Origin of the sequence: Shewanella sp. SM101 (assembly GCF_025654465.1) — a bacterium.
Taxonomy (GTDB): Bacteria; Pseudomonadota; Gammaproteobacteria; order Enterobacterales; family Shewanellaceae; genus Shewanella; species Shewanella oncorhynchi.
This window is the reverse complement of sequence record NZ_JAKKRH010000017.1, coordinates 57,672-107,535: the sequence shown is the minus strand read 5'-3', so window position 1 is coordinate 107,535 and position 49,864 is coordinate 57,672. Positions and strand designations below refer to the sequence as shown.

At 46.2% G+C, this 49,864-nt stretch carries 47 protein-coding genes (1 of these 47 running past the window's edge); 25 read left to right on the top strand and 22 right to left on the bottom strand.

The window, feature by feature from the left end:
• Window positions 1-187, bottom strand: a 187-nt coding sequence (locus tag L5M38_RS11455; RefSeq protein ID WP_263177942.1) for a helix-turn-helix domain-containing protein, incomplete at its 3' end; no start/stop codon positions are given.
• A 129-nt stretch (window positions 188-316) separates the two neighbouring features.
• Between L5M38_RS11455 and L5M38_RS11450 the strand changes: the two genes are divergently transcribed.
• Window positions 317-460: a hypothetical protein gene (locus L5M38_RS11450; RefSeq protein WP_217363206.1), complete on the top strand. Its 144-nt coding sequence runs from the start codon at window positions 317-319 to the stop codon at window positions 458-460.
• A 196-nt stretch (window positions 461-656) separates the two neighbouring features.
• Here L5M38_RS11450 and L5M38_RS11445 read toward each other — a convergent pair whose 3' ends face one another.
• Window positions 657-1,319 carry a class I SAM-dependent methyltransferase gene (locus L5M38_RS11445; RefSeq protein ID WP_263168519.1) on the bottom strand — a complete coding sequence of 221 codons (663 nt, stop codon included), beginning with the start codon at window positions 1,317-1,319 and terminating at the stop codon, window positions 657-659.
• A gap of 105 nt (window positions 1,320-1,424) precedes the next feature.
• Window positions 1,425-1,796: a hypothetical protein gene (locus tag L5M38_RS11440; protein WP_263168522.1), complete on the bottom strand. Its 372-nt coding sequence runs from the start codon at window positions 1,794-1,796 to the stop codon at window positions 1,425-1,427.
• A 293-nt stretch (window positions 1,797-2,089) separates the two neighbouring features.
• Between L5M38_RS11440 and L5M38_RS11435 the strand changes: the two genes are divergently transcribed.
• A complete protein-coding gene (locus tag L5M38_RS11435) occupies window positions 2,090-4,210 on the top strand; it encodes a putative bifunctional diguanylate cyclase/phosphodiesterase (protein ID WP_263179144.1) in 2,121 nt (706 codons plus the stop codon).
• A 435-nt stretch (window positions 4,211-4,645) separates the two neighbouring features.
• Here the strand turns inward: L5M38_RS11435 and L5M38_RS11430 are convergent, their stop codons facing one another.
• Together L5M38_RS11430 and L5M38_RS11425 are read right to left on the bottom strand one after the other, a co-directional pair.
• On the bottom strand, window positions 4,646-5,266 hold the full coding sequence (locus tag L5M38_RS11430; RefSeq protein ID WP_263179143.1) for a tRNA-uridine aminocarboxypropyltransferase: 621 nt from the start codon (window positions 5,264-5,266) through the stop codon (window positions 4,646-4,648).
• A gap of 141 nt (window positions 5,267-5,407) precedes the next feature.
• Complete coding sequence (locus tag L5M38_RS11425) at window positions 5,408-6,616, bottom strand: multidrug effflux MFS transporter (protein ID WP_113940291.1); 1,209 nt, start codon at window positions 6,614-6,616, stop codon at window positions 5,408-5,410.
• 113 nt (window positions 6,617-6,729) lie between these two features.
• Between L5M38_RS11425 and L5M38_RS11420 the strand changes: the two genes are divergently transcribed.
• Window positions 6,730-7,701: a LysR family transcriptional regulator gene (locus L5M38_RS11420; RefSeq protein WP_113940290.1), complete on the top strand. Its 972-nt coding sequence runs from the start codon at window positions 6,730-6,732 to the stop codon at window positions 7,699-7,701.
• Between the two features lie 82 nt (window positions 7,702-7,783).
• Here the strand turns inward: L5M38_RS11420 and L5M38_RS11415 are convergent, their stop codons facing one another.
• Window positions 7,784-9,655 (bottom strand): methyl-accepting chemotaxis protein, encoded by a 1,872-nt coding sequence (locus tag L5M38_RS11415; RefSeq protein WP_263179142.1) that lies wholly within the window; start codon window positions 9,653-9,655, stop codon window positions 7,784-7,786.
• A gap of 376 nt (window positions 9,656-10,031) precedes the next feature.
• Between L5M38_RS11415 and L5M38_RS11410 the strand changes: the two genes are divergently transcribed.
• On the top strand, window positions 10,032-10,379 hold the full coding sequence (locus tag L5M38_RS11410) for a hypothetical protein (RefSeq protein ID WP_173497987.1): 348 nt from the start codon (window positions 10,032-10,034) through the stop codon (window positions 10,377-10,379).
• 22 nt (window positions 10,380-10,401) lie between these two features.
• Here the strand turns inward: L5M38_RS11410 and L5M38_RS11405 are convergent, their stop codons facing one another.
• Both L5M38_RS11405 and L5M38_RS11400 read right to left on the bottom strand, forming a co-directional pair.
• On the bottom strand, window positions 10,402-11,880 hold the full coding sequence (locus L5M38_RS11405; protein WP_263179141.1) for a DUF4145 domain-containing protein: 1,479 nt from the start codon (window positions 11,878-11,880) through the stop codon (window positions 10,402-10,404).
• 33 nt (window positions 11,881-11,913) lie between these two features.
• Window positions 11,914-12,621 carry a hypothetical protein gene (locus L5M38_RS11400; RefSeq protein WP_105250588.1) on the bottom strand — a complete coding sequence of 236 codons (708 nt, stop codon included), beginning with the start codon at window positions 12,619-12,621 and terminating at the stop codon, window positions 11,914-11,916.
• A 190-nt stretch (window positions 12,622-12,811) separates the two neighbouring features.
• On the opposite strand from L5M38_RS11400, the gene L5M38_RS11395 reads away from it, so the two are divergent.
• Window positions 12,812-13,342, top strand: coding sequence for a DUF2780 domain-containing protein (locus L5M38_RS11395; RefSeq protein ID WP_168827259.1), 531 nt, complete (start codon window positions 12,812-12,814; stop codon window positions 13,340-13,342).
• Window positions 13,343-13,442: 100 nt separating this feature from the next.
• Window positions 13,443-13,904 (top strand): TerB family tellurite resistance protein, encoded by a 462-nt coding sequence (locus L5M38_RS11390; protein ID WP_105250590.1) that lies wholly within the window; start codon window positions 13,443-13,445, stop codon window positions 13,902-13,904.
• Window positions 13,905-14,082: 178 nt separating this feature from the next.
• Here the strand turns inward: L5M38_RS11390 and L5M38_RS11385 are convergent, their stop codons facing one another.
• The gene (locus tag L5M38_RS11385) at window positions 14,083-14,907 is read right to left on the bottom strand and encodes an HDOD domain-containing protein (RefSeq protein WP_131525752.1); all 825 of its coding nucleotides are present in this window, start codon (window positions 14,905-14,907) and stop codon (window positions 14,083-14,085) included.
• Window positions 14,908-15,195: 288 nt separating this feature from the next.
• Complete coding sequence (gene yjeH, locus L5M38_RS11380; RefSeq protein ID WP_113940284.1) at window positions 15,196-16,458, bottom strand: L-methionine/branched-chain amino acid transporter; 1,263 nt, start codon at window positions 16,456-16,458, stop codon at window positions 15,196-15,198.
• Between the two features lie 251 nt (window positions 16,459-16,709).
• Here yjeH and L5M38_RS11375 point away from each other — a divergent pair, with 251 nt between their 5' ends.
• On the top strand, window positions 16,710-17,141 hold the full coding sequence (locus L5M38_RS11375; RefSeq protein WP_006079646.1) for an Lrp/AsnC family transcriptional regulator: 432 nt from the start codon (window positions 16,710-16,712) through the stop codon (window positions 17,139-17,141).
• 269 nt (window positions 17,142-17,410) lie between these two features.
• On the opposite strand, the gene nrfD is transcribed toward L5M38_RS11375, so the two are convergent.
• From nrfD to L5M38_RS11355, 4 genes are all read right to left on the bottom strand, one after another.
• On the bottom strand, window positions 17,411-18,352 hold the full coding sequence (gene nrfD / locus L5M38_RS11370; RefSeq protein WP_105250593.1) for a cytochrome c nitrite reductase subunit NrfD: 942 nt from the start codon (window positions 18,350-18,352) through the stop codon (window positions 17,411-17,413).
• Window positions 18,349-19,035 carry a 4Fe-4S dicluster domain-containing protein gene (locus tag L5M38_RS11365; RefSeq protein WP_105250594.1) on the bottom strand — a complete coding sequence of 229 codons (687 nt, stop codon included), beginning with the start codon at window positions 19,033-19,035 and terminating at the stop codon, window positions 18,349-18,351. Before L5M38_RS11365 ends, nrfD begins: the two co-directional genes overlap by 4 nt.
• Before the next feature lie 4 nt (window positions 19,036-19,039).
• A complete protein-coding gene (locus L5M38_RS11360; protein ID WP_105250595.1) occupies window positions 19,040-19,504 on the bottom strand; it encodes a cytochrome c3 family protein in 465 nt (154 codons plus the stop codon).
• A gap of 76 nt (window positions 19,505-19,580) precedes the next feature.
• Complete coding sequence (locus L5M38_RS11355; protein ID WP_113940283.1) at window positions 19,581-20,057, bottom strand: DUF2726 domain-containing protein; 477 nt, start codon at window positions 20,055-20,057, stop codon at window positions 19,581-19,583.
• Window positions 20,058-20,466: 409 nt separating this feature from the next.
• On the opposite strand from L5M38_RS11355, the gene L5M38_RS11350 reads away from it, so the two are divergent.
• The 5 genes from L5M38_RS11350 to menE all read left to right on the top strand — a co-directional run bounded on the left by L5M38_RS11350 (window position 20,467) and on the right by menE (window position 26,674).
• A complete protein-coding gene (locus L5M38_RS11350; protein ID WP_263147469.1) occupies window positions 20,467-21,435 on the top strand; it encodes a LysR family transcriptional regulator in 969 nt (322 codons plus the stop codon).
• 185 nt (window positions 21,436-21,620) lie between these two features.
• Window positions 21,621-23,342: a 2-succinyl-5-enolpyruvyl-6-hydroxy-3-cyclohexene-1-carboxylic-acid synthase gene (menD, locus tag L5M38_RS11345; RefSeq protein WP_219251859.1), complete on the top strand. Its 1,722-nt coding sequence runs from the start codon at window positions 21,621-21,623 to the stop codon at window positions 23,340-23,342.
• A complete protein-coding gene (gene menH, locus L5M38_RS11340) occupies window positions 23,342-24,130 on the top strand; it encodes a 2-succinyl-6-hydroxy-2,4-cyclohexadiene-1-carboxylate synthase (protein WP_263179138.1) in 789 nt (262 codons plus the stop codon). Before menD ends, menH begins: the two co-directional genes overlap by 1 nt.
• 26 nt (window positions 24,131-24,156) lie before the next feature.
• Window positions 24,157-25,269: an o-succinylbenzoate synthase gene (gene menC / locus L5M38_RS11335; RefSeq protein ID WP_263179136.1), complete on the top strand. Its 1,113-nt coding sequence runs from the start codon at window positions 24,157-24,159 to the stop codon at window positions 25,267-25,269.
• Window positions 25,232-26,674 (top strand): o-succinylbenzoate--CoA ligase, encoded by a 1,443-nt coding sequence (gene menE / locus L5M38_RS11330; protein WP_411569305.1) that lies wholly within the window; start codon window positions 25,232-25,234, stop codon window positions 26,672-26,674. Before menC ends, menE begins: the two co-directional genes overlap by 38 nt.
• A 100-nt stretch (window positions 26,675-26,774) precedes the next feature.
• On the opposite strand, the gene rpoH is transcribed toward menE, so the two are convergent.
• The 4 genes from rpoH to ftsY form a co-directional block, all read right to left on the bottom strand.
• A complete protein-coding gene (gene rpoH / locus L5M38_RS11325; protein WP_006079635.1) occupies window positions 26,775-27,632 on the bottom strand; it encodes an RNA polymerase sigma factor RpoH in 858 nt (285 codons plus the stop codon).
• 225 nt (window positions 27,633-27,857) lie between these two features.
• On the bottom strand, window positions 27,858-28,823 hold the full coding sequence (gene ftsX, locus L5M38_RS11320; RefSeq protein ID WP_113940269.1) for a permease-like cell division protein FtsX: 966 nt from the start codon (window positions 28,821-28,823) through the stop codon (window positions 27,858-27,860).
• Window positions 28,820-29,536: a cell division ATP-binding protein FtsE gene (gene ftsE, locus L5M38_RS11315; RefSeq protein WP_212599516.1), complete on the bottom strand. Its 717-nt coding sequence runs from the start codon at window positions 29,534-29,536 to the stop codon at window positions 28,820-28,822. The genes ftsX and ftsE overlap by 4 nt, the downstream gene beginning before the upstream one ends.
• Window positions 29,537-29,539: 3 nt before the next feature.
• Window positions 29,540-31,150, bottom strand: a complete 1,611-nt coding sequence (gene ftsY, locus L5M38_RS11310; RefSeq protein WP_263179132.1) for a signal recognition particle-docking protein FtsY — start codon at window positions 31,148-31,150, stop codon at window positions 29,540-29,542.
• A gap of 213 nt (window positions 31,151-31,363) precedes the next feature.
• Between ftsY and rsmD the strand changes: the two genes are divergently transcribed.
• Together rsmD and L5M38_RS11300 are read left to right on the top strand one after the other, a co-directional pair.
• Window positions 31,364-32,032, top strand: coding sequence for a 16S rRNA (guanine(966)-N(2))-methyltransferase RsmD (rsmD, locus tag L5M38_RS11305; protein WP_263175671.1), 669 nt, complete (start codon window positions 31,364-31,366; stop codon window positions 32,030-32,032).
• Window positions 32,007-32,291, top strand: a complete 285-nt coding sequence (locus L5M38_RS11300; protein ID WP_263168555.1) for a DUF1145 domain-containing protein — start codon at window positions 32,007-32,009, stop codon at window positions 32,289-32,291. The genes rsmD and L5M38_RS11300 overlap by 26 nt, the downstream gene beginning before the upstream one ends.
• A gap of 78 nt (window positions 32,292-32,369) precedes the next feature.
• Here the strand turns inward: L5M38_RS11300 and L5M38_RS11295 are convergent, their stop codons facing one another.
• A complete protein-coding gene (locus tag L5M38_RS11295) occupies window positions 32,370-32,933 on the bottom strand; it encodes a NapC/NirT family cytochrome c (protein ID WP_105250630.1) in 564 nt (187 codons plus the stop codon).
• 434 nt (window positions 32,934-33,367) lie between these two features.
• Between L5M38_RS11295 and L5M38_RS11290 the strand changes: the two genes are divergently transcribed.
• The 7 genes from L5M38_RS11290 (at window position 33,368) to L5M38_RS11260 (ending at window position 41,470) form a co-directional block, all read left to right on the top strand.
• Entirely contained in the window at window positions 33,368-33,730 is a 363-nt protein-coding gene (locus tag L5M38_RS11290; RefSeq protein WP_198572390.1) for a hypothetical protein, read from the top strand.
• A gap of 100 nt (window positions 33,731-33,830) precedes the next feature.
• Window positions 33,831-34,286, top strand: a complete 456-nt coding sequence (locus L5M38_RS11285) for a DUF2057 family protein (protein ID WP_198572391.1) — start codon at window positions 33,831-33,833, stop codon at window positions 34,284-34,286.
• A 109-nt stretch (window positions 34,287-34,395) separates the two neighbouring features.
• Window positions 34,396-34,833, top strand: coding sequence for a hypothetical protein (locus L5M38_RS11280; RefSeq protein ID WP_263168558.1), 438 nt, complete (start codon window positions 34,396-34,398; stop codon window positions 34,831-34,833).
• A gap of 278 nt (window positions 34,834-35,111) precedes the next feature.
• The gene (locus L5M38_RS11275; RefSeq protein WP_198572393.1) at window positions 35,112-35,372 is read left to right on the top strand and encodes a heavy metal-binding domain-containing protein; all 261 of its coding nucleotides are present in this window, start codon (window positions 35,112-35,114) and stop codon (window positions 35,370-35,372) included.
• A 21-nt stretch (window positions 35,373-35,393) separates the two neighbouring features.
• Entirely contained in the window at window positions 35,394-36,935 is a 1,542-nt protein-coding gene (locus L5M38_RS11270) for an efflux RND transporter periplasmic adaptor subunit (RefSeq protein WP_263168561.1), read from the top strand.
• 9 nt (window positions 36,936-36,944) lie between these two features.
• Window positions 36,945-40,085 (top strand): efflux RND transporter permease subunit, encoded by a 3,141-nt coding sequence (locus L5M38_RS11265; RefSeq protein ID WP_263147443.1) that lies wholly within the window; start codon window positions 36,945-36,947, stop codon window positions 40,083-40,085.
• Between the two features lie 218 nt (window positions 40,086-40,303).
• A complete protein-coding gene (locus tag L5M38_RS11260) occupies window positions 40,304-41,470 on the top strand; it encodes a ribonuclease T2 (RefSeq protein ID WP_263147440.1) in 1,167 nt (388 codons plus the stop codon).
• 76 nt (window positions 41,471-41,546) lie between these two features.
• On the opposite strand, the gene L5M38_RS11255 is transcribed toward L5M38_RS11260, so the two are convergent.
• From L5M38_RS11255 to plsB, 3 genes are all read right to left on the bottom strand, one after another.
• The gene (locus L5M38_RS11255; RefSeq protein ID WP_263168563.1) at window positions 41,547-42,320 is read right to left on the bottom strand and encodes a VOC family protein; all 774 of its coding nucleotides are present in this window, start codon (window positions 42,318-42,320) and stop codon (window positions 41,547-41,549) included.
• A 148-nt stretch (window positions 42,321-42,468) separates the two neighbouring features.
• Window positions 42,469-43,725: a tryptophan permease gene (gene mtr / locus L5M38_RS11250; protein WP_263168567.1), complete on the bottom strand. Its 1,257-nt coding sequence runs from the start codon at window positions 43,723-43,725 to the stop codon at window positions 42,469-42,471.
• A complete protein-coding gene (plsB, locus tag L5M38_RS11245) occupies window positions 43,725-46,148 on the bottom strand; it encodes a glycerol-3-phosphate 1-O-acyltransferase PlsB (RefSeq protein ID WP_263168569.1) in 2,424 nt (807 codons plus the stop codon). The genes mtr and plsB overlap by 1 nt, the downstream gene beginning before the upstream one ends.
• Window positions 46,149-46,308: 160 nt before the next feature.
• Here plsB and lexA point away from each other — a divergent pair, with 160 nt between their 5' ends.
• From lexA to ctaD, 4 genes are all read left to right on the top strand, one after another.
• Window positions 46,309-46,929, top strand: a complete 621-nt coding sequence (lexA, locus tag L5M38_RS11240; protein ID WP_105250639.1) for a transcriptional repressor LexA — start codon at window positions 46,309-46,311, stop codon at window positions 46,927-46,929.
• On the top strand, window positions 46,926-47,438 hold the full coding sequence (locus L5M38_RS11235) for a cell division inhibitor SulA (protein WP_212599505.1): 513 nt from the start codon (window positions 46,926-46,928) through the stop codon (window positions 47,436-47,438). The genes lexA and L5M38_RS11235 overlap by 4 nt, the downstream gene beginning before the upstream one ends.
• Before the next feature lie 403 nt (window positions 47,439-47,841).
• On the top strand, window positions 47,842-49,374 hold the full coding sequence (gene coxB / locus L5M38_RS11230) for a cytochrome c oxidase subunit II (RefSeq protein ID WP_263179130.1): 1,533 nt from the start codon (window positions 47,842-47,844) through the stop codon (window positions 49,372-49,374).
• A 9-nt stretch (window positions 49,375-49,383) separates the two neighbouring features.
• Window positions 49,384-49,864 carry the 5' portion of a cytochrome c oxidase subunit I gene (gene ctaD / locus L5M38_RS11225; RefSeq protein ID WP_105250642.1) on the top strand. It continues 1,112 nt past the right edge of the window, so only the first 481 of its 1,593 coding nucleotides appear in the window; it begins with the start codon at window positions 49,384-49,386; its stop codon lies off the right edge, out of view.

The window sequence follows — 49,864 nt, the reverse complement described above, 5'->3', positions numbered from 1 at the left end:
TGTAATCGGCAAGGTGATTACGTACAGTGCTTTCATGAATGCGTAATGCTTGAGAAATCATTGCCGGGGTCCAGCCTTCGGATGCAAGCAGTACTGCTTTGATGCGGTCACGAATACGCCCGTCACGCGTTTGAGCATGCTGGGTCTCTAGGACTTGTTTTTGTTCAGGAGTAAGGAGTAGTTTCATAATCGTTAGCTTGATCCTCATTTCACTGAAAATCAAGCATCTTCATTGATCACGGGTATATACAGCCTAATTTTCAGCGTCAAGTGACCCTTACTCAGTTTGAACCCTCGCTCGCCCCGCAAAATATCGGTGAACGAATTAGTCGAGCGTCTTGCAAACCACACGCAGAATACGAGTAAACGTTTGGTGCAACATCCACTACTCGATGATATAGACCAAGCACTAGCGGCAATTGTGCGTGTAGTCGCGAGGAACACCATAGAACTCAGTTAATACAATCAGATAGGCGTGCTAAACAAACAACGCCCCCCACGATGCCCTAGTGATTATCGGGCTAACGGCTAACCCTAATCTTGAGTCAGAGCTTGAGGTATTAGTAATAGCCACTGGCATTACAACAAAACCCATAGAAAATCAGGCATCTATAGCGTCACAAATTGATGATAAGTACATTTAAGCGACAACAGCATTAACTCGACTGATGAATTCCTTTATGCATCTCTTTATGCAAGAAGACTACGTCCTTATCGATAATTTCTAATCGCCAGCCATAGTGCTGGGCGAGCCATTCAAAGGTCGCTTCGGCGTAAAAATTGATATGGGTAGGGTCATTTTTATAGTGCCAACTGGCAAATGCGGTTTGATTTTGTACCCGCTTGGTCATCACAGCCAAAATGCCGTTAGGTTTTAATAGCTTATTTAGCTGCTCAAGCAGAGCGTTAGCATCACTCACATGCTCTATGACTTCGGTTAAGGTAATAAAGTCGTATTGGCGGACTAAGGTTTCTGGGTTATTGGCGTAATAAAGGTCGTAATTATCTATCTGATAACCGCGCGCCTTTGCCATTAGACTCAATGCCTTACCTTCTCCGCAGCCAAAATCGAGCCCTTGGGCCGAAGTGCTAACACGGCTAAGTAGTGGCTCAAGTGTGCGATTTAAAAATGTTTGATAGCCGAGATCATCGGCATGGTTCTCGTGCTTATCGTACTCGGCTTTTTCTGCCTCGGCCGAAAGATAAAACTCAGAAGGCACGCTCACCAGTTGGCAGGTTTGGCATTGCTGGTAGCTACGCTTCCTATCTTGATGATAAGCGAGTAATTCAACGCCATGACATAAGGGGCAGATATTCAACAACAATTCCTAGGGATAGTAAGGTGCATAGTAATGAGAATAGTCGTAATGCCCACAAATAATGCTAGCACTGACTAGCTGAAATCGACTGTGTCGATGGCCTGATTAAGGTTTAGGGATTTTACGCTCTTTTGCGGCGGCTTCTTTTGCTTCCCGTAAATATTTTTGCTCGCGACTTTCTCTTTCGTCGAACTGTTTTTGTGCCTTAAGTTTTTGCTGCGCTTCCCAATCGTTGGTTTGAGATTGTTGCTTAATTTTATCTTCCCGCTCTGCCGTCTCTTTAGTGGCTTGACGGGCCTTTTCTAATTGAGCCTGTTCTAATCGCTGTGAGTCGATGCGAGCCTTATCGGCTTTTTGCTCTAGGGTCAATCTAGGCTTTGGCGCCTCGGCGGCATTCGCTAACGCGAGATGAAAACTAAAGATGAGGACTAGCGATATTAATATTTTAGAGATTAACACTTTAAATAAATACGCCATTCCATGTCTCCTTGTATTCGATAATTGAATGAATCAATGATAAAAGCCAATTCACGCAAGATGTGCAAAACATAGCATAAAATCTGCCTAAGCTTGAAATATGCAGCAGGTGTTCTTAAAAAATATGCTTGAATACAAGTCTTAAACTACACTTTTTAAATTTCTATTTGAGTGAAACAACAATTAGGTTTATTTTTAACCCCATTGGAATGATGTACTATTGGGCAACTTCGTGTTCAACGAAGACCTAAAAATGGGATGTGACTATTTTGCGTCACAAGGGAGTATCCTGAATGATCAGATGGCAACACTTACTTAAGAAACTCAGTACAGATGATCCTGTACTGCAAGAAAAGCTGTCTCTCTGGCAAGCACATCCCCATAAAACCCCCTTAGCCTTAATTCAAGGCTTTAGCTTTATTAGTGCCAACCAAGCCACCCTCAGTTATTTTGAGACTGAATACGATGCTTTTGTGAATGCGACTCCCTATGATTTTTCTCCGAGGATCCAATCTTCAGGCCGCAATAGTGTTGAATTTGCACGGGAAATGATCCTCGAAGCCATTGCAGGCAATAATGTTGAATTCAACTGGCTGCACATGAGCCAACAAGGCAATGAACTGCCGACTCGAATTAATCTCTATCGCTGTTATCTGCAACAACAGCCCGTGGTACTCGTTGAATTACAAGCTCTTAATCGCCGCAATCAAATGCGCGAAACGATTTCTGATGGTTTTGCTCATATTCCCAAAGAAATTTTGTCGACCACGCTCGAAGAAAGTGCCGAAGCTGTGTATATCACTGACACTGATAATCAAATTTTGGCTGTCAATAAAGCCATGTGTCGTATTTGCGGCTATAGCGCTGAGCAGCTCATCAGTAAAACCCCTGAATTTTTAGAAGTAAGAACCCATAATATGGGGGAAGAAACCGAATGCCAAATCGCCTTGAAACAAAGGGGATTTTGGCAGGGCGAAACATGGAAAAGACGTTCAGATGGCAGTAACTTTCCTGCTTGGCAGAGCAGTCGTAAAATCGTCACTGAAGATAATGCTCATTATAATGTGAATATTTTCAGTGATATTAGTACTAAAAAACTATTAGAAACCCAGCTAACAACTCGGGCTATGTACGATACCTTGACTGGATTACCTAATCGGTTCCATCTCAAACAGATCCTCAATAGTGCCCTCGAAAAACTTAAAACTGATCCCCTCGCACTGGGGGCGTTGATGTTTTTAGATCTCAATGGTTTCAAGAATATCAACGACAGCTTCGGTCACTCCATGGGCGATAGAGTATTACAACTCGTCGCCGCCAGACTCGAAGCAGGTTGTATCGAAAAGGCCGACATAGCCCGTATGGGCGGAGATGAGTTTACCTTAGTGCTGCAAGACTGTAGCTGCAAAGATGAAATCCAACTGTTTGCAGAACAGATTCTCAGCTTATTTGAGAGCCCCTTTGAAATTGAAGGCCAAAAGTTCTTCCTCGGCACCAGCATAGGCATCGCGCTATTTCCTACCCACAGTAACCAAGCGGGACAGCTGATTAGTCTTGCCGATACTGCCATGTATTGCGCTAAAAAGAGCTTACCGCATCTCGTGTTTTACGATAAGGAGATGAGCCTAGCAGCCGAGTTAAAATTACAGTTAATCAATAACCTAAGACATGCGCATAGCCTAAAACAATTCACTCTCGCTTATCAAACCATAGTCGATTTACACACAAATCAAACTATTGCTGCCGAAGCCCTGCTCCGCTGGCAGAAGTCACCGACAGAATATTATGAAGCTGCCGACTTTGTGCCATTGCTTGAGGAAACAGGATTAATTGTCAGCATTGGCCAATGGGTATTAGAACAGGCCTGTGTACAAGCGGCCCTCTGGCGAGCACATTATCAACCCGACTTTAGAATTTCAGTCAATGTGTCACCACTGCAATTAGAACACTTAGATTTTATCGACCAAGTGATAAATGCCTTAGAAATTGCGAAGTTACCTGCTGAAGCACTGATTTTAGAAATTACCGAATCGGCATTGTTACGACAACCGGAGCAAGCACGACTCACACTCAATCGTATCAAAGCGTTAGGTGTCAGTATTGCCATCGATGATTTTGGGACTGGGTTATCGTCACTCAGTCGCTTAGGGACTTTGCCAATAGACAGCGTCAAAATTGATGCCGAGTTTGCCTTGCGCTTAAACGAAGTCTCAGGACAAAAGCTCTGCAATGCTATAGTGCAACTCGCACAAGCACTCGACATTCACTTCGTCGCAGAAGGTATTGAAACTCAACAACAAAAAGACATAATGACAGATATGGGCCAAGGTTTCGCCCAAGGATTTCTATTTGGCTACCCGAGTTCAGTTGAAAACTTCACCCAAGCCTTTCTTGCTGAAAAACGCTTAGCCTAGAACAGATTTAGGACTGCCGATGTTCGCATCGGCTCGATAATCCGACTTGCGTACCAAATTATCGCTCTCAACGTTTACAACGGAAAACGAAAGATTTCGCTAAGGTTTTATCGAAATATTTTGATGGGGCGCGAACTAAGGGGAAAGATTTTCTTGCAGAAAACATACGATTTAAGCTCGATAGCCCTGCCAGCACGCCATTTACTAATAGTAATGAATGGAATCACTCCCCTGCAAAGCAATTGGCTGGCAAAGCTATCTCATCATTTGCTGCGCAAATGAATCCTAGTTATTAAACCGTATTTCACATTACGTTAGCGTGATCTGAATAAGATTTTGACTATTTTAATTCGTACGGAGTCTCAAAACTCAATAACTTAAAAGCACTAATTCATACTTAAAAAATCTAAGACTCAATAGCCTTAACCTCATCAACTATACCTTACCACTGGATTCATTTGAGTTCTGATAACGAACCTGCACTGTACTCGGCATCGCCTTAATCCGCAATTCCACCATAGCATCAAATGCCATCATTAACGGCTGAACATCAAGGGTAGGATCGAGGGCGCTTAACATATAAGCGCAAGCTTCTAAGGTCGATAAACTATCGCTACGACTCGATTTACGGATCCGATAGCGCGATTCATAACCTTCAGCCAAATGCACCGCAGGATACTGGGTTAACCAAGGATTCAGTTGCAGCATTTTGAATGCCTTACGCCAAGTGCCATCGAGCAACAGCAATATACAATCAGGATTAATACGTTGCTGTTCAACACTTACACTTAACGCAGAGGGGTAGACGAGATAAATAGGCTTATTACACGCCGCTAAATATTCCCGTAAACCGTTGAAATCAGACTCGCTTTCACCCACATAAACTTGCGTTTTAGGTACAGCAAGACTCAATACCCGCACACTATTCTTTTTATGTTCGACTTCACTCGGGTGCTGTAAAACCACCAACTGAGTCATTGGAGAGATAGGCTGAACGCTCGCACATAAGCAAGCATTTTGCGGATAACGACAGATAGCACAATAGTGACGGGACAAGCTTTACCCTCGATTTAGTGAGTTATTTTACGAGTATACCAAAGGATAAAAGGGTATTAGACACAATAAAAAATACCCACAGTTCGCGGTCAAACAAACTGTGGGTAAAGGGTGTACTCTGTAATTAATCAGTGCCGCGAACTAATGCTCGCCAACTAACTGCTCTTGGTGCCAGTGGTCGAATCGACTCAGCGCCATCATCAACAATAAACCGATAGAAAACACACCCATGACGAGTGCCACTGCGTAAGGTGCAGTTAAATTCGTTTGCTGTATAAGTCCAGCTAAAACGGATGCACCACTCATCTGAATAAAACCTAGCATAGCCGCGGCAGTCCCCGCTCGCTCACCGAAAGCTGACAGCGCCATACTCGTCGCGGGGCCGAGTAAGAAGGCAAATCCCACACATAACAACATCATAGGTAACATAAAGTTAAAAGCTGCTGCCATCCCTGTATTTGGACCAAACTGTTGCCCCGCCACTGTCGCCACTGAAGACAAAACGAGTAAGGACAGAGCCAAAATAACCGTTGGACGATTACCCAGTTTGCGAATGACGATCGGTGCCGCAAAACAGGCCACGATATTAAACACAGCATTGAGCCCGAATAAGCCACTAAACGCTAGCTCAGAAACCCCTAAATGCCCAATCAACCACACAGGCGCATAAGACACATAACTCAAAATAGCCGCCATAGCCGACATACAAGCAAAGGCATAAAACAAAAAGTGGGTGTTACCGAGTACAGGTTTGAATCTGCCCCAACGGTAAAGTGGGCCAGTAGTAACAGTGTTGGCTGGACGAGTCTCAGGTAAGCGATAACCAACAACGAGCATCATCAACATGGCATATAACGTCATGAAAACGAAGGTTGAACGCCAGCCGAATTGCATCGCTAACAAGCCACCTAAGGTTGGTGCTAAAGCTGGGATCACGCAAATCGCGCCATTTAAGTAACTGTAAATTTTAGCGCCTTCTTTTTGTGAGTAGCAGTCGCGCACTGCACTAAACACCACAATAGAAGTTGAACAGGCGGCTAAACCTTGCAGCACACGAGCAATCTGTAACCAATGAAACTCGATGGCCGCGGCAGCGAGAAGACTACTTGCGCCGTAGAGTAAGACCCCGAAAATGGCCACAGGACGGCGGCCATAACGGTCGGCTAATGGCCCAATCAACACTTGGCCTAAGCCCATGGCGAATAAAAACAATACGAGCGTGGATTGCACATCACTGGCAGATACGGCGAATTCTGTCGCCATAGTTGGCATTGAAGGTAAATAAATATCGATGGCTAATGGGCTGAGCAGCACCATAGACATCAGGATAGGTAACAGATTGCGCCGCATAAATAATCTCAGTTGATCAGGGAAAGGTATTTCAGTGGGCGCTATTTTAATTAACTCAAGGTATGAACAGAAATGGTATAATTTCCAAAGTAAATTTCCTCTGAGGAATATCTGTGAATATCGACAACTTAGCCAGAATCGATTTGAACTTGCTGGTCATACTCAAAGTGCTGCTAGAGGAACAGAGTGTCACTCGCGCCGCCAGCCGATTACATATAAGTCAGTCAGCCCTCAGTAAGAGCTTAAATCGACTCAGAGAAACCTTAGATGATCCCCTATTTCAGCGCACGGCGCATGGCTTAAAACCCACAGCGCACGCCCTCATTCTTGGGCAAAAACTACCGAATATATTGCAAGACTTGTATCAACTCACTCAGCCTCCGACCTTTAATCCTGCCAGTAGCAATCGACAATTTTCTTTTGCCATGGTGGAAAGCGCCTATGAAACCTTAATCCCATATTTTATCGGCCCTATGCTGACCACGGCACCCAACGTCAAACTCGACTCCTATGTCTGGACCGAAAAATCGATGCAGGATTTGCAGCAAGGGCAAATCGACTTTGGCATTTCAGGGCGAGATTTGCATCCACTGTCGGATTTTCAAGTGGATCGCCTGCCCGAAGGGATTGCCTATCAAACATTATTTACCGATCAACAAGTCTGCTTAGTGCGAGAGGATCACCCGCTGATGGCGGCGCTCACCTCAGAACAATGGAATTTACCCCTTTACCTCGATATGGCCCATGTGCAGGTTCGTTGTGAAGGTAGTGATTGGTGGGCACTGGATTACTTTCTTGCCGATCTTGGGCATAGACGCCGGATCAGCACGACTGTACCCGACTTTTATGGTGCCGCCAGCGTTTGTGCCCATAGCAATTTAATCTTCACTCTGCCGTCGAGCTTTGCCCGTCACGCCTGCCAACTTTATCCGCTCAAACAACTGCCACTGCCTTTCGAATTTATGCCAATGGCCTATGTGCTGTTATGGCATCAAAGAAATGATGAAGATCAAGGGCATAAATGGATTAGAGAAACCATTTGTCAAAGTGTGGCTAAGTTATTCAATCCCACAGAAATGCTTTAACACGACAAAACGGCCAGTAAAAAGCCCGACAAAGCGAAGGCTTTATCGGGCTAATATCGAGGCACGCTATTAAGAATAGCGATTACAGAATAAATGTCGCGACTTGCGCATTCAGATCATTAGCGCGAGCTTTTAAGCCCCTCGCCTGTGCCAAATCTGCCATGGCCGATGCGGTAATCTCATCGGTCACATCTTTAATCGCAACCGTATTCTGGGTTATTTCACCCGTCACTTGAGTCTGTTCTTCCGCTGCGGTAGCAATTTGGCCTGCCATATCTGAAATCACATTGACCGCTTGCGTAATCTCTTCAAGGGCTTTCGCCGCCGCATTGGCATCCTCTACGCTATGACCCGCTAATGCTTGGCTGCTTTCCATCAAGCTGACTGCTCTGGCAGTAGTCCGTTGTAGCGTTTCAATCGTGGTATGTACTTCCTGAGTCGAATCCTGTGTACGACGTGACAGTACTCGAACTTCATCGGCAACGACCGCAAAGCCACGACCCTGCTCACCGGCACGCGCCGCTTCAATGGCTGCGTTAAGCGCCAACAGGTTAGTTTGCTCTGCAATCCCTTGAATTGTCGCCAGAATACTCGAGATAGACTTAGCGTGACGACTTAAATCGCCAATAACATCCGTTGCTTGAGTCACTTCATCTGCGAGTGAATTAATCGAGTTACGAGTTTTATTCACTAACTCTTTACCCTGTAAACTGCTCGCTGCAGACTGTTGAGCCGCTGTTGCCGTGTTCTCAGCATTGGCTGCAATCTCATTAGTCGCACTCGCCATTTCAGTTACCGCAGTCGCGACCATAGCGACTTCTTGCTGTTGACGTTGTAACTCCGCAACTGAAGTTTGCGTGGTGGTAAGACTACGTTCAGCATCGGCATCTAACTCATTCGCTAATTGGCGAATATGGCTGATCAGCTGATGTTGACTGCCCACAAAGCGGTTAAAACTGTCGGCAAGCACGCCCACTTCATCTTGAGTGTCGACAGAAATACGTTGAGTTAAATCACCATTACCATCGGCAATACGCGCAAGAGCTTGCGATACTCGACTCAGAGGACCCAGTAACATGCCAACTAACCAAGAAATGGCTAACACACTCAGCAACAGTACGAGTGCAGAGAGACCCAATTGAGTGAGTAATAGGTTAGACAATGGCGCTTCTAGCGTTTCCTTATCAAGCACTAACACTAATTCCCAATCTGTATTAGGGATATCAACGCTCCAGACTAATTTGTCACGTCCTTCATTTTCAAAATACATAGGCAACAGAGTGCCCGCTGCACGGCTCTGTTCTGGTAAGTTGCGATTAAGCTCGTTGTCGATTTCACCTATAGGTTTCATCGTCTTAGCTTGATCTTTATAAGCGATCACTGTGCCATCTTTGTGCATCATGATGGCATAACCGTTTGCCGGTAACTTCATCCGATTAACACCGTCAACTAGGCTTGCGATAGATAAGTCACCACCCACAACACCTTGTGCGGTAGGCTGTGCCATAGTCACAACCAGAATGTTATAGGCAACATCCACGTAAGGTTTTGTCAAAATAAGACCGCGCTCACTGATGGCTTGTTGATACCAAGGGCGGCTGCGAGGATCATAGCCCGTACGATCAATACTCGGATCAGAATCCAACATTTGCCCTGCTTGAGAGCCAAAATAGGTCAGCTGAAAACGGCCCGATGCCTGTGCTTGTTGAAGTGTATTGAGGCTGTCACCTTCAACTTTGTTCGCCAGGGCTCCCATAATATCTTGGCGGCCAGCCAACCATTCTTGGATCCGCTCAGCCTGCTGTTCACCTAAGCGCTGCACTTGTTCTAGGCTGTTTTGTAACAGCTGGGATTTTTGGCTGGAATAACTTTGCCATGACAACAAACCAATCACGAGTGAAAGGGCTGCCACGACAGAGAACAGAATTTTTTGCTTGAGCGAATATGAGTTCATGTTGGCGTCTAATTAATTAACAAAGCAGTGAAACAAGAGGGTGTTTGAGCGGGTCGAACGAACATTTACAACCAATATAATAAGGCGGCTAACTGAGTTAAAACTGCAGTTAAATTTGAGCTGAATTTTCTCATATTATGTACAGTTAGCAAAGAAATTGCTCAGATTTACATCAAAAAGATTTTAGCAAACACATATAATTAACTAACCGTTATTCGAGCAACAACATATAGATAGGCATACGATCACATGTCAAAGTAATGCGCAACACCAAAATGGCCTCCGGAGTAAAAGAAAGTAAATTAATCAAGATTAACGTGACCTAGACGCACTCGCTATTGCACACTAAATGTTCACTGCCTATCGAGGAGTTCTTATGATTTTTCAACAGTTCCAACAGAGCCCACTGCAGACCCGAATTTCTGGCCCACGGGCTTGGTTAGCGATGGCAATTAGCATTAGCCTAATTTGTTTATCACTATTTTTATTGCCCTTCGTGCTCTTATTTGGCGCCATTGCGCTCGGTTGTTTAGTCCTATTTAGCCGTTTTTATATGGCACGTCAGTTGGCTAAGTTTAATCAGGCTCAGGCAAACGCAACGCAGCATGCCCACGCGACAGAGGAGCCGCAGAGTCAGGTTTATGGATCTGACACTATTGTTAGGGAATCTAATGCGGCACGCCATCAAGGGCGCACTTTTGAGCATAAAGAGGATGAACACTAGTTCAATCGAAGCAAAACTGCGCTCAAGCGAGTAAGGTCTGCGCGCGTTTAAGGCTATGAATTTCGGCGGGATCTTGGGTTACCTCAAGCACATTTTCAATCTGTAATACCAGTGAACGCCACAGAGGCTCGATAATATCCGCCTCTTTTTTATTGGCATTTTGCCGTGCCAGCTTAAGCAAAGCAGCAGATCCAACGACATCAATTCGTCCTAAGATACCGTCGGCCAGTGCCATACTCAGCTCAATCATCGCAGGCACACTGTGGCTATATTTTATCACTTGGCGCAAATAATCCTCAGCTTGAGTCAAATCACTGCCAAAGGCATTGTCATCATTGAGCATATGTTGCGCCCGCGTGAGCATAGCATCGAGTTGTCCTTGCTCGGCAGCTTCGGCCATCCAATGCTCACTGGCAATCATATCTCGAGTACAACCATCTCCATTGGCAAGCATTAATGCTAAATGATACTGAGCATGGGGATAACCTGCTTGCGCGGCTTTGCTTATAAAATGATAGGCTTGAGTTAAGTTCTTTTGCTGGTAATGCAATACACCTAGATTCGCCATCGCTTCGGTTTGCTCGCCATCTGCCGCACCTTGTAAATATTGCTGTGCTAACTTGCTGTCGGGTTGAAACGACTCACTGCCTACAAGATAAAAATATCCCAATAACGCCATCGCATTGACCACACCTGCTGCTGCTGCAGTGGCAATGATCTGTTCACCTTTAGCCACTTCTGGCGCGCCTTGATAACCGTGGATCAGTGCTACGCCATGCTCATGTAAGGCTTCCATGTGCTTAGGTGCCGCAAGGGAAAACCAATAGGCCGCCCGGGCAAAACTGCCAGCAGCGCTAATGTGAGAAATGACATTTAGAGGTGAAACTGTGGATAAATCTTGGCTTGATATAGCTTCGGCTTCTGCCGCAAGTTCTTGCTCTTTGAGCAGTTCTTGTTCTTTCAGTATCAAAGCCTTGGTCTTAAACGATATCCCCACCAAATACTGCGCTTGCGGGTCATCTTCCATCACCGCGCGGTAACATAAGTCCCTCACAGTCATTGCGTCAGTCGCTTCATAACAGTAGGCAGGGGCAACTCGACCTTTAACCTTAGGATATAAGTGCTCGACTAAAGTCAGGACATCTTTAATGGATTTTTGCGCTAGCGCGAGTAATTGTTCTTGGGTGAGATGGTATTTCTCAGGATGAGCGCCGCGGTTACCGTCGGCACGCAATCGATGCAAGGCACGAGTGGTCTTCACATCAATCACGCGCCGCTGATTTAGCTGTTCGATCCTATCGTATAAATTCGGACTGGAAAACGCGATTTGCTTATCTTGCCCCAGTAACTCTGTAAGTTTATGGGTAAAACTGCGAATGTGTAGCAGCGACTGTGTCGGTACATCCTGCACATAGCTTTTAGCCTTGAGGTAATCATCACTCAAGGAGACCGAAAAATCGTGGATAAACTCACTATCCTTAATGACTGTTTTCGTCCCCATGAGTGATTCCCTGCAGGCTGAATTGATGTTGCACTATTCGACGCTTGGTTTTTTCGACACCATATATAAGCGGAACAAAGCAACGTTAACGAATAATCCAATAAAAGACATAAAAGTATCCGCTAACATTTGCACAGGTAATCCGCCCATGGACGCTAACCCAGAAAGCTGGCTACCTATGACTGAGAGTGGTAAATATAACATCAATAATGCAATGGTTTTTAGTACGATAGGACCACTAAAACTAAAACTACCCTTAATCGCTTCTAGAGGTGTTAAGCGCTCAACCACAACCATAAAGTTAACATAGGCTAAACGCGCAAAGAGATAGAAGCTAATTACCAATCCTACCAGCCACACAGGACCGAAGGCGGCAAACAGCATCACTGGTGCTAAAATCGCTAGACCAGAAAACACCCCAGCCAATAATAATGGTGGAACAAAAGGTAAACTCGCCTTCAACACCACTCCCGCTGAAGGACTATGCCCTTGTGAGCGCAGTTCTAAAAACAGAGTCAAAGCGGCAATTAATACCGAAAAAGTAAGTAGTAACAGCATCATGGCGATCATATGCGGCGCGCCAAACTGTGGGTTTTCTAGATCAACTTTACTCATCTCTATACCAAGCCATAACTGGATCCCCACTTGGATCAAGAGTAATGGGATCGTCAGCATAGCGAGTTGCGCCAGATGATTACGGAAGAAGTTATAGGCTTCTGACAAAATTGCGGATAGTGACATGCGACTTTCCAAATAATTGAAATGAATTAACACTTAGAATTGCCGCTAAGGATACCGAAAATCCCTTGGCAATGCACAGTAGAAATCACCAGTGTGAACCGTAAATCACAGAAAACTACTGCAACAAAAGTGACAAACCCGCTAAACTGTCCAGCGAACTCGTGCGCAAACCATCAAAGGACGCTTCCATATGAAACACACTCTGACCTTCTCTATCCTCCTCAGCACTTGTATTTTAGCGGCGCCCGCCAGTGCAGGCTGGTTAGATAACTTGGCAGGAACTCAAGCCAAAACTGAAAAAGCGACCACTACAGCAGCGGCAACTCAGTCGAATGATTTAGTTGGCAGCGTCATGTCACAATTGGGTTTAAACCAAACTCAAGCCGAAGGTGGCTTAGGCAGTTTATTAGGCTTAGCGCAATCAAGCCTAGGAACAACCGACTACTCAAAACTGGCTGCCAGCATTCCTAATGCCGATAGTTTGCTCGCCGCCGCGCCTAAATTGGACTCAAAATCGGGTGTTTCTGGCTTATTATCCAAAGCGGGTGATTTAGGTTCATCACTGCAAGGCAGTGCTATGGTTTTAGACGCCTTTGAAAAATTGGGCATTTCTAAAGATCTAGCAATGCCAATGATCAACATAGCTAAGTCTTACTTAGATACCAATGGCACTGAAGGCACCTCAGACTTACTGGTGAAAGGTCTGAACTCGCTACTGTAATTCAGTCTTACCTCACCCTAAGCAATACAAGGTTTAGGGTGAACTTTCACTTCCCAATCGACTCTACTTTATATTCCCTCCAGCATGAGAACCGCCAAATATGATTGCGAAATTAAGACGATTTTTTGAAGCTCATACTCAAGCAGTCTCCCCTGAAGACAAGGCACATCAACTTAAACTGGCCGCAGCGAGTATGTTACTTGAAGTCGTATTTGCCGATGAGACCTTAACGGCAGAGGAAGAAGCCTTATTACCTAAGCTGCTAACCGATACCTTATCAATGTCAGAAGTAGACGCTAAGATACTGATTGATGAAGCTAAAAGCGTACAAGGCAGCGCGACCTCACTCTTTGAATTCACCTCAGCCATTAACGCTGAATTTAGCCTAGCGCAAAAGCAGCAATTGCTGCTCGCAATGTGGCAACTGGCCTACGCCGATGGCCAGCTATCCCAATATGAAGACCAGATCATTCGACGCACCGCCGATTTGTTGCACCTCAAACACAGCGAGTTGATCCAAATGCGTAATCTTGCCATAGCTGCAACCCAACAAACTGGCTAGCCACATCCGCTATTCAGTCAAAGTGCAAATCAACAAAAGCCCATAAAAAAAGCGTGAATGCGAAACACCTGTTCCCCATTCACGCGATGGTCTTCTTAAGACTAAATTGATATCGCTCTTTGGCTAAAAATATTTTTACTGCAGCCCTACTCACCAAAACACTAAGCGAAACAAAATTCTAAGCTAACGCTTTACCGATCTCATATCCCGAACCGTGTAATTCAGTCAATTTAGTCCTTAGCCCGCCCATCTCCATCTTCAATCCTTTCTTAGTCGCTAATTGAGATAACCAACTGGTTTTCTCCTCATCCTCAATCGTATCCCACTCATCTAGAACTTTGTAAGATAAGCATAATAACGCAGCAAGTTTTGAAAATGGGTTTGAATCCTTAGGGTGGTCTTGATACAAAATGCCTTGCACTAACGCTGGTGTAAACTTCCAATTCTTCGCTAGCAATGCGCCAATATCCGGGGAATCATATCCGAGTAACTCGCGCTCAAACTGATGCTTATCTTTACCCTGCGCCACAGCTTCGGCAATTTTCGCCGCATCTTCAGGCGATACTGCCGCAATCAATAGATCGCCAATACGATGTAAGATACCGCAAGTAAAAGCCTCTTCTGGGACTGCGCCACAACGCTTTGCCATTTCTTGACTATAAAGCGCAATCTCAAAGGTTTGCCCCCAAAACTGGGCTAAATCTATTCCTTCACACTTAGGGACTGCACCAATCACCGCCGATGCGAGCACTAAGGTTCGTAGGGTTTGCATCCCAAGACGCACAACAGCTTCATCGATAGTGCCAACCTCTCGACTGCGTCCATAGTGGGCACAATTAGCAAGGCGTAACACCCTAGCGCTGATTAAGGGATCGTGTGAAACTTTAGTGGCAATGCTTTTTACTGTCGCATTGTCATCATTGACCGCATCTAACAATTCACTGATCGCCTTAGGTAACCTAGGTAACTCATCGACACGATTGAGCAACGCAGCTGAATCCATATTTATTCTCCTTCCGTATGAATGATCAAAATATAGAACACAAGTTATCGCCTCGCTCACCGAGATACATTAAATATCAGTAATGTGCAGTCCTTCGGCAACAAAGCTTGGCGGCCATCAGACTTAAGGTTTACCTCTGTATTTCATTCAATTTAGTCGCACTCAATCATATCCAGTTTCGAAATCCACTAAGCCACACAAAAAAGCCCCAAACTCTTATGACAATAAAGAGTTCGGGGCTTTCTTAATTAACCCATCATGTTGATTGAGCCCCAGAGGGGTCGAATATTACTCAGGTAACGCCAAACTTTGTTTGCGACTAATATGGGTCTTTTGCCACCACAAAAATGGCGCGACCACTAAGATCAACACAAGCACATAGGACATACTTGCACCTAGGGCAAAACCTAATACTAAGCAAAACGCACAACCCAGCGCCACCAGCGGCCAATTGTGCCGTGGTAATAACTTAGCGGCAGCGAGCATAGCCATCAAATAGATCACCACAAATACGCCGTTGCTCCATGCAATAAGGTGCTCTAACTCTTGCCCGGTAAGGTAAGTCAGTACGATCACGCTTGCCATCACAGATAACAGCGCAGCAAGTGCTCGAATGGGCACTCCGTGGGCATTCTTAACGGCAAAGAAGCGCGGTAAAATGCCTTCACAACTAAAGCTCCACACTAAACGTGCCGCACTGGCCGCATACACGTTAACGGTTGCCAATCCACTTGCAATACCTAACACACCAATCACTTGTGCGCCGTAACCACCGAGCAGTTGGTCAAACACGCCGATCATGGCGACACTTTTATCTGTCGGCACTAATAGCAGTAAAAGTGTACAAGCCACATAAATCACGCCCACCAGCACTGTGCCCATCATCATAGCGGGGATCATATCTTGCTGCGGACGACGAAAATCATCGGCAAGATGGGTCATAGCTTCTATACCCAAGAAACTCCAAAAAGCGATGCCAGCGGCAATCATCACGGTCGGCATTTCAGGCATACCATGGCTAGCAAGTGTCGTGAGATGACCTTGCTGAAAACTACTCGCACCAAACAAGACCACAACAACGGCGACAATGCAAAGTGTCAGGCCAAATTGCAGCTTAGCCGACACTTGGATGCCTCTTAAATTAATCAGAAACAAGCCAAAAATCACGAGTATTTCAACACCAACCTTGGACCAACCCGATATCGGTATTAAGGCATTCACAAACTGGAAGGTCATCAAAATCGCGGCCGGTGCCCCCATGGGCACAACCAGTAAAAAGATCAGTCCAATTGTTCGACCAGCAGTGCGACCAAAGGCTTTTTCGACAAAGTAAGCGGGGCCTGCGGCATGGGGAAATACACTCGCTAAACGACCAAAGACCAGTGCCACTGGAATAATGGCCAAGGTTAACAAGATCCATGCGACTAAGGCGCCAGAATGCGCTTTTTCAATAGTCATCTGAGGCAAAATAAATACCCCTGTACCGAGCAAAGTGGTCGCCATTAAACCCGCACCTTGCCAACGACCTATAGTTCCGCTATTTGAATTCATCTGTTAATATTCTGTGGTTTTTGAGCTGTCAGTATAATGAGATTTCGCCCTACAATCTGCCGTTAATTTCAGTGTTCTCCACGTCCAATACCGGCAAAATCGCGGCAAATAACGTTATTTCCATCAAAATGACGGCCAGCTTAAATTTTGGTAAAATTTTAAGCAAAAATACTCAGCAAATTCTGTGGTTATTCAAACCAATGGCAAAATAACACACAGATTCAATATAGCCATTTTCACTGGAGTCACCCTTGGATAAATTCGATACGGCCATCATTCATAGTTTGCGTCAGGATGCGCGCCAGAGCGTGTCGAATATCGCCGAACAGGTCAATCTATCCCGTAGTGCGGTTGCCGAGCGCATAAAAAAGCTCGAACAAACTGGAGTGATCCGTGGCTATCAAGTGCTCTTGAGTGAGTCGCAAAAAGAAGGAGTATCGGCTTATTTCGAAATCCAGCATCAATGTCCACGTTGCGCCGACGTGGTACACGTATTCCAAGCGATCCCCGAAGTGATTACCTGCCGTGGTATTTCTGGTGATATGGATTTACTCGTGTACGTGCATGCGCCCTCGATGCGCCGCCTGCATGAGATCCGTGAGTATATCGACACTCACACTGACATCATCAAGATCAAAACCCATGTGGTAATGAGTGAATGGATTAATAACCTCGGCGAGTAAATCGTGCCTCCCTAAAACAAGAAACGCCACCCTTAGGAATAAGGTGGCGAGGCCCGTTTGGAGGCAGGGCAAAATATTGAAGTGTAAAATATGGCATCCTTGCCCAGCGACCTCCCTGTTACACAACCAACCGCGGCTAGACTTAACCCTTGAGAGCTCAGCCAGCGCCGCAAGGGCCTCATCTACAATGTTTTCCTTTGACATTGTTTCCGCGATCCGTCGATTCCATTGATTATTATGATTTTTTCGTCATTAATTAACGGTACGCATTAAGCGATCGTCATTTGTCCTGTATAGAGTATGAAGTTACGTAGCAGTAATACCCCGATCAAGCTCAAGCAAGCCGTCCCCGCCACGTAGGCCCATTTCCGTTTAGATGTCGCCGTCATAAACAGATTCATCGCCAATGGTCCAGACAAACCGAGTCCAATAATACCAAGCCAGAAAATCCATCCCCAGAAGCCATACCCTAAGGCATTAAAGGCGGCAATTTTACTCTGTCCACCTGTTAGCACTAAGCCCATAAAGAAGGTAAAAATCAGCACGATTTCGACTAAAATCAGTGGGATTTCAACCTTGTGGATAAAGTGCACCTCTTTGTCATTAGGTTTGCCATTCATCAACACGCCACCGAGTAAAGATGATGCCGCACCGGAAGACAAACCAGATGCCAAAAACAGCAGAGGTAACACAGGGTTTTTAAGCATGGGATAGCCTGGCAAGGCCGAGAGCAGGAAGCCTGTATACGCGCCCAATGCCAAGGATAGAATCACGAGCAATCCTGTAATTGTCGCTTCAAATCGAGCCAATAATGCGGTCAACTTAAGCACAATAGGAAAGCGTGTTTCACACCAAGCATCAACAGGTTTACGGAAGGTTAAACCAATCCACATAAACATGAATACTTGGTAAATCAGCAGAATAAGCACGCCCATCGACATGACAGATTTAGGGTTGTAGAACACCAAAATCTTCCAAAAATCGAGAGGTTTAGTTAAGTCTGCGACCAATATCCCTAACCCGGCCATCACAGCTACAGGCGCGACAATACAAGCGGCTCGCACAAAACCAGACTGATAGGCGTTTTGCTTCAAAACAAAATGTTTCAACAGTACGGCGAAGAACATGGCTCCCGCAGATACACCTGCTAAAAACAGGTAAATTGCAATCGGCCAATGCCACACTAAGGTATCAAAATGTAGGGCACTCATAGTATCACCTCCCCTGATTTTGCAACGATACGGAACAATTTAGGTCTCGTTCCAAGATCAACCTTAGTGCGCTGGGTTGGATTAGACCGCAGAACTTGAACAACCTCAGAAGTCGGATCTTTTAAATTACCGAACACGAGTGCCTTTGTTGGACAAGCAGCAACACAGGCAGGTTGTTTACCTTGAGCTAGGTTAGTTTCTCGGCAGAAATCACACTTATCCGCCGCATGGGTGACAGGATTAATAAAACGGACTTGATAAGGACAAGCTGCAATACAGTATTGGCAACCTACGCATTTCCATGCATCGACAGAAACGATACCCGTTTCTTTATCAATAAATGCAGCTCCAGTTGGACATACATTTACACAGGGCGCGTCTTCACAATGCTGACAAGACTTGCGACTAAAGTGATAAAACTGATTAGGGTATTCGCCAAAGGGACCCGCTTGCTTAATTTGAAGCCTAGACACACCTTCGGGTACATTATTCACTTCACGACAAGCCACCTCACACGCTTGGCAACCTATACACTTAGTTTCATCATGAATAAGTGCATATTTGACATCAGGTTCTGCTTTAACACTATCCGATGCATTCACTGTGGCGAGTAATGATGCACCTGTAGCGCCGGCAAATAAGGCACAGGTGCCTTTTAGAAATCTTCTTTTTGAATTTTCCATAACCTTACTCCTGCTTGCCAGTGTGGCAACTGCTACATAGCTCACTGCGAACCTTCGGCGTCATATCCGCCATTGGATCCGTTGGGCTATGTAATTTATGGCAGGCGGCACAAGGCACTTTTTGAGCATGTACGTTATGCGTCCAATCTGCTCCACTGAGTTTTTTCTTGGTATGACACTTCTGACACACTCTCAGCTGAACCGTCAGATCCGACGATTCTTCCATACCAAAGACCACCATATCATTCGGTTTCTTAGGGTGATCGCCCTTTTCTCCATGACAGGAAGAACAGCTCATTTTCATCGCATCTTGACCATGATGCCCTAACATTTGACCATTACGCTTGTGACACTTCATACAAGCATCACTGTTAATTTGATTGGCTGGCTCAGCACTCATTGCAGAAAAGCTTAAAAGCAACGCAGCAGCACCTAAGCGTAACGACCACAGCCATTGTCTTTTGGACATAGGAAGTCCTCACATTTATCCGTAGGAAGGTAAAGAAGGGGTCGAGTTCGGATAATTCCGAACCCGACGGTCAAGATCACACAGCCAAGGCTTGCTTAAGACTCTGAGTATCCCACTGTTTATGCTGGTTCATTTCAATGAAGCTGATATTGAATTTGCTAAACAGTTTTTTCAGTGGTGAGTTCGTTTCTTTGCCAAAATCACTGATCACCATTTTCACTTCAGATGAATCATGGTCGATCAATACATAATCGAGTCGGCATTCATGATTTAATTCCGTATCATGTTTGTCCATCTCAAATACAGTGTCTAATGGCACGTTACAACAAACATCGTATTTACCTTCAACAACTTTTTTTAATGATTTAAAAAAATTGAAGCTTTGTTTATCAAACAATACTGGTTTAAGTTTCATCTCATGATGTGCGGCTTCATCAGGACCTGCTTTAAAAAACTTAATGCAAGTCATGACAAACATCACAAACACGAATGGTACTGCTACGAATAGTACGAAGTACATAAACGCATAGCTGAGAATGACTGAAGTATTCATACACGCCTCCAAAAACTAATTTATTTTTTGTTATCTCCTTTAAAGCAACTTTAGTATTATTTGAAAACACTTATTTTTTCTTGACACACGTCACACTTGCAAATAACAACTTAAATATAAACAATGATTTACATTGCGCGTCACATTGCAAAATTATGTAAATCTTAAATACAAATATTGATACTTGATAATTCAGTATTTGCATTTTAAATATGTAAATATCAGTTTTTGAAATTTTAAATTTTATGAAAAACCATTTTAAATATTAAAAATAAAACAAAAAAACCTTTGATACACATAGATAAAATCTAGATCCAAAACTTGGGATTAGTTTCACATTAAAATTATTAATTAGCACCATAATTAGGCGTTGATTTAAGTATTTACTCAATATTAAGGAATATAAAAAATGCACATTAGTAACATGGATGGCCTCGATATTCTGAGTTTAAAAATACTTGTTTCATTATATGAGAACAAGTCAGCAACCTATGTATCGAAAGCGCTAGACATTCCAGCTCCTAAAATCAGCCGTAGCCTTAAAAATCTACGGGAAATTTTTGGTGATGAGTTATTTATTCGTCGTAAATATGGCTTATTCCCAAATGAGTTTGCTACTCATTTATATCCAATTGCAAAAGAAGCAATTGAGTGTACTGATAAGTTTCAAAAAGCCAGAATAGCAAACACTCGCCAAGTTAAGACACATGTCGAAATTGCAGCGCCAGGATTAATTGCCTACACCTTTCCTAAAGCCTTGATGCAGGCTATTAAAGAAGAGCAAAAAACCATGCACATTAATATAAACCCTTGGTCTATGCATACGACTCAAGACATTATTAATGGTGATACAACCCTAGGTATTTGTTGCAATAAAAGTGCTGCCGATGTTGCCGCCTTCGGCGATAAACTGCTAACGACTGAATTGCAACGTATGGACAAACTCTACCTGATTGCTAGCAGACATCATCCTATTTTTAAACGGGAAATCACCCTAGAAACGATTGCGGAATACCCCTATGTCAATACGGATCTTGGTAATCCCAGCACCAAATTGAGTCCATACCAAGAGTTTTGCATAACGAATGGCATTAAACTCAATACTGAAATTACCATTACCAGTATTTCAAGTTTGTTTGAATATCTAGGCGAAAGTAATGCAGTCTCCCTATTGCCTTATCGGATAGTTTACGAAATGGTGAGTGATATTCCTGAACTGCATACGTGTCAACTATCGCAGTATGAAGCAGAACGTTTATATGCAGATACAGAAACGCCAACGATTTTCTTAGTGCAAAAAAATCAGCCTAATGCAATCAATGAGGACTTGAAATGGTTAAGCGGAGAGATTAAAAAAATCGTCGATCGTATTATCTAGCCAAGCAATAGCTCAACATATCCAAACAACAAACCACCGATACACGAGGTGATAGGCATCCTCTGCCTTAGCTTAGGCTCCACCTCAGCCCCCATGCGATCCACTCGAGAATTGTTAAACCAAGCATACATCTTGGAGCATAAACACGTTACACTAAGCCCATCTTTATCCTAATAGATTCAGCTATGCGGACCGAAAATACAGCCACTCTTAATCTTATTTGGGGCGCCCTTATTCTTGAGGAGTTAGCACGTCTTGGCGTGCAACATGTGTGTATGGCGCCGGGCTCGCGCTCAACACCGTTAACCCTCGCCGCCGCCCAGCAAACTAAACTCCAGCGTCACTTACATTTCGACGAGCGTGGGCTCGGCTTTATGGCCTTAGGTCTAGCAAAAGCTAGCCGCGCACCGGTCGCCATCATTACAACCTCAGGCACAGCAGTCGCCAACTTGTACCCTGCCATTGTGGAGGCGTGGCTGACCCATGTACCTTTAATCGTCTTAAGTGGCGATCGTCCGCCAGAATTACTCGGCTGCGGTGCCAATCAAGCCATAGTCCAACCGGGAATTTTTGCGAATTACGCCACTCAAGTGAATTTGCCAACACCGGATATACATATCGCACCGCAAGCGTTGCTTACCACAGTGGATGAAGCGGTGGCGAATCAAACTCGCCCAGTGCATATCAACTGCATGTACCGTGAGCCCTTGTATCCGAGTGAACTCGGTGGCGCGATTCTCGATGCCGAATCACCTTACCTCAAACCATTGCAAACTTGGCTGCAGCTCGCACGACCGTATACCCAATACGGTAAGAGCAAACAGGTGAGCAGCCCAAGTGACGATGCCATTATGCGGTTCGTCCACGGTAAAGGGGTGATCGTTGTTGGTACTCTCACGCCTGAACAAGATCCACAGCAACTAATTGCCCTATCGCAAAAAATCGGCTGGCCATTACTTACCGATGCCCAGTCGCAACTGCGTCAGCATCCCGCAGCGATAGGTAATATTGATCAACTGTTGCAACATCCAAAGGCGCGCAATCTATTGCAGGAAGCGGATCGTGTACTCGTATTCGGCGGCCGTTTATTATCAAAACGCTTGATAGGCTATCTCGCCGAGCAAAATTGGCACAGCTATTGGCAGGTTTTACCAGAACAAGACAGGCTTGACCCTAGCCACAATGCTAAACACATTTGGCACGCGAATGCACAGCAGTTTGCGGCCTTAAATTGGTATCGCTCATCCTCAGCAAACTGGGCGAATACCCTAATCACCTATAACGATGAATTACATAACTTATTTGTGCGCAATATCGACCAAGGGGAATTTGGTGAAGCACAAGTTGTGCGGGCCATCGCCAATACTCGTCCGCTAGAACAACAGCTTTTTATCGGCAACAGCCTGCCTGTACGCTTGTACGACATGTATGCCCCTGTCAGTTGTTGTACGGCAACCACTTATACTAATCGTGGCGCATCGGGTATTGACGGACTACTCGCCACCGCCTGCGGTATTGCGGCCCATGAAGGCAAACCCACGAGTTTAATCATCGGTGATTTATCACAACTGCACGATCTTAACTCGCTGGCCATCGCTAAAGGCTTAACCAGCCCGCTGGTGATCGTGATCCTCAATAACGATGGCGGTAACATCTTCAACTTATTGCCCGTTCCCAATGAACAAGTCCGTAGCGATTATTATCGACTCAGCCACGGTTTAGAATTTGGCTACGCCGCAGCTATGTTTAATTTACCCTATAATCAAGTGGATAATTTAGCCGATTTTCAAGATAGCTATAATGAAGCGCTGGATTTTCAGGGGGCTTCGATCATTGAAGTCAATGTAAGTCAAACACAAGCCAGCGACCAAATCGCCGAGCTCAACTTGTGGGTGAAACAAAGCTAATGCCAACCATGGCCCGTTACGGCAATTCTTCACTACCGACCTTAGTGTTACTGCATGGCTTTTTAGGCACTAAGACAGACTGGTTGCCGTTAATGCCTGTGCTAAGCCAGCACTTTCATTGTATTTGTTTTGATCTGCCGGGCCACGGGGATAACCAAAGGGAGTTGAAGCCAACCGAATTAGATGGATTTAACCAATGTGTTGAAGATGTGTTGGCACACCTGAATGGCCTTCATATTGGTCAATTCCATCTCTACGGTTATTCTCTCGGTGGCCGTATTGCTCTGCACCTTGCCAAAGCCTATCCAGAAAGACTACTGAGCCTAAACCTCGAATCCTGCCATCCTGGACTTACAGACCCGCAAGAAAAACTTGCCAGAACCAAAAATGATACCCAGTGGGCCGAGCGTTTACAGCATCTGAATAGCAAAGACTTTTTAAGCTTGTGGTATCAGCAGCCCGTATTTACCGATATGACGGCTACCAAACGAAAAACCTTAATCGAGCATCGTTCTGCAGCATTAGATCTGCATCCTAAACAGCGGCTTAAAGAGGTATTCATAGCCACCTCACTCGCACACCAAGCATCGATGTGGGATGTACCTTTGCAGCTTACCTGTGAGTGCCATTTCTTTGCGGGCAACCAAGATGCTAAGTTCCATGCCCTCGCCCAAGAGTGGCAATTACACGCGCCCATCCTCATCCATAGTATTCACGGCGCCGGCCACAACATACACCAAGCTGCTCCCGAGGCATTAACCTCAAAAATAGTGAAGTTGCTAGGGTAATGACAGAATTAAAATGTAGGAAATATATGATATTAACTTCGCTTAACCTGTATCAATATCGACTACCGCTCGACGTATTATTGCCCGTCGGCAAGCAACGTATCGATCACAGAGCGGGATTAGTACTACAAGCCGGTGTCGGTGCCAGCGCTAATGTTGGTGGCGAGCATAGACAAGTCGAAGTTGAAATTGCCCCACTCTCTGGCATAGATGTCGATGAACAAGCCTTGATGGGGTTCAGCCGTGAAACACTCACTCAAGTGCAAACGGCTTTGAGTAGATTATTACCCCAACTCTGCGGTCAGCATATTGATACATTGCTGGAATGCGCCGAGCAAAGCCCTTACCCTTCTTTGGCCTTTGGTTTAAGTCTGTTACATGCCAAGTTAATGGGCAAACTCGATGCCATCCGTCCACAAACGGCCACAGTCCCTTTGATTTATCATCCAACGGATGCGAGCAAAGACTTGCTCGATAGCAAAATTGCCGCCCTTGGCAGGGATGTTCGTTCGGTTAAAGTCAAAGTCGCGCAAACTTCAATCGAAGATGAACTAAGCCTGATTTATGGCATTTTACGTACCCGCCCCGATCTCAAATTGCGTTTGGATGCGAACCGAGGGTTTACACTTGAGCAAGCAATCGAATTTGCCGCTTGCTTGCCCCTAGAGACCATAGAGTACATTGAGGAACCTTGCCTGAATCCTCATGATAATCATGAATTTTATCAAGCAATTGGTATACCCTACGCCCTCGATGAATCGCTCAACGATCCAGAATACCAGTTTGTAATGCAAAATGGCCTGACTGCGCTTGTCATCAAGCCTATGCTGCTCGGCAGTATCGAAAAGCTAGCTAATTTAATCGATACGGCGCAAAGCTATGGCGTACGTTGCATTATCAGTTCGAGTCTAGAGAGCAGTTTAGGCATTAATGATCTGGCCCATTTAGCCGCGATTCTCACTCCGGATGAAATCCCTGGGCTCGATACCCTCAGCGCCTTTAGCCAAGATTTAGTCGTGTCATCGGGTAAAAAATACTGCCTCACACTCGCGCAACTTGAGCCAATTGCACTGCACGCCATTGATTCAATGCAACAAAATGATGATACAGCCAAAAGTGAGGGAAACGAGTTTGTCTAATGCCAGCCTATCAAAACCGCTTGCACTGTCACCCGTGCACCAAGCTGCGCTTGCGTTTCCACAGCAGACAGCCATCAAGTTGGCGGGGCAAGACATTAATTACTCAGAGCTTAGCCAGCGCGTTATCGCACTGGCTCAGCAGCTAAGCGCTTCGGGGATCTCAAAGGGGGAACCGCTCGCCTGTATTGCTAGCAATAATCTCGAGATGATTTGTCTCTATTGGGCCTGCATCGATATAGGAGTAATCTTTTTTCCTATCTCGCCCCGTTTCCCCCTCGCGCAGATCCAAGACTTAATTAATGAACATCAGATCCGCTATGTTTGGAGTGCTGAGGTTTGTGAACTACAGAATTGTCATCACTTGCGCTTAAATTTCAATTGCGTTAGCAGTGACTTAGCCCTGCCTGTCGACTTTACTCGTCCAGCTAATGTGATTTTAACTTCAGGCTCTAGTGGCTTTCCCAAAGCGGCGGTGCATTGCTTAGCGAATCATATTGCCAATGCTGAAGGTGCCCGCAGCTTAATCCCACTCGAACAAGGTGATGCCTGGCTACTCTCCTTGCCCTTATTCCATATTGGCGGTCTTGCGATATTAAACCGCTGTGCCTTAGTCGGTGCCAGTGTTGTCATGCCAGATCAAGCGCTTAGCCTTGGTCAGCAGATTGACCAAGATCAGTTGACTCACATATCTCTCGTTCCCACACAACTGAGCAAGTTACTTGCCGATACGAGCAGCAAGCTTAAAAGTATCAAAGCTTTATTACTTGGTGGCGGCGCAGTCTCAATCGACTTACTCGAACAACTTAAGCAACGCAATATCGCCAGTTACACCAGTTACGGCATGACGGAAATGAGCTCGCAGATCACCACAGGTCACGCTTTAAGCGACGGTAGCAGTGGCAAATTACTCCCCAAGCGTGAGCTTAAAATCGAAAACGGTGTGATTTTGGTGCGCGGCGAATGTCTGTTTATGGGCTATCTCACCGCGGATGGAATACAAAAGTGCGTTGAACAAGATGGCTGGTTTTACACCAAAGACAAGGGCGAGTGGGACGAAAATGGTAATCTTCGCATTCTTGGTCGCGTCGATAATATGTTTATCTGCGGCGGCGAAAACATCCAGCCAGAAGAAATCGAAGCCGCACTTAAACAGCACCCACAAATAGACGATGCTATCGTTTTCGCCATCCCCGATGCACAATTTGGCAATCTCCCCGCCGCTATCATTCGCGGCAGTTTAACTCATCTCACAGAGTCGATTGCAAGTGAACTCGAATTGTTCCTCGCCGACAAAATCGCCCGCTTCAAACGCCCAAGACAGTATTATGTATGGCCAGAAAATCATGAGCAGGCAGGGCTGAAAGTAAATAGAAAAGCCTTGATAGCTAATCTTGTTAAACACTGATTTATCATCAACGTCATCAAGCCAAATTTCACCCATAAAAAAACCTGTCGCAGCAGGTTTTTTTATGGTTAAGTTACAATCATTTTACACGTGATGTGACTTAGGCTTCCATACAAGCTTTCAGCTTGTTCATGGCATTTTTCTCAAGTTGGCGAATACGTTCAGCCGACACTTGATAAGTCTCTGCAAGTTCTTGCAGTGTGGTTTTATCGTCATCTAACCAACGGGCGCGCAGAATATGCTGGCTACGTTCATCTAGGGTTTTGATGGCCGATAATAAACGACCTTGAGCATTCGATTCCCAGTTGTCGTTTTCAATATTTTCCGCTAAATCCGATGAATGATCTTCCAAATAATGGACGGGGGCAAAATCATGCTCCTCGTCTTGATCATTGGTTAAATCAAATGCCGGATCTTGCGCTGCCATACGTGATTCCATTTCGGTCACATCGGCCTTAGACACACCTAAATTTTCAGCCACCATAGTGACTTCTGCATCGCTGAACCAACCTAAGCGTTTTTTCGCTTTACGGATGTTAAAGAACAACTTACGTTGCGCTTTAGTGGTCGCGACTTTAACAATGCGCCAGTTTTTCAGCACATATTCATGAATTTCAGCTTTGATCCAGTGCACAGCAAAAGACACTAGACGCACGCCAACATCGGGATCGAAGCGTTTAACCGCTTTCATCAAGCCTATGTTGCCTTCTTGGATCAGGTCTGCCTGTGGCAAACCATAGCCTGAATAGCCCTTTGCAACGTGCACTACAAAACGTAAGTGCGACATAATCAGTTGCTTCGCAGCTTGTAGATCACCAGTTTCCTGTAAACGCTTGGCCAACTCATACTCAGCCTCAGCGTCCAGCATGCTGATGCTAGTCACTGAATGGATATAAGCTTCTAGACTACTGGCGCCCTGTGGGACTGTCAGTGCCATTGATTGCGTTTGAAAGGTCATTCGCTCTCCTACATTTATCAGACTACTTAACGAGTGCATTCTTAGGTTCAACAACAAAATACCCTAAGAATAAGCTCACGAACTATCGGCTAATTGACAGAGTATGTCAACCTCAGCTCGTTTGCAGATACCCTTTTTACCTCGCTGAAGTAGACATTGCAAGTGAACAAAAGTTCATTACTCAGCATTTTTTTCGTCACTTTTTTTAGTTTAATCGACTGATTATTATGAAGGTTCAATCGACCGTAAATGCTGGCGTACAGACAAATACGAACCTAACCAACCTAAAAATGAGGCAAGTCCAACCAATTGCAGCAGTTCAATAAAAGTGAGTGATTTCATTTCAAGCTGACTGCCATACAAGCCTAAAAGTTCGGCAAGGGCGGAATCGAGATACCACACTAATAAGTTGATGATAAGCCAAGCCAATATGCCGCCAATGACTCCGTACCAAATCCCAGTGTAGAGAAATGGGCGCTGGATAAAGGCTTCGGTTGCCCCGACGAGCTTCATCACTTCAATTTCGCTGCGCCGATTCATAATCGCTAAGCGAATCGTATTACCTATCACTAAGACCACGGCCAGCACGAGTAACGCGGCAATCGCCATCACAGTACGTTCGAGTAGACGCACTACCGCCTGTAACCGTTCTAACCATTCGATATCTAAACGGCCAAAGCTAATCTCAGGCTCGCGCTCTAGTTTAGTTAAGAGTTCACGGGCGCCCACCGGCGTTGAGTAACGCGGCGTAGGCGTAACGGTAATGACCGCGGGCAAAGGATTTTTATCTAAATAGGCCAAGGCCTCACCAAACCCAGATAAGCGTTGGAATTCTTCTAGCGCTTGATTTTTATCAATATATTGCACTTTATCCACTTCGGGATATGTCCGAATGCGAGTCAGCAGGCTCTGAATCGTTTGTTCACTACGATTATCGTCGATAAACAAGGAGATCTCTGCCGCGCTGTTCCAGGAACTGGTAATGGTCTCGGCATTTTTAACTAGCACTTGCAATGCTGCAGGCAAACTTAGGCTCACACCTAAGACAGCCATGGTCATCACAGAGGATATTGGGTTGCGCCAGAGCTCTCCCATGCTCGCCATTGCTTGCTGCGCATGGCGAATAAAAAACATCACAATCCGACCAGACAGAGGCAGCTTGCTGCGAGTTAATTTTGCGCTATCGCTCATTGCCCTTCGCCTCTATTCGTCGATGCACTGCGAGTGTGTACATTAGGATGCAACTCTTGTGCACCTAACATACGGCCCTGTTTGAGGGTAAAAGTGCGATATTTCATTCGTGCAATAAGACCTAAATCATGGGTGGCAATTAATACGCTGGTTCCCGCATCATTAAAGGTTTCAAACAGACGCAAAATATCCATAGATAATTTAGGATCTAAGTTACCCGTAGGCTCATCGGCGAGCAGTAAAGGTGGTTTATTCACAATCGCACGGGCAATGCCAACACGTTGCTGTTCGCCGCCGGACAACATAATTGGGTTATGCCGCTCCTTGCCATATAAACCCACCATGTCGAGGGCACCCGCAACACGCTTACGAATTTCGCCATGGGAGAATCCCTCAATCACCAGTGGTAAAGCCACATTGTCGAACACACTTCGGTCCATCAATAGATGATGGTTCTGGAAAATCATCCCGATATTGCGGCGCAAATAAGGCACATGTTTAGGGCTGACTTTAGCGATATCGTGACCGTTAATCGCGACGCGCCCCGTTGTTGCCCGCTCGATTACCGTGATTAATTTCAACAGCGTACTTTTACCCGCCCCCGAGTGGCCGGTTAAAAATGCCATTTCACCTTGCTGTAGATGAAAATTCACATCCTCCAGCGCCATTTGGCCGCCAGGATAAATCTTACTGACCTGCTGAAAATCAATCATAAATTAGCTATCCGCTTTTTCTTGAGTGAACAAGGCATCGATAAATTCTTTCGAATTGAAGGTTCGCAAATCATCAATTTGCTCACCCACACCTATGTAACGGATCGGAATATTAAACTTATCAGCAATCGCAAATACCACGCCGCCCTTAGCCGTTCCATCTAACTTGCTGATGGTAATACCCGTTACACCTACGGCTTCCTGGAATAATTGTGCTTGGCTAATCGCGTTTTGCCCCGTGCTCGCATCTAATGTCAGCATGACCTCATGCGGCGTATCTGGGTCGAGCTTCTTCATCACTCGCACCACTTTCTTTAATTCTTCCATCAAGTGCGCTTTATTCTGTAAACGACCAGCAGTGTCGGCAATCAATACATCCACTTTACGCGCCTTGGCCGCTTGCAAAGCATCGAACAACACAGAGGCACTATCGGCACCTGTATGCTGGGCAATCACTGTAATATCATTACGTTGACCCCAAACCTGTAGCTGCTCAACCGCTGCAGCACGGAAGGTATCACCCGCGGCTAACATCACTGACTTACCTTGGCTCTGATATTGTTTGGCTAATTTGCCAATAGTGGTGGTTTTACCCACGCCATTAACGCCAACCATTAAGATAACAAATGGGCCATTAGCATTGTCTGGCACTAACGGGATAGCGACAGGATCGAGTGTTTTTTGCAACTCATCCCGCAGTAATTCATATAAAGCTTCGGCATCTTTAAGCTGCTTACGTGAGGCATGCTCTGTCAAATTCTTGATTAATCGCGTAGTGGTTTCGACACCAACGTCGGCGATTAATAATTGTTCTTCGAGTTCTTCAAACAGATCGTCATCGATTTTCTTGCCGCGAAATAGGCCGATAAAACCACTGCCGATATTCTCGCTGGTACGCATTAAGCCACGTTTCAGGCGAGCAAAGAGCCCTTCCTTAACGGGTCGAGCCTGCGGCTCAGGTTGTAATTCAGCAACTGCTGTAACAGTTTGCTCAGTTTCAGCTTGTTGCTGAACTAAAGCCTCTGCTTGCTCACGTGCTAGTGCTTCGCCAGCGAGTTGTTCTGCAGCTAAGGCTTCAGCAGCATGCTGTTCGGCGGCCAAGCGGGCAAGTTCAGCTTGTTCCGCTGCGAGTAATTCTGCTTCTAGCTGAGCGGCAACTACACGCGCCGCCTCTGCTTGAGCTAATTGCTCTGCGGCGGCTTGCTCAACCGCTAACTGCTGTGCTGCCAATTGTTCTGCGATGCGTTGCTCTGCTCCTGACTGTGCTTCGGCTAACTTCTCTGCAGCATGCTTTTCTGCACTAAGTTGTTCAGCGGCCAAACGTGTCGCTTCAGCTTGCTGATTAGCAAAATGCAACGATTCAATTCGGGCATGCTCAAGGGCAAATTGCTCGGCTTCGGCTTTTGCCTGTGTTTGTTCGGCCGCTAACTGTTCTGCAGCCTGTTTTTCAGCATGAGCTTCGGCCTCGATGGCCCCTTGTGCCTCTACTTGTTCCTGCGCTACACGCTGTGCTGCATCACTATCTTGTGTTGGAGTAACAACTGGCGTTTCAGCGACGACCTCATCTTGTGACTTATCTTTACGAAACCAAGAGAAAAAACCTTTCTTTGCCATGTGTGATTCCAGCGCTCTACTTCAGTATTGAATTTTGAATAAGACCCTGATGTTATACCAGATTGCCTCGGCAATTACGCCCAAAAAGTCGGCAATTAGCTAAGCTCAGTTAGCCTTCTCACCTTTTAGTGAGACTTTGATATAAAATAGCGGCCTTTATTAAGGTGGCACAGTCTACCACTTTCTTTCTTCAGGCAAAATCACGGGGGCACTTTGGTTAATCATCGAACGGTCAAAAATAATGTGACCAAGGGTCAAACAGCCAAAAATAAACCCGGCAGTGGACAAGTGCGGATCATCGCAGGCCAATGGCGCTCGCGTCGTCTACCTATCCAAGATCTCGAAGGTTTACGCCCAACGACAGACAGGGTTCGCGAAACACTCTTTAACTGGCTGGCTAATGATTTAGTCAATGCACGTGTACTCGACTGTTTTGGCGGTAGTGGCGCTTTAGCTCTCGAAGCCTTGTCCCGCTATGCCAGTTTCGCCCAAATTATCGAGTTGCAACGCGGCGCAGCCCTGCAATTAAAAGAAAATCTGCAAACCCTTAAATGCGATAAGGCCGAAGTGCTCAATGCTGATACGTTAGTGGTACTGCAAAGGGGCTGCGAGCAAGGTTTCGATGTGGTATTTATCGATCCCCCCTTTCGTAAGGGATTGGCAGAAAAGACGATTCAACTGCTAGATTCTCAAGGTTGGCTTAATGATGGTGCGCTGATTTATGTTGAAATCGAGTCTGAATTGCCGCAACTTGCTATCCCTTCGCGCTGGCACGCCTTAAAAGAAAAGAATGCAGGGCAAGTGAGCTACCGTTTATATCAATATCACTCAGAAACCACTGTTGAGCCCATCGAAGATGAAAACCATGCCCTTATTGATTAACTTAGGTAAAGCCATCACTCTGATTGCATGGTTGATGATGGCCTACAACTTAGTCATCCCCTTTGAAGGCAATGTGGCGATTACTTTAAATATCCTGTTTGCCATTACCTGCATGATGCATTGCTTCCAAGTCGCGATTTTCCACATGCTGTTTAAGACCTTACTACCATTAACGAAACAAGATTATCTACAAGTGTTTATCTTCGGAATTTTCAGCCTGTTAGCTTATCGACAACGGGTGATGACTCAAGCGAATTAACCGAGCACACAGACAGCAAAAAGCCCTCTATTGAGGGCTTTTTAATGGCTATCAATTAAGAAACTGAATCGCTAAACCTTATCCTTTTGGATATGGGTGTGCTACGCCTTTATGGCAGTCAACACAGGTCTTTCTCGCGTCAGGTTCTTTCTTGAAGTTATTTGAGTGCATTCTTACAGCCATTTTACTCATAGTTTCTGGCTGATTCTCGTAAATACGAGTGTGGCAATGTTGACAGTTAGCAGAATCGTTCGCACGGAAATAGTTCAGCGCTTTATCCGCTTGTTCTTTACGATTTTCATCTAACCAGGCTTGAGTGTTAAAGCCATCAATTGTCATGAAACCATATAAATCTTTAGATACGATGATTTTTTTGATCAAATAATCGACTGGACCATGGGGTAAGTGACAGTCTTGACACTGAACCGTAATCCCCGCTTTGCCGCCGCCATGGGCAGAAGCCAACACTTCATCCTTCAGCGAATGATTGCTATGGCAAGACATACAGAACTCATCTGTACTGGTCGCGTGTAATGTTTGTTGAGTGGTAAAGTATCCCACAACACCCACTACAATACCGACGACCAGTAGCGCCAGGATTGAATATTTCGCGCTAGGTTTAAATAGTGCACGCCAGTTCATCACTCTATCTCCAAAATTGTCAAAATTAGTTTTTATAAGACTAGTTTATGCTCTTTCATTTATTAGAAATTTGATTTTAAGCCGAAATTTGCTGATTAAATTAACCTTAAAAGCGCAAAATGAGACTTAGCTCTAACTATTTGGACGTCATTTGGTAAAAACCGCTAGCTGAACTGTGATGCACTTTAACTAAAGCTAATGCAATCACCCGATAATCGCAAGTTACCGATTATCGCGATGAGATTTCCCCTTTGAGAATCAATCACTATTGAAATCATTTCTAGAAAATAGAAATGTGATCCAGTCGATGTTTTGTTTAATTATTGAAGTAGGCGGAGAAATAAATCATTAAAAATTAAAATTTGAATCGTATATGAAACTTTATTGGGCTAACTAAGGTCTCTAAGGGTAAGCAATCAATTTTCAGAGTTATCATGGCTAAATTTTGGATCACCATAGCAGTGTTATTTTCGCTAATCGCCCAATCGGCGATAGTGAGTGCTATGCCAACTTCAGCCAACACCAATGGCCACAGCAGTCAAACCATGCTGATGATGGATGCAGAAATGAACTGCACCATGCCAGATTGTTCTGCATCCGATTGCTTGCAACACTGCCAAGATAGTATGACAAGTCATTGTCAAACCCATTGCCTATCATCACTTTACCTTGAGCCTGCAGTGCTAGAACTGGCCTTCGCCAACCCAGCAAGCAAGCGTATTGCCATACAAGGCTGGGCGATGCAAACTGCCGACCTCGGGCTCACCACACCGCCTCCTAACTCCAATTCACTGTAACGTCTTTCGTTTTTTACAACGTAAAACCGACTAAACACCTTTGATTGCGCCGCTGCATATTCGCACCGCAACGAGGTACAGAGAATTTTTGGAGTTTATTATGAAAACCACTTTATTGAACAAAAGCTTACTAGGCCTTACTTTCGTTATCGGTGCCTTATTAAGTAGCACCACAGTTACAGCCGCCAGCTTAAATAGCACAGATGCGCTCAGTGTTATCAGTATCAATGGTGTGCCAACCACGCCCTTTAAACCCATCCAACTCTCCGCAGGGAAAGTACTGCTCGAGCTAAAATATCAGGATATATTTGATTATCGCGCCGATGATAGTGGCAACTGGGTTAAATCAGCGCCGCTTTACTTAGTGCTGGATGTGAAGGCGAGTGATAGCTACCAAATCACCCAGCCCAAAATAATGACTGAAGCTGAAGCGCGTCAATTTATTAAATATCCAACGATTCAACTCAGTATTAATGGTGACAAAGCGGGCGAATATCCACTGCAAAGCCACAGCCAACTGATGGCGAAAATGTTAGTCAGCAACCCCGCTTTCTAATTTAGACGAGTTAAATATTTAATCTGAGGCATGTGCTGAAATGTGAGTTAAATCATTACAGCATAATGCCTCTATGCTAGACTCGAGCCGTTCATCATTTGGAATACTTATGCATCACACACTCAGTCGTTATTTTTTAGTCATATTCACTCTACTCGCACTCGTCGGGCAAAGTGTCGTGTCTAATGGTCACGCCATGGTGCCACACACTATGGATATGAGTGCGATGAATCATGAGGTTTCCTCCCAAATGCACCACGCTACAATGATGCAGATGGACACGGAGAACAGTTCTGACTCACATTCAATGGCCAACACGGATTGCTGCAACGATAAAATGCTTCCCGGCGCGAAACAGCATTGCTGTGATGGCACCACATCATGTTCAAATGATTGTGGTCATTGTTTGACGATTTCAGTCGCTGGCACTCTATTCAGCCCACACCTCTGGCCAAGTGTGAGCATGAGCGATACTGCAATGGCCACTCCTATGCCTCATTTCCACTCTATCTCTTTGTCTTCGGCCTTTAAACCACCGATAGCCTAGCTCTACTTTGTGCTTATTGGGCAAATAAACCCTTAAAAAAAGCCAAACGACCAAGCTAAAACGACAATGCTGTTAGCCCTAAGCTAACGCCCTATTTAGCCGTTTATTGTGGTGCCTTATCATTAAATCGTGCACCCGAGTCTAGCAAAACGTTGATTACTGAGCCGAATGCCAAATTGTGGCATCAATTCGTCTATCGAAGCGAACCGCTTTGATCCACTGTGCTCACTGACGTTTATGCGCTCGTATTCGGCCGTTAATCCGATGGAGTGAATAATATGAAAACACTAACTAATCTCGCCTTAATCACATTCTTGCTGACCAGCACAAGCGTGTTTGCGACGGCCGCGCCGCACGCACATCAACACGACAATGCCAATCCACAGGAACAAGCACATACCCATGTTTGCCCTATGCACCCTGAAGTGACTGGCAGCAAAGAGGATACTTGCCCTCAATGTGGTATGAACTTAGAGCCAAAGGCAATAGAAGCAAAACCGGCTGAAGGTGCGGCAAAAAACGCCCACAAACACCACTAAGCTAGGCTGGAGATGAGGCATATGAATTCATTTAAAACCGTAAAAAAGCAGACCCCTAAAGCCGTACTGATCTTGAGTAGCTTACTCTTAGGTACGCCTTGGTTGAGCCATGCCCAACTGGCGAGCACACAAGAGCCCGTGGCGACCGAAGCTGCAGTAAATTCTGCAACAGCGCCTAAAAATAATTCGTTAAATCAAGTAAAAACCTACACTTGCCCTATGCATCCCGAAGTGCTCAGCCATGAGCCTGGTCGCTGCCCTAAGTGCAATATGTTTTTAGTTGAGAAACAAGATACCGCAAACTCTGCGGCCGAGCATGCACAGCATCAAGTCGCAGATCACCAAGCCTCTGAGCATGGACAAATCTTGGCAGCGAAAGCTTCGAGCCAGGTATTCGATACCCCAACACCTAAGGCCGACAGCTTAGTTAAAGCCCAAAACCACGTGACAACAATCAAGTACGTTTGCCCTATGCATGCTCACATCATCAGCGATGTGCCCGGCACTTGCCCTATCTGCGGCATGAACTTAGAAAAAGTCGAAACGGGCGGCAATACCCAAGAAATCAATATCAATGTTTCCGGCAGTATGCAGCAAGCGCTGGCACTCAAAGTCGCCAAGGTTGAACGCGACACACTGTGGAAATTTGTCGAAACCGTCGGTCAAATCGATTACGACGAAAGCCAGATCACCCATATCCATGCCCGCGTCACTGGCTGGATTGAAAAGCTCATGGTCAAATCCGTGGGGGATACCGTCAAGAAAGACCAACTGATCTACGAGATCTACTCTCCCGATTTAATTAACGCCCAAGATGACTACCTGCTCGCCATGGACACCGCCAAAGCAAACGGCCAAGGCCGCTACAAAGATTTGGTGCGCAATGCGGGTTTACGCTTATCTTTCCTCGGTTTTAACGACAGACAAATCAAACAATTAGCCGAGTCACATCAAACCCAGTATCGCGTACCTTTCTACGCCAAAGAGGATGGCATAGTTAAAGCCCTCGACGTTCGTGATGGCATGTACATTCAGCCTTCGACCGAAGTCATGTCCCTAGTGGATCTCTCTAAGGTATGGGTGATTGCCGACGTATTCGAGAATGAGCAAAGCTGGATTGCTAAAGGTCAAAAGGCCGAAATTGCCGTTCCCGCCATGAATATCAGTGGCATCGAAGGCACGATCGATTATATCTACCCTGAGCTTGACCCAGTCACTCGCAGCCTGCGAGTACGAGTGGTTCTCAACAATGCCGACGTAGATTTAAGACCTAAAACCCTCGCGAAAGTCTCGCTATTCGGTGGCCCGAATAAAGATGTGCTCGTGATCCCGCAGGAAGCTTTAATTCAGACGGGTAAAGAAAACCGCGTGATCGTCAAACAAACCGATGACAGCTTTACCGCCAAGGCCGTCACAGTCGGCATGATGAGCCAAGGTAAAGCCGAGATTATTTCAGGCCTGAATGAAGGTGAACGTGTGGTGATTTCGGGGCAATTCTTACTCGACTCCGAAGCCAGTCTCAAGGGCAGCTTAATGCGTTTAAGCAGCGGTCATCAGCACTAGGAGCGCGTTATGTTGAAATATATTATCGAGGCGTCAATCAGGCAGCGATTGATGGTGTTGATTATCGCCATCATGATCACAGTTTGGGGCGTGCAGGAGCTGCGCAAAACGCCGCTTGATGCGCTGCCGGATTTATCCGACGTACAAGTGATCATTAAAACCCCTTACCCGGGCCAAGCGCCTAAATTGGTTGAAGAACAAGTGACTTATCCCTTGTCGACCGCCATGTTAGCCGTACCAGGCGCCAAAACCGTACGTGGTTATTCCATGTTCGGCGACTCCTATGTGTATGTGATTTTTGAAGATGGCACCGACATCTACTGGGCACGCTCGCGGGTGCTCGAGTACCTGAGTCAAATTAGCAGCCGTTTACCCCAGGGCGTACAACCTTCACTCGGTCCCGATGCATCCGGTGTCGGTTGGGTGTATGAATATGCGCTGGTCGATCGCTCTGGCAATTTAGATTTATCGCAACTCAAAAGTCTGCAGGATTGGTATCTCAAGCTAGAGCTGCAAAGCGTGGCAGGCGTGTCTGAAGTTGCCACCGTCGGCGGCATGGAGCAAACCTATCAGATAGTGCTTGAGCCCGATAAAATGGCGATCTATAAGCTCGATATCGCCAGCATTAAACAAGCGATCGATAAAGCTAATAGCGAAGCTGGCGGCTCAGTGATCGAAATGGCCGAAGCCGAATACATGGTGCGCGCCAAAGGCTATCGCCAGACGCTAGAGGATTTTCGTGAAATTCCCCTTGGTATCACCAGCCCTTCTGGTACAGGTTTATTACTCAAAGATGTCGCCACTGTGCGCAAAGGCCCAGCCTCACGCCGCGGTATAGCCGAACTCGACGGTGAAGGTGAAGTCGTTGGCGGAATTGTGGTGATGCGTTACGGCGAAAACGCCTTAGCGACGATAGATGCGGTGAAAGCTAAACTCGAAGAACTCAAAGCGGGCCTGCCCGATGGGGTTGAGATTATCCCAACCTATGACAGATCCCACTTGATTCTTAAGTCCGTCGACAACTTGTTTAGCAAGGTCGTCGAAGAAATGTTGGTGGTTGGCTTAGTCTGCTTACTGTTTTTGCTGCATGCGCGCTCCACACTCGTGGCCGTGATAACCCTGCCGCTATCCATCCTTATCGCTTTTATCGTGATGAATAAGATGGGTGTGAACGCCAATATCATGAGCCTTGGCGGCATCGCCATTGCTATCGGCGCCGTGGTGGATGGCGCGATTGTGATGATCGAAAACCTGCACAAGCATTTAGAACATTTCAAAGCCAAACATGATCGCGAGCCCGATACTAAGGAGCATTGGCGCATCGTCACCGAAGCGTCGATTGAAGTCGGCCCTGCGTTATTTTTCTCATTGATTATTATCACCTTAAGCTTTGTGCCTGTGTTCGCACTCGAAGCGCAGGAAGGTCGATTATTCGCGCCACTGGCCTACACTAAAACTTTCGCCATGGCAGCGGCGGCCTTTTTATCGATCACCTTAGTGCCGATTTTGATGGGTTACTTTATTCGCGGCAAAATTCCCAGCGAACGCAGCAATCCTCTCAGTCGCTTCTTGATCGCGCTTTACCAACCTTCGCTCAAACTGGTGCTTAAATTTCCTAAAGTCACCCTGATGTTAGCGTTAGTCGCGCTGGCCAGTGCTTGGTATCCCATGACCCGCATGGGTAGTGAGTTTATGCCCGCCCTTGAAGAAGGCGATTTGCTCTACATGCCAACGGCATTGCCCGGTATCAGTGCCAGTAAGGCCGCCGAAGTCTTGCAGCAAACCGACCGCTTGATTAAAACCGTGCCCGAAGTGGCCCGCGTGTTTGGCAAGGTAGGCCGCGCCGAAACCGCGACCGATCCCGCGCCGCTGACCATGCTTGAAACTACTATCATGCTCAAACCCCATGAGGAATGGCGTGAAGGCATGACCTTAGATGGCATCATTGCCCAACTACAGCAAACCGTCAAAGTACCAGGACTCACCAATGCTTGGGTACAACCCATCAAAACCCGTATTGACATGCTCTCGACGGGGATAAAAACCCCCGTCGGTATTAAGATCACCGGCGCCGATGTCAACGAGCTGCAAAATCTAGGGGCAGAAATAGAGGCCATCCTCAGTAGAGTGCCACACACTAAGTCAGCCTATGCTGAACGCAGTGGTGGCGGGCGTTATATCGATATCACCCCCAAACTCGATGTGGCCGCACGTTACGGTATGTCACTGCAAGATATTCAAGATGTCGTGCGTTACGCCATTGGCGGTATGGATATTGGCGAGTCGGTACAAGGGGCTGAGCGCTATCCCATCAACCTACGTTATCCCCGTGAGCTACGCGATAATATCGAAAAGCTGCGCGAACTCCCTGTGATCACTAAATCGGGAAATTATCTACCACTGCGAAATTTAGCGGATATAGAAATCACCGATGGCGCACCTATGCTCACCAGTGAAAACGGTCGCTTAATCTCTTGGGTGTTTATCGATATTGAAGGCACGTCTATCGGCGAATATATTACGACCGCCAAGAAAGCTTTAAATGCCGAACTCAAGGTGCCCCCGCGCTACAGCTACACTTTTGCAGGGCAGTACGAATATATGCAGCGGGTAGATGCAAAACTTAAGCAAGTGATCCCTATGGCATTAGCCGTCATCTTCATCCTGCTGATGATGACCTTTGGCTCCACCATTCAGGCCAGTATTATCATGCTCAGCCTCCCCTTCGCGTTGGTCGGCAGCACTTGGCTGTTATACCTACTGGATTACAACATCTCAGTGGCAGTCGCCGTCGGTATGATTGCCTTAGCGGGTGTAGCCGCCGAGTTTGGGGTAGTAATGCTGGTGTATCTCAATAACGCCATCAAGCACAGACAAGAGAAAGATAATTACCACAGCGTCAGCGACTTAAAAGAAGCGTTAATGGAAGGTGCCGTTATGCGGATCCGCCCCAAAGCCATGACAGTAGCGACCATCTTCTTCGGTCTACTCCCCATTATGTGGGGTGCAGGATCGGGTAACGATGTGATGCAGAAAATTGCCGCACCTATGGTCGGCGGCATGGTTACGGCCCCATTACTGTCACTGTTTGTACTACCCGCACTTTATCTACTGATTTACTCGCGTAAATTAAAGAAAGACGCGGCGTAATTGAGTGTACGGCGCTAGAACACCGATAAAAATCCCCTCAAACCATTAAAGTTTGAGGGGATTTTCTCATTCAATCAGATTAAAAATCTAATTTTACAACAGTGCCATATACCACTCTGGGTAAAATAAGCCTCTAAGTTTATAGCGCTTATGTGTACCATTGACTCAGTGCCACACAGAATTGACTCAATTCACTGCCGCAGGAAGGATTCCATCACATGACCAAGTCATTTTGTTTAACCATCAGCCGGATATGGCCGCAAGCACTTTCCCTTAAAACCCCATCACGCGCATTACTTGCCGCATTCGGTTTATGCGCTGCGCTCATCATTACAGCACCCGCCTTTGCCGCACCCGCAACCGGTGAATTCGTTGCCGACAAACGCTGTGAGCTATTTCAATCGAAAAATAAGCAGACGAATCCAGACCAATGGCAGAGCAATATTGGTGAGCGCTACCCTGTACTTGAAATCCTCGGCAATAGTGCTAAACCTGATTGGCTAAGAGTGCGCACCAATGCGGTGAAGTCTCCCATGCGTTGGATCAGCGGCGATTGTGGTCAATATCTATCTAATGTTGCTGACAGTAATTTATCAACACCTGCAACGGCGGCGGAACCGGCGCAAACCACCACGGCATCGGACATCAAAGCAAAAAGCCGAGATAGCCTTAAAGAGCATGGTACCCCAGAGAAACGCCAAGGAAATCAATGCCGAATCGGCGGTGAATTTGACGCCAACGTGCTGGCATTAAGCTGGCAAAGCACCTTTTGTGAACTCTATGGCCGCCGTAAAGCCGAATGTCGCGCCCTCAGCCAAACGCCAGAATCGAGCCAATGGCAACACTTCAGCCTGCACGGACTGTGGCCGAATAAACAACAATGCGGCACGCGATATGGCTATTGCAGCACAGTCAAACTGCAACCGAATGATTTCTGTACTTATCCAGAGTTTGAACTGAATCCATCGGTGCGCAAAAATTTAGAAGAAGTCATGCCAAGCGCCCAATATGGCACCTGTTTAGAACGCCACGAATGGTGGAAACACGGCACTTGCCGTAGCCAAGACCCTAACGAGTACTTTTTATTGGCAACCCAGCTGACCCAAGCGGTCAATGCCTCGGCATGGGTACAAAAATTTATTCATGACAACATAGGTAAGAGTGTCAGTAAAAGTGAGTTAAACCAAAGTTTTGATAGCAGCTTCGGTCAAGGCGCTCACACTAAAATGAGTCTTGAATGTGGCAAGGGATTACTGAGTGAAATCCGCATTAACTTGCCCGAAGTCATTAAAACTTCTGACTCCTTACCTAGCCTACTCGCCAAAGCCAATAAGGCCTCAAAAGGCTCCTGCCCTGAAACAATCATGATTGATAACGCTAATTAAACAAATAGTTAGACAAATAAAAACGGCGATTTAGCGTCGCCGTTTTTAACCTTAATGACAGCACTTAATATGCCAGTCACATCTGATTAAGCTTGATCACCGCAAAGGTAGCGCCTTGGGCGTCAGCAATGACAGAAAATCGTCCCACATCAGGGATATCACTAGGCGGTATGCACACTTGCGCGCCTAACGCTTGGGCTTTTTCTGCAAATGCATCGCAATCGGCTACTGCAAAATAAAGCAGCCAATGGGGAGAAATATCGCCCCATTCGGGCATTATCGTCATCATGCCGCCGATGGATTGACCATTAAGCTGCCATTCTGAGTATTCAATGTCAGGCATGTCACTCGGCATGTTGGTCCAAGGGAAGATTTTGCAGTAAAAGGCTTCTTCAGTACGCGGCTCTTTGCAAGCCAGCTCAACCCAGCAAAGGGTATTGAGTTCACCCTGACGGCGAGCACCTATGTGGTTCTTCGCTTGCCATAAAGCAAAGCGTGCGCCTTCAGGATCGCTCACCTGCGCCATCACGCCCGCATCACCCACAATATGCGGCCCCATGTGCACTTGGCCGCCCGCCGCTTGAATCTCTGCAATGCTGGCATCGATATCATCGACGGCAAAGTAGATACGCCAGTGGCTGGGGATATGTGCTTCTGACTCAGGGATTTGATACATGGCGCCTAAGTCATCTCCCGCTAAATTAAATAGCGAAAAGTGACCTTCAGGGATCGGCATTTCAACCGAGTTCCAACCAAATAACGCTTGGTAAAATGCTGTTGTTCCCTGCCAATCATGGCTTGCAAGTTCAACCCAACATGCATGTCCTTGTGCGTACTGAGTCATTTTCATTATCGGCTCCTTTGTTTTAACAATCATTCGAGTTAAGCCTGAGTTTGTATTTCTGTCCAGTATTCAGGTTAAAAAGATCTGTAAGACAAAACTCAACCGCTAAAGACAAAAAAGCCCTCACATGGAGGGCTTAAATCATCACAACAAATTAGGAATATTGCGGCAGTAAATTTGCCATCGCGAGCAGATGACATGCACCCGTGACTATGCCAAATAACACCACAAGAATAATCAGCGGTGTACCGCCTATCACTCTAAAACCTGTGCTATCGGGGAACAACTGCCGCGATTTATAGGCCATCAGCGCCGGGACAATTACCGCCCATACAGTTGCCGCTAATGCCGCAAAGCCAATCGCCACCAAGAAGCCATCGGGAAACAGTAATCCTAAAATCGTTGGCGGCACAAAGGTCACTAACGCGGTTTTCATTCGGCCAGAGCGTGAATCATCAAAACCAAACAAATCGGCGAGATAATCGAACAAACCTAAGGTCACCCCTAAGAAAGATGAAGCCACAGCCAAGTTGGCAAACAAGGTCAACATACTGTTTAACCAGCTACTCGCCATCACCTCAGACAAAGCGCCCACCAACACACCCATATTGCCGCCTTGGGCAATAATGTCGATAAACTGGCTGCGGGGAATATTGCCCATAGTTGCCGCTAACCAACAGGCATAAATCACCAGTGCGATAAAGGTGCCGACGAAAATCGCCTTGATAATGGTGGAGGAATCTTTGCCGTAATACTTCACTAAGCTGGGAACGTTACCATGGTAACCAAAACTGGCGAGACCAAAGGGCAGCGCCGCCCACAGATAAGGTGAAAAGCTGTTATTACCATCGGGTTCGAGCAACTTAGTCACATCAATTTCGATCAATAAATTGCCGATCGCGAGGAAGAAGGTAATGATCATACCGCCGAGCATAATCGTGGTAATGCGATCCACGGCCTTAGTGCTGATCAACACTATGCTCGCCAATACTATGGCAAACACTAGCCCTGCCACACTTTGCGGTAACTCAATTCCCATGCCCTGCAAGCTGTGATTCACAATCGAGCCACCGCCGCTGATATAGGCATAGGTCAAAATATACAGCACGAACGCGATGGAAACGCCGTTCACTATCCGCCAAAACTGCCCTAAGGTTTGCTTGCTTAAAGTATCGAAGCTAGCACCCGGTTCGAAATGCAAATTGGTTTCGAGTAGCAATAAGCCCGACATCAACATGCAAAACCAAATGCCCAATAACATTAAAATCGAATAGCCAAACCACATACCTGCACCGACCACGGGCAGAGAAAACATCCCAGCACCTACGGTCGTGCCAGCAATAATCATGGCGCCGCCGAGCAAGGACTTACCTGCGGGCTTATGCTTAGCCGCATTCATATGATTTGCCATTAAACTGTATGCTCCGCGGTGACACTCGCCACTATCGTTTGTTTCACTGACGGACGTAATAAGCTATTGGCTTGATCTCGTATGCGATTGATATTGGACTTATCTTGGTTATCCGCTAGATATCCCAATTCTTTGAGCTTAACGCTCAAGGTGCCGTAAAGTTTCTTATCGTAGAACTCTGGCGCAGTAATGCCATGCAAAGCGCCTAAACGCTGGGCAAGTAGATGACTCTCAGACTCAAGTTCTGAGCGCTCCATCTTAGGTCTGTTCGCTAACAGATTGAAGATAATGGCATAGCGTTGCAGAGTTTCGCTCACTGAACTGGCTAACAATAATAGTTGGCTAGTGTGTTCAGGCACGACAGTTAAGGTATCAGTCTCAACCACTAACCCTTGTTCAATGAAGAAATCCAGCACTTGATTGACATAGGCAGGTACATCCTTAATGCCCATGAAGAGTTCGGCTTTCAGCAGTGGATAAAAATCGGCAACGATTGACACAACTTGCTGACGCGGGATCTGCTCATTATGCGTTAAACAACTCGCAATTAATGACGGTACAATAAATAAGTGGATGATATTGTTACGATAGTAAGTCATAGACACTGCCTGACTCGTCTCGATAGACACAATTTCACCTAAAGGATCGGCGCAAACAACAAACTTGTTCAGCTCTAAACCTTGCTGCACTAAATGCTTACCATCACCTTCGGCAACCGAAGTATAAGTAGTGTAAGGCACTTTTTTGAGTAGAGTCAGATACAGATCAAGCTGACGTTCCAGCAGACTGCGCTCTAAGGCATTTTGATCTGTGGCCAACAACACTAAACTCGTCAAGGTCACCGAACTCGCCGCCGCCGCATCGTTAATATTCGTCATCACTCGATTCGCCAGCACGTTTACCGCTGGCGTTAACCAGCTTGGTTTTTGCTCAGGATCATCGGCCAACTCAGTACGCCAGTTTGGCGCGCGCTCATTTAAGAAGTTTTGCAGAGTAATCGGCTCGCCAAAGTTCACATAACCTTGGCCGAAATTACCAAGTTTGCGAATCGCACCAAACACCTGCCACACAGATTCTTTTTTCTTTTTCTTACCACTTAACTCTTTATGATACGTCGCCACTTCCATCACATGGTCATAGCCTAAATACACAGGCACTAGCGTGACTGGACGCTCGATACCGCGCAGCACACTGTTCATCGTCATGGCGATCATGCCAGTTTTCGGCGCCAACAGACGGCCAGTACGTGAACGGCCACCTTCGGAGAAGTATTCCACCGAATAACCTTTAGCAAACAGCTGATCTAAATACTCACGAAATACTGCGGTGTACAGCTTATTGCCATTAAAACTACGGCGGATAAAGAAGGCACCACCGCGACGGAACATAGGTCCCGCGGGCCAGAAATTGAGGTTAATGCCGGCAGCAATGTGCGGCGGAACCATGCCTTGATAATACAAAATATACGATAACAGCAGGTAATCCATGTGGCTGCGATGGCAAGGCACATAAACAATCTCGTGGCCATCGTGGTGTAACTGCCGAACTTGCTCGGCGCCTTTAATGTTGATCCCGCTGTAAAGCTTGTTCCACAGCCAAGTTAAAAAACGCTCGGCAATACGCACTAAACTGTCTGAGTAATCGGCAGCGATTTCATCGAGATACTCAATAGCCGTCTCGCGCGCTTGGGTCTCAGAAATCTTTTTACTGGCGGCTTCTTCTTGAATCGCTTTGCGCAGCGACTCAGATTTGAGTAACGAATGAAACAGTGCTTGGCGGTTTGGCAGCACAGGCCCTGTCATTACCTTACGTTGACGACGGAAATGCACGCGCGCAACCCGTGCTAACTTATGGGCAATCCCCATGTCGGTGCCATGTTCGTCAGCCATGTAACGCAGGGATACGGCATTCGAAAACTGCACGAAGTTATGTCGACCTAAGAACAGAATCATCAAGCACTTGCGCAACCAAGTCGGGTTTTCCCGCTCAAATACGGCCGCCTTCATAGTGTCGTCTTCTTTCCCTGGCGTGCGACCCCAATACAAGCTCACGGGCACCAGTTGAATATCCAATTCAGGACGTTCCTTATGCACGGCTAACAAACGCATAAAGCATTCGAGGAAAGGCTCATTACCAGCACGCTCGCCAAACAGTGGCTTACGTCCTTGAAGACAGACAACCCGAGGCGCAGTCACACCATTAGCCACTAGAGGCTCATAAGGGCTTGGTAAACCTAACTTAGCCGTTATTTCGCTCAAAGCAGCTATGTCACTGAGGGATTCTGTTTTCATCACATAAACAAGGGGTCTGGAAGCATCCAGATTCAGATCGGCAAAGGGATCCTGAGGCACCACAATAGTGTGCACTAAGTGTTTTTGGATCCAACGTAATGATTTCAACCAAAGAGAGTCGTGTTTAGGCATTATTCTTATGCAATTAAGTGCGTTTACTAGCCCGATAGAATACCAGACTATGGGCAATATTCGCTAATTCTCTCCAACATAGCTAAAAAGTGGTTAATACTTGCGCTGCAAATAATACTGTATATACTAACAGTAACTGTATAGAAAAACAGGAAACACCATGAGACCTTTGACGCCACGCCAAGCTGAAATTTTAGAGCTAATTAAACGAAATATTGCCGATACTGGCATGCCACCCACTCGGGCAGAAATCGCAACCCGTTTAGGTTTTAAGAGCGCCAATGCGGCTGAAGAACACCTTAAAGCGTTGGCGAAAAAGGGCTGCATTGAGATCATGCCAGGCACATCTCGGGGCATTCGTCTGCCTGCGGAAATCGAAGATTTGACTGAAACAGGTTTACCGCTCATCGGCCAAGTGGCCGCGGGTGAACCTATCCTCGCCCAAGAACATGTTGAACAGTACTACCAAGTCGACCCAAGCATGTTCCATCCCGCCGCCGATTTTTTACTGCGAGTAAAAGGCGACAGCATGAAAAATATCGGCATTCTCGAAGGTGATTTGCTGGCAGTTCATAAAGTAGAACAAGCTAGAAATGGTCAAGTGGTTGTCGCTAGAGTCGATGACGATGTCACTGTTAAACGTTTCGAAAAAAAAGGTAATGTGGTCTATCTACATGCCGAAAATGAAGATTACTCCCCGATTAAAGTGGATTTAGGCTTCCAAAGTTTAACAATTGAAGGACTCGCCGTCGGTGTGATCCGTAATGGAGATTGGCTATGAATAAACTACTTGGCAATGCCCCCCGCCATCCGGGCTTGTGGCTCGATGAAGTCCGTGATGCCGACTATGACTGGCACCATGCGCCTATCGCCTGTATGCCAACCAAGACTCAAGGTCGCCAAGAATTAATTCATCTGAGTGCACAACTCGCTCAGTTAAGCCAACAGGGCCGTTGGTTAGTGCTCATCAACCCTCCAAGTATTGGCTACAAGCAAACACTCGCTAGCGCAGGTGTGCGTATGGATAGAGTTTTGCTGGTACATGCTAAAGATGAAGTCGAAACCCTGTGGGCGATGGAAAAAGCCCTAACAAGTGGTACGTCCAGTGCAGTCATTACTTGGACTCAATCATTAGATGCGCGGGATAATCGACGCCTACAAATCGTGGCTAAAAGTGCCCGAGCTATGGGTATAGTGCTTGAAGACGTAAACAGTCACTTACATGCCGACGTACGCATTGAGCAAGGCAATCTCTTCGGTCAGCAATCTTTTTTTAGCGCTGTACATTAAATATTCATTTAATTTTTTACCTTGAAAGCCGCCTCACCTATGAATGTGAGGCTTTTTTTTGGCAATTTTTCAGATAATTAGATAAATAAGTGATCTTGATCAATATTTAAACAGCAAGTATGGTTGGTTAAGTCGGTGGTGATATATCACCTTCCGTGGTCAATGAATCGAGTATTTATCGAACTCGAAGCGCCACTAAAAATAGAGAACAGATTTATTTCAGCAGTATGTGCCAGCGTGGCTAATTACCAGCAGTAACAATACTTGATTAAAAGTAACAGCCGCCAACGCACGTTGAAGTCAAAAAAGCTTTTTTGGGAACTGAAGAGTTTGCATAGAGTTGAGACTTACTGTGTTGCTCTTCTTTGTAGTTGCTATTCGCAATTGGCAGAGGAGAAGTCTTGTGAAGCAATTGTTGTATTGTTTACTCGTGGTGCTTTTCGCACCACCGTTGACCGCCGCGGACATGCGGTTCAACATGACCCCTGGCGTGACCGAGATCAGTGGCAAGGTTTATCACTTGCACATGACCATCTTGTATATCTGCTGCGCAATAGGCCTAGTGGTCTTTGGCGTCATGATTTACGCCATGATCAACCACAGAAAATCCAAAGGCGCTGTCGCGTCCCACTTTCACGAAAGCACTAAAGTTGAAATCGCTTGGACGATTCTGCCATTTATCATTTTGATCTTAATGGCGATTCCAGCGACAAAAACTTTAATCGCAATGGAAGATCCCAGTAACGCCGATCTCACCGTAAAAGTCACGGGTTCCCAATGGAAATGGCATTACAGCTATTTCGATCAAGATATTGATTTTTATAGCATACTGACAACACCCAGAGCACAAATCGAAGGCACCGAAACCAAGGGTGAAAACTATCTATTGGAAGTCGATAAACCGCTCGTTCTACCGATAAACCGCAAAATCCGCTTTCTGATGACTTCAGAGGATGTCATCCATTCTTGGTGGGTACCCGCCTTTGCAATTAAGAAAGATGCCAACCCTGGATTTATCAATGAAGCTTGGACTCGCATCGACAAACCCGGCATTTACCGCGGTCAATGCGCCGAACTTTGCGGAAAAGACCATGGTTTTATGCCTATCGTAGTACAAGCGTTACCTGAAGCCGAGTTTGAGGCTTGGGTAACAGAGCAGAAACAAGCCGCAGGTGCTGCGGCTGAAGCCGCTCAAGCCGCTTTATCACAAACCCTAAGTAAAGAAGAGTTGATGACTCAAGGTGAACAAGTTTACCTCGGGCACTGCGCAGCCTGCCACCAGCCCAATGGCGAAGGGTTGCAAGGCGTATTTCCGCACCTTAAAGGTAGCCCGATAGCAACGGGACCGATCAGCGGCCACCTTGAAATTGTGCTCAACGGTAAAACGGGTACAGCCATGCAAGCGTTTAGTAAGCAATTGACTGCACAAGAAATCGCGGCAGTGACTACCTACGAGCGTAATGCTTGGGGCAATAATACTGGCGATGCAGTGCAAGCCAAAGACGTCAACGAGTACATGAACGGCAATTCTGCACAAACATCCGCCGCGGTACCAAGCAGTACAACTCCGACACCCGCACCTGCAGACGTCTCAGCTGCAATCGATCCCGCAAGCCTCCCCACACTCAGCCATGACGCCCTCATGGCCGAAGGTGAAACTGTCTACGCGACCTTCTGCGCTGCCTGCCATCAAGTGACAGGTGCAGGAATACCACCCGCCTTCCCCGCGCTAGTGGGTAGTGCTATCGCCATTGGACCAGTCGCCAATCACATCGATATTGTGATGCACGGCAAAACGGGCACGGCTATGCAGGCATTTGGCAAACAGCTTAGCCCACAGCAACTTGCAGCAGTCATTACCTATGAACGCAATGCTTGGGGCAACAATACCGGCGATACAGTGCAACCTGCTGATATCGCAAGTCATGGACAGTAGGGGATAATGATGAGCACAACGACTCAAGATCAAACCGCAGCCCATGATGACCATCATCATGGTGCGCCAAAGGGCATCATGCGCTGGCTGCTGACCACCAACCATAAAGACATAGGTACTTTGTATTTATGGTTCAGCTTCATTATGTTCTTAACCGGTGGCGCTATGGCCATGGTGATCCGCGCTGAACTCTTTCAACCTGGATTACAATTGGTCGAGCCCAACTTTTTCAACCAAATGACAACTGTTCATGGGCTGATCATGGTATTCGGTGCGGTAATGCCAGCCTTTACAGGGCTCGCTAACTGGCTGATCCCTATGATGATAGGGGCGCCCGATATGGCGCTGCCACGGATGAATAACTGGAGTTTTTGGATACTCCCCTTCGCCTTTACTATTCTTCTCAGTTCGCTATTTATGGAAGGTGGCGGACCTAACTTTGGTTGGACCTTCTACGCACCACTATCAACAACGTATAGCCCAGACAGCA

What these genes read in the sequence shown, in the direction of transcription:
- L5M38_RS11290 (WP_198572390.1), top strand. Translation starts at nt 33,368, where the DNA reads ATGGCTAAATTTTGGATCACCATAGCAGTGTTATTTTCGCTAATCGCC.
- ftsY (WP_263179132.1), bottom strand. Translation starts at nt 31,150, where the DNA reads ATGGCAAAGAAAGGTTTTTTCTCTTGGTTTCGTAAAGATAAGTCACAA.
- L5M38_RS11235 (WP_212599505.1), top strand. Translation starts at nt 46,926, where the DNA reads ATGAATAAACTACTTGGCAATGCCCCCCGCCATCCGGGCTTGTGGCTC.
- L5M38_RS11415 (WP_263179142.1), bottom strand. Translation starts at nt 9,655, where the DNA reads ATGAACTCATATTCGCTCAAGCAAAAAATTCTGTTCTCTGTCGTGGCA.
- L5M38_RS11435 (WP_263179144.1), top strand. Translation starts at nt 2,090, where the DNA reads ATGATCAGATGGCAACACTTACTTAAGAAACTCAGTACAGATGATCCT.
- rpoH (WP_006079635.1), bottom strand. Translation starts at nt 27,632, where the DNA reads ATGACCTTTCAAACGCAATCAATGGCACTGACAGTCCCACAGGGCGCC.
- L5M38_RS11385 (WP_131525752.1), bottom strand. Translation starts at nt 14,907, where the DNA reads ATGGATTCAGCTGCGTTGCTCAATCGTGTCGATGAGTTACCTAGGTTA.
- L5M38_RS11400 (WP_105250588.1), bottom strand. Translation starts at nt 12,621, where the DNA reads ATGTCACTATCCGCAATTTTGTCAGAAGCCTATAACTTCTTCCGTAAT.
- L5M38_RS11300 (WP_263168555.1), top strand. Translation starts at nt 32,007, where the DNA reads ATGAAAACCATGCCCTTATTGATTAACTTAGGTAAAGCCATCACTCTG.
- L5M38_RS11365 (WP_105250594.1), bottom strand. Translation starts at nt 19,035, where the DNA reads ATGGAAAATTCAAAAAGAAGATTTCTAAAAGGCACCTGTGCCTTATTT.
- L5M38_RS11425 (WP_113940291.1), bottom strand. Translation starts at nt 6,616, where the DNA reads ATGCGGCGCAATCTGTTACCTATCCTGATGTCTATGGTGCTGCTCAGC.
- menH (WP_263179138.1), top strand. Translation starts at nt 23,342, where the DNA reads ATGCCAACCATGGCCCGTTACGGCAATTCTTCACTACCGACCTTAGTG.
- ftsX (WP_113940269.1), bottom strand. Translation starts at nt 28,823, where the DNA reads ATGAGCGATAGCGCAAAATTAACTCGCAGCAAGCTGCCTCTGTCTGGT.
- menE (WP_411569305.1), top strand. Translation starts at nt 25,232, where the DNA reads ATGATACAGCCAAAAGTGAGGGAAACGAGTTTGTCTAATGCCAGCCTA.
- L5M38_RS11395 (WP_168827259.1), top strand. Translation starts at nt 12,812, where the DNA reads ATGAAACACACTCTGACCTTCTCTATCCTCCTCAGCACTTGTATTTTA.
- L5M38_RS11275 (WP_198572393.1), top strand. Translation starts at nt 35,112, where the DNA reads ATGAAAACACTAACTAATCTCGCCTTAATCACATTCTTGCTGACCAGC.
- L5M38_RS11295 (WP_105250630.1), bottom strand. Translation starts at nt 32,933, where the DNA reads ATGAACTGGCGTGCACTATTTAAACCTAGCGCGAAATATTCAATCCTG.
- L5M38_RS11255 (WP_263168563.1), bottom strand. Translation starts at nt 42,320, where the DNA reads ATGAAAATGACTCAGTACGCACAAGGACATGCATGTTGGGTTGAACTT.
- L5M38_RS11350 (WP_263147469.1), top strand. Translation starts at nt 20,467, where the DNA reads ATGCACATTAGTAACATGGATGGCCTCGATATTCTGAGTTTAAAAATA.
- ftsE (WP_212599516.1), bottom strand. Translation starts at nt 29,536, where the DNA reads ATGATTGATTTTCAGCAGGTCAGTAAGATTTATCCTGGCGGCCAAATG.
- L5M38_RS11355 (WP_113940283.1), bottom strand. Translation starts at nt 20,057, where the DNA reads ATGAATACTTCAGTCATTCTCAGCTATGCGTTTATGTACTTCGTACTA.
- L5M38_RS11270 (WP_263168561.1), top strand. Translation starts at nt 35,394, where the DNA reads ATGAATTCATTTAAAACCGTAAAAAAGCAGACCCCTAAAGCCGTACTG.
- mtr (WP_263168567.1), bottom strand. Translation starts at nt 43,725, where the DNA reads ATGGCAAATCATATGAATGCGGCTAAGCATAAGCCCGCAGGTAAGTCC.
- nrfD (WP_105250593.1), bottom strand. Translation starts at nt 18,352, where the DNA reads ATGAGTGCCCTACATTTTGATACCTTAGTGTGGCATTGGCCGATTGCA.
- L5M38_RS11360 (WP_105250595.1), bottom strand. Translation starts at nt 19,504, where the DNA reads ATGTCCAAAAGACAATGGCTGTGGTCGTTACGCTTAGGTGCTGCTGCG.
- L5M38_RS11285 (WP_198572391.1), top strand. Translation starts at nt 33,831, where the DNA reads ATGAAAACCACTTTATTGAACAAAAGCTTACTAGGCCTTACTTTCGTT.
- L5M38_RS11405 (WP_263179141.1), bottom strand. Translation starts at nt 11,880, where the DNA reads ATGGGGACGAAAACAGTCATTAAGGATAGTGAGTTTATCCACGATTTT.
- L5M38_RS11390 (WP_105250590.1), top strand. Translation starts at nt 13,443, where the DNA reads ATGATTGCGAAATTAAGACGATTTTTTGAAGCTCATACTCAAGCAGTC.
- L5M38_RS11410 (WP_173497987.1), top strand. Translation starts at nt 10,032, where the DNA reads ATGATTTTTCAACAGTTCCAACAGAGCCCACTGCAGACCCGAATTTCT.
- L5M38_RS11440 (WP_263168522.1), bottom strand. Translation starts at nt 1,796, where the DNA reads ATGGCGTATTTATTTAAAGTGTTAATCTCTAAAATATTAATATCGCTA.
- L5M38_RS11280 (WP_263168558.1), top strand. Translation starts at nt 34,396, where the DNA reads ATGCATCACACACTCAGTCGTTATTTTTTAGTCATATTCACTCTACTC.
- menC (WP_263179136.1), top strand. Translation starts at nt 24,157, where the DNA reads ATGATATTAACTTCGCTTAACCTGTATCAATATCGACTACCGCTCGAC.
- L5M38_RS11265 (WP_263147443.1), top strand. Translation starts at nt 36,945, where the DNA reads ATGTTGAAATATATTATCGAGGCGTCAATCAGGCAGCGATTGATGGTG.
- yjeH (WP_113940284.1), bottom strand. Translation starts at nt 16,458, where the DNA reads ATGAATTCAAATAGCGGAACTATAGGTCGTTGGCAAGGTGCGGGTTTA.
- menD (WP_219251859.1), top strand. Translation starts at nt 21,621, where the DNA reads ATGCGGACCGAAAATACAGCCACTCTTAATCTTATTTGGGGCGCCCTT.
- plsB (WP_263168569.1), bottom strand. Translation starts at nt 46,148, where the DNA reads ATGCCTAAACACGACTCTCTTTGGTTGAAATCATTACGTTGGATCCAA.
- L5M38_RS11260 (WP_263147440.1), top strand. Translation starts at nt 40,304, where the DNA reads ATGACCAAGTCATTTTGTTTAACCATCAGCCGGATATGGCCGCAAGCA.
- lexA (WP_105250639.1), top strand. Translation starts at nt 46,309, where the DNA reads ATGAGACCTTTGACGCCACGCCAAGCTGAAATTTTAGAGCTAATTAAA.